This window comes from Kitasatospora arboriphila (assembly GCF_039528095.1).
Lineage (GTDB): Bacteria > Actinomycetota > Actinomycetes > Streptomycetales > Streptomycetaceae > Kitasatospora > Kitasatospora arboriphila.
Map to the genome: position 1 here is coordinate 133,713 of NZ_BAAALD010000002.1, position 56,673 is coordinate 190,385.

Annotated in this window: 54 protein-coding genes and 1 pseudogene (1 of these 55 cut by a window edge); 33 read left to right on the forward strand and 22 right to left on the reverse strand. The window is 74.1% G+C overall.

The window, feature by feature from the left end:
- On the reverse strand, nt 1–383 hold a 383-nt coding region (locus tag ABD353_RS01755), incomplete at its 3' end, for a winged helix-turn-helix domain-containing protein (RefSeq protein WP_344621629.1).
- 64 nt (nt 384–447) lie between these two features.
- Nucleotides 448–2,034 (reverse strand): FAD-dependent monooxygenase, encoded by a 1,587-nt coding sequence (locus ABD353_RS01760; RefSeq protein ID WP_344621630.1) that lies wholly within the window; start codon nt 2,032–2,034, stop codon nt 448–450.
- A gap of 134 nt (nt 2,035–2,168) precedes the next feature.
- On the opposite strand from ABD353_RS01760, the gene ABD353_RS01765 reads away from it, so the two are divergent.
- Nucleotides 2,169–2,795, forward strand: a complete 627-nt coding sequence (locus tag ABD353_RS01765) for a TetR/AcrR family transcriptional regulator (protein WP_344621631.1) — start codon at nt 2,169–2,171, stop codon at nt 2,793–2,795.
- 276 nt (nt 2,796–3,071) lie between these two features.
- Here ABD353_RS01765 and ABD353_RS01770 read toward each other — a convergent pair whose 3' ends face one another.
- The 3 genes from ABD353_RS01770 to ABD353_RS01780 form a co-directional block, all read right to left on the reverse strand.
- On the reverse strand, nt 3,072–5,435 hold the full coding sequence (locus ABD353_RS01770) for an immune inhibitor A domain-containing protein (RefSeq protein WP_344621632.1): 2,364 nt from the start codon (nt 5,433–5,435) through the stop codon (nt 3,072–3,074).
- 167 nt (nt 5,436–5,602) lie between these two features.
- Entirely contained in the window at nt 5,603–5,932 is a 330-nt protein-coding gene (locus tag ABD353_RS01775; RefSeq protein ID WP_344621633.1) for an ArsR/SmtB family transcription factor, read from the reverse strand.
- Between the two features lie 44 nt (nt 5,933–5,976).
- Nucleotides 5,977–6,351, reverse strand: a complete 375-nt coding sequence (locus ABD353_RS01780; protein ID WP_344621634.1) for a hypothetical protein — start codon at nt 6,349–6,351, stop codon at nt 5,977–5,979.
- Nucleotides 6,352–6,822: 471 nt separating this feature from the next.
- Between ABD353_RS01780 and ABD353_RS01785 the strand changes: the two genes are divergently transcribed.
- Nucleotides 6,823–9,666 (forward strand): DEAD/DEAH box helicase, encoded by a 2,844-nt coding sequence (locus ABD353_RS01785; protein WP_344621635.1) that lies wholly within the window; start codon nt 6,823–6,825, stop codon nt 9,664–9,666.
- A 73-nt stretch (nt 9,667–9,739) separates the two neighbouring features.
- On the opposite strand, the gene ABD353_RS01790 is transcribed toward ABD353_RS01785, so the two are convergent.
- From ABD353_RS01790 to ABD353_RS01800, 3 genes are all read right to left on the reverse strand, one after another.
- Nucleotides 9,740–10,678 carry a 5'-3' exonuclease gene (locus ABD353_RS01790; protein WP_344621707.1) on the reverse strand — a complete coding sequence of 313 codons (939 nt, stop codon included), beginning with the start codon at nt 10,676–10,678 and terminating at the stop codon, nt 9,740–9,742.
- A 30-nt stretch (nt 10,679–10,708) separates the two neighbouring features.
- Complete coding sequence (locus tag ABD353_RS01795) at nt 10,709–11,824, reverse strand: cation diffusion facilitator family transporter (protein ID WP_344621636.1); 1,116 nt, start codon at nt 11,822–11,824, stop codon at nt 10,709–10,711.
- Nucleotides 11,825–11,998: 174 nt separating this feature from the next.
- On the reverse strand, nt 11,999–12,727 hold the full coding sequence (locus ABD353_RS01800; protein ID WP_344621637.1) for a gamma-glutamyl-gamma-aminobutyrate hydrolase family protein: 729 nt from the start codon (nt 12,725–12,727) through the stop codon (nt 11,999–12,001).
- Nucleotides 12,728–12,865: 138 nt separating this feature from the next.
- Here ABD353_RS01800 and ABD353_RS01805 point away from each other — a divergent pair, with 138 nt between their 5' ends.
- Together ABD353_RS01805 and ABD353_RS01810 are read left to right on the forward strand one after the other, a co-directional pair.
- Entirely contained in the window at nt 12,866–13,525 is a 660-nt protein-coding gene (locus ABD353_RS01805; protein ID WP_344621638.1) for an SDR family oxidoreductase, read from the forward strand.
- A 73-nt stretch (nt 13,526–13,598) separates the two neighbouring features.
- Nucleotides 13,599–14,687, forward strand: a complete 1,089-nt coding sequence (locus tag ABD353_RS01810) for a DUF2510 domain-containing protein (RefSeq protein WP_344621639.1) — start codon at nt 13,599–13,601, stop codon at nt 14,685–14,687.
- A 53-nt stretch (nt 14,688–14,740) separates the two neighbouring features.
- Here the strand turns inward: ABD353_RS01810 and ABD353_RS01815 are convergent, their stop codons facing one another.
- Both ABD353_RS01815 and ABD353_RS01820 read right to left on the reverse strand, forming a co-directional pair.
- Complete coding sequence (locus ABD353_RS01815) at nt 14,741–15,961, reverse strand: amino acid deaminase/aldolase (protein ID WP_425555052.1); 1,221 nt, start codon at nt 15,959–15,961, stop codon at nt 14,741–14,743.
- 23 nt (nt 15,962–15,984) lie between these two features.
- On the reverse strand, nt 15,985–16,941 hold the full coding sequence (locus ABD353_RS01820) for a serine hydrolase (protein ID WP_344621640.1): 957 nt from the start codon (nt 16,939–16,941) through the stop codon (nt 15,985–15,987).
- Nucleotides 16,942–17,035: 94 nt separating this feature from the next.
- Here ABD353_RS01820 and ABD353_RS01825 point away from each other — a divergent pair, with 94 nt between their 5' ends.
- Entirely contained in the window at nt 17,036–17,779 is a 744-nt protein-coding gene (locus ABD353_RS01825) for an SseB family protein (protein ID WP_344621641.1), read from the forward strand.
- A gap of 122 nt (nt 17,780–17,901) precedes the next feature.
- On the opposite strand, the gene ABD353_RS01830 is transcribed toward ABD353_RS01825, so the two are convergent.
- The gene (locus tag ABD353_RS01830) at nt 17,902–18,273 is read right to left on the reverse strand and encodes a DUF1844 domain-containing protein (RefSeq protein WP_344621642.1); all 372 of its coding nucleotides are present in this window, start codon (nt 18,271–18,273) and stop codon (nt 17,902–17,904) included.
- 422 nt (nt 18,274–18,695) lie between these two features.
- On the opposite strand from ABD353_RS01830, the gene infC reads away from it, so the two are divergent.
- The 9 genes from infC to ABD353_RS01875 all read left to right on the forward strand — a co-directional run bounded on the left by infC (nt 18,696) and on the right by ABD353_RS01875 (nt 28,230).
- Nucleotides 18,696–19,457 (forward strand): translation initiation factor IF-3, encoded by a 762-nt coding sequence (gene infC / locus ABD353_RS01835; RefSeq protein ID WP_344621709.1) that lies wholly within the window; start codon nt 18,696–18,698, stop codon nt 19,455–19,457.
- Nucleotides 19,458–19,587: 130 nt separating this feature from the next.
- Nucleotides 19,588–19,782, forward strand: a complete 195-nt coding sequence (rpmI, locus tag ABD353_RS01840) for a 50S ribosomal protein L35 (protein ID WP_344621643.1) — start codon at nt 19,588–19,590, stop codon at nt 19,780–19,782.
- Between the two features lie 103 nt (nt 19,783–19,885).
- A complete protein-coding gene (rplT, locus tag ABD353_RS01845; protein ID WP_030268651.1) occupies nt 19,886–20,269 on the forward strand; it encodes a 50S ribosomal protein L20 in 384 nt (127 codons plus the stop codon).
- Nucleotides 20,270–20,364: 95 nt separating this feature from the next.
- Nucleotides 20,365–21,240, forward strand: coding sequence for a TrmH family RNA methyltransferase (locus ABD353_RS01850; RefSeq protein ID WP_344621644.1), 876 nt, complete (start codon nt 20,365–20,367; stop codon nt 21,238–21,240).
- Between the two features lie 47 nt (nt 21,241–21,287).
- Nucleotides 21,288–22,391: a sensor histidine kinase gene (locus tag ABD353_RS01855; protein ID WP_344621645.1), complete on the forward strand. Its 1,104-nt coding sequence runs from the start codon at nt 21,288–21,290 to the stop codon at nt 22,389–22,391.
- Nucleotides 22,392–22,626: 235 nt separating this feature from the next.
- Complete coding sequence (gene pheS, locus ABD353_RS01860) at nt 22,627–23,748, forward strand: phenylalanine--tRNA ligase subunit alpha (protein WP_344621646.1); 1,122 nt, start codon at nt 22,627–22,629, stop codon at nt 23,746–23,748.
- Nucleotides 23,748–26,261: a phenylalanine--tRNA ligase subunit beta gene (pheT, locus tag ABD353_RS01865; RefSeq protein WP_344621647.1), complete on the forward strand. Its 2,514-nt coding sequence runs from the start codon at nt 23,748–23,750 to the stop codon at nt 26,259–26,261. Before pheS ends, pheT begins: the two co-directional genes overlap by 1 nt.
- 259 nt (nt 26,262–26,520) lie before the next feature.
- A complete protein-coding gene (locus ABD353_RS01870) occupies nt 26,521–27,399 on the forward strand; it encodes a chitosanase (protein WP_344621648.1) in 879 nt (292 codons plus the stop codon).
- A gap of 96 nt (nt 27,400–27,495) precedes the next feature.
- A complete protein-coding gene (locus ABD353_RS01875) occupies nt 27,496–28,230 on the forward strand; it encodes a DUF7873 family protein (protein WP_344621649.1) in 735 nt (244 codons plus the stop codon).
- 430 nt (nt 28,231–28,660) lie between these two features.
- On the opposite strand, the gene ABD353_RS01880 is transcribed toward ABD353_RS01875, so the two are convergent.
- The 3 genes from ABD353_RS01880 to ABD353_RS01890 form a co-directional block, all read right to left on the reverse strand.
- Complete coding sequence (locus ABD353_RS01880; RefSeq protein WP_344621650.1) at nt 28,661–29,134, reverse strand: DUF732 domain-containing protein; 474 nt, start codon at nt 29,132–29,134, stop codon at nt 28,661–28,663.
- 101 nt (nt 29,135–29,235) lie between these two features.
- On the reverse strand, nt 29,236–29,463 hold the full coding sequence (locus tag ABD353_RS01885) for a hypothetical protein (protein ID WP_344621651.1): 228 nt from the start codon (nt 29,461–29,463) through the stop codon (nt 29,236–29,238).
- A 109-nt stretch (nt 29,464–29,572) separates the two neighbouring features.
- Nucleotides 29,573–30,436, reverse strand: a complete 864-nt coding sequence (locus ABD353_RS01890) for a 3-hydroxybutyryl-CoA dehydrogenase (protein WP_344621652.1) — start codon at nt 30,434–30,436, stop codon at nt 29,573–29,575.
- A 232-nt stretch (nt 30,437–30,668) separates the two neighbouring features.
- Here ABD353_RS01890 and ABD353_RS01895 point away from each other — a divergent pair, with 232 nt between their 5' ends.
- Nucleotides 30,669–31,487, forward strand: coding sequence for an SDR family NAD(P)-dependent oxidoreductase (locus ABD353_RS01895; RefSeq protein WP_344621653.1), 819 nt, complete (start codon nt 30,669–30,671; stop codon nt 31,485–31,487).
- A gap of 24 nt (nt 31,488–31,511) precedes the next feature.
- Here the strand turns inward: ABD353_RS01895 and ABD353_RS01900 are convergent, their stop codons facing one another.
- From ABD353_RS01900 to ABD353_RS01920, 5 genes are all read right to left on the reverse strand, one after another.
- The gene (locus ABD353_RS01900) at nt 31,512–32,522 is read right to left on the reverse strand and encodes a ketopantoate reductase family protein (protein ID WP_344621654.1); all 1,011 of its coding nucleotides are present in this window, start codon (nt 32,520–32,522) and stop codon (nt 31,512–31,514) included.
- A 64-nt stretch (nt 32,523–32,586) separates the two neighbouring features.
- The gene (locus ABD353_RS01905) at nt 32,587–33,354 is read right to left on the reverse strand and encodes an alpha/beta fold hydrolase (RefSeq protein ID WP_344621655.1); all 768 of its coding nucleotides are present in this window, start codon (nt 33,352–33,354) and stop codon (nt 32,587–32,589) included.
- Nucleotides 33,347–34,249 carry an arylamine N-acetyltransferase family protein gene (locus ABD353_RS01910; protein ID WP_344621656.1) on the reverse strand — a complete coding sequence of 301 codons (903 nt, stop codon included), beginning with the start codon at nt 34,247–34,249 and terminating at the stop codon, nt 33,347–33,349. Before ABD353_RS01910 ends, ABD353_RS01905 begins: the two co-directional genes overlap by 8 nt.
- Before the next feature lie 61 nt (nt 34,250–34,310).
- Nucleotides 34,311–34,964, reverse strand: coding sequence for a GNAT family N-acetyltransferase (locus ABD353_RS01915; protein ID WP_344621657.1), 654 nt, complete (start codon nt 34,962–34,964; stop codon nt 34,311–34,313).
- Nucleotides 34,965–35,055: 91 nt separating this feature from the next.
- Nucleotides 35,056–35,988: a DMT family transporter gene (locus ABD353_RS01920; RefSeq protein WP_344621658.1), complete on the reverse strand. Its 933-nt coding sequence runs from the start codon at nt 35,986–35,988 to the stop codon at nt 35,056–35,058.
- Nucleotides 35,989–36,101: 113 nt separating this feature from the next.
- Between ABD353_RS01920 and pdxR the strand changes: the two genes are divergently transcribed.
- The gene (pdxR, locus tag ABD353_RS01925) at nt 36,102–37,484 is read left to right on the forward strand and encodes a MocR-like pyridoxine biosynthesis transcription factor PdxR (protein WP_344621659.1); all 1,383 of its coding nucleotides are present in this window, start codon (nt 36,102–36,104) and stop codon (nt 37,482–37,484) included.
- Between the two features lie 123 nt (nt 37,485–37,607).
- Here the strand turns inward: pdxR and ABD353_RS01930 are convergent.
- Nucleotides 37,608–38,120: pseudogene (locus ABD353_RS01930) on the reverse strand (GNAT family N-acetyltransferase); the annotation flags it as partial.
- A gap of 166 nt (nt 38,121–38,286) precedes the next feature.
- On the opposite strand from ABD353_RS01930, the gene ABD353_RS01935 reads away from it, so the two are divergent.
- Both ABD353_RS01935 and ABD353_RS01940 read left to right on the forward strand, forming a co-directional pair.
- Complete coding sequence (locus ABD353_RS01935) at nt 38,287–38,730, forward strand: hypothetical protein (protein WP_344621660.1); 444 nt, start codon at nt 38,287–38,289, stop codon at nt 38,728–38,730.
- A gap of 52 nt (nt 38,731–38,782) precedes the next feature.
- Complete coding sequence (locus ABD353_RS01940; RefSeq protein ID WP_344621661.1) at nt 38,783–39,367, forward strand: GNAT family N-acetyltransferase; 585 nt, start codon at nt 38,783–38,785, stop codon at nt 39,365–39,367.
- A gap of 40 nt (nt 39,368–39,407) precedes the next feature.
- On the opposite strand, the gene ABD353_RS01945 is transcribed toward ABD353_RS01940, so the two are convergent.
- On the reverse strand, nt 39,408–40,001 hold the full coding sequence (locus ABD353_RS01945) for a hypothetical protein (RefSeq protein ID WP_344621662.1): 594 nt from the start codon (nt 39,999–40,001) through the stop codon (nt 39,408–39,410).
- Between the two features lie 224 nt (nt 40,002–40,225).
- Here ABD353_RS01945 and ABD353_RS01950 point away from each other — a divergent pair, with 224 nt between their 5' ends.
- Nucleotides 40,226–41,380, forward strand: a complete 1,155-nt coding sequence (locus ABD353_RS01950) for a methyltransferase (RefSeq protein ID WP_344621663.1) — start codon at nt 40,226–40,228, stop codon at nt 41,378–41,380.
- Between the two features lie 148 nt (nt 41,381–41,528).
- Here the strand turns inward: ABD353_RS01950 and ABD353_RS01955 are convergent, their stop codons facing one another.
- Nucleotides 41,529–42,746, reverse strand: a complete 1,218-nt coding sequence (locus tag ABD353_RS01955; protein WP_344621664.1) for a beta-ketoacyl-[acyl-carrier-protein] synthase family protein — start codon at nt 42,744–42,746, stop codon at nt 41,529–41,531.
- Nucleotides 42,747–43,008: 262 nt separating this feature from the next.
- On the opposite strand from ABD353_RS01955, the gene argC reads away from it, so the two are divergent.
- From argC to cbiE, 14 genes are all read left to right on the forward strand, one after another.
- Nucleotides 43,009–44,037 carry an N-acetyl-gamma-glutamyl-phosphate reductase gene (gene argC, locus ABD353_RS01960; RefSeq protein ID WP_344621665.1) on the forward strand — a complete coding sequence of 343 codons (1,029 nt, stop codon included), beginning with the start codon at nt 43,009–43,011 and terminating at the stop codon, nt 44,035–44,037.
- Between the two features lie 26 nt (nt 44,038–44,063).
- Nucleotides 44,064–45,218, forward strand: coding sequence for a bifunctional glutamate N-acetyltransferase/amino-acid acetyltransferase ArgJ (gene argJ / locus ABD353_RS01965; RefSeq protein WP_344621710.1), 1,155 nt, complete (start codon nt 44,064–44,066; stop codon nt 45,216–45,218).
- A 19-nt stretch (nt 45,219–45,237) separates the two neighbouring features.
- A complete protein-coding gene (gene argB, locus ABD353_RS01970) occupies nt 45,238–46,170 on the forward strand; it encodes an acetylglutamate kinase (protein ID WP_344621666.1) in 933 nt (310 codons plus the stop codon).
- Nucleotides 46,167–47,366, forward strand: coding sequence for an acetylornithine transaminase (locus ABD353_RS01975; RefSeq protein ID WP_344621667.1), 1,200 nt, complete (start codon nt 46,167–46,169; stop codon nt 47,364–47,366). Before argB ends, ABD353_RS01975 begins: the two co-directional genes overlap by 4 nt.
- A gap of 23 nt (nt 47,367–47,389) precedes the next feature.
- Complete coding sequence (locus ABD353_RS01980) at nt 47,390–47,938, forward strand: arginine repressor (protein ID WP_344621668.1); 549 nt, start codon at nt 47,390–47,392, stop codon at nt 47,936–47,938.
- A 376-nt stretch (nt 47,939–48,314) separates the two neighbouring features.
- On the forward strand, nt 48,315–49,508 hold the full coding sequence (locus ABD353_RS01985) for an argininosuccinate synthase (protein ID WP_030268595.1): 1,194 nt from the start codon (nt 48,315–48,317) through the stop codon (nt 49,506–49,508).
- Between the two features lie 78 nt (nt 49,509–49,586).
- A complete protein-coding gene (gene argH, locus ABD353_RS01990; protein ID WP_344621669.1) occupies nt 49,587–51,026 on the forward strand; it encodes an argininosuccinate lyase in 1,440 nt (479 codons plus the stop codon).
- Nucleotides 51,027–51,092: 66 nt separating this feature from the next.
- Complete coding sequence (locus tag ABD353_RS01995) at nt 51,093–51,662, forward strand: RNA polymerase sigma factor (protein WP_344621670.1); 570 nt, start codon at nt 51,093–51,095, stop codon at nt 51,660–51,662.
- Nucleotides 51,663–51,929: 267 nt separating this feature from the next.
- Complete coding sequence (locus tag ABD353_RS02000; protein ID WP_344621671.1) at nt 51,930–52,430, forward strand: GNAT family N-acetyltransferase; 501 nt, start codon at nt 51,930–51,932, stop codon at nt 52,428–52,430.
- 479 nt (nt 52,431–52,909) lie between these two features.
- The gene (locus ABD353_RS02005) at nt 52,910–53,932 is read left to right on the forward strand and encodes a methionine ABC transporter ATP-binding protein (RefSeq protein WP_344621672.1); all 1,023 of its coding nucleotides are present in this window, start codon (nt 52,910–52,912) and stop codon (nt 53,930–53,932) included.
- Entirely contained in the window at nt 53,929–54,663 is a 735-nt protein-coding gene (locus ABD353_RS02010) for a methionine ABC transporter permease (protein ID WP_344621673.1), read from the forward strand. The genes ABD353_RS02005 and ABD353_RS02010 overlap by 4 nt, the downstream gene beginning before the upstream one ends.
- Nucleotides 54,664–54,755: 92 nt before the next feature.
- The gene (locus ABD353_RS02015) at nt 54,756–55,592 is read left to right on the forward strand and encodes a MetQ/NlpA family ABC transporter substrate-binding protein (protein WP_344621674.1); all 837 of its coding nucleotides are present in this window, start codon (nt 54,756–54,758) and stop codon (nt 55,590–55,592) included.
- Nucleotides 55,593–55,779: 187 nt separating this feature from the next.
- Complete coding sequence (locus ABD353_RS02020; protein ID WP_344621675.1) at nt 55,780–56,412, forward strand: GNAT family N-acetyltransferase; 633 nt, start codon at nt 55,780–55,782, stop codon at nt 56,410–56,412.
- A gap of 146 nt (nt 56,413–56,558) precedes the next feature.
- On the forward strand, nt 56,559–56,673 hold the 5' portion of the coding sequence (gene cbiE / locus ABD353_RS02025) for a precorrin-6y C5,15-methyltransferase (decarboxylating) subunit CbiE (protein ID WP_344621676.1). 1,136 nt of this gene lie beyond the right edge of the window; only the first 115 of its 1,251 coding nucleotides appear in the window; the start codon lies at nt 56,559–56,561; its stop codon lies off the right edge, out of view.

Below are 56,673 nucleotides of genomic sequence, written 5' to 3' on the forward strand. Positions count from 1 at the left end.
CCCCCCAGCCGCGGGGGGGCGAGGCCGGCGCCGCCCCCGACCCCGGTGCGCGGGGGGGCGCCGCCCGCCTGGGCGGCGGCCGGGTCCGCCGCGGCGGTGTCCCAGCTCGTGAACAGGGCGGTGGCCCGCCACGGCTTCTCCCGGCCGCGCCCGCCGCCCGCCTCCTCCACCAGTCCGTACTTGGCGAGCTGGCGGAGGTGGAAGGAGCAGCTGGCGACGGACTCGCCGATCAGCTCGGCGGCGCGGGTGGCGGTGAGCGGGCCCTCGCGGCGGAGCAGCCCGACCAGTGCCATCCGGGTGGGGTGGGCGTACGCCTTCAGCGCCCGCGGGTCGCTGAGCTGCACGGTGGGTGGCACGTCCGGTGCCGGGTGCTCCTCGGTCATGCTTCTAAAGCTATCTTTAGAAAGAAGTCTTTACAAGCAGGCCGGGCTCCCGGCGGGCGGTGCCTCACAGGCGTCCCAGGTAGTCGAGGACGGCCTGCTCCTCCCCCTGGCGTGCGGTGAGCGCCACGTGGTTGTCCGGCCGGACCAGCACCAGCGCCGAGCCCTCGATGCCGTAGGCCCGCCGGGCGTGCCCGTCGGTGTCCCGCAGCCCGGCCGGGTCGTCCGCGTCCACCGGCACCGTACGGACGTGTCCGGGCAGGTCGGCGACGGGCTGGTGGCCGAAGGCGAGCAGGGTGAACCGGTCGCCCGCGAACGTCTCCAGGAGCCGTATCGGGCGGCCCTCGGCGTCGGCGCAGGGGGCGTCCGGTGCGCGGTCGCCGGCCTGCAGGGACGTGCCGAGCCCGTCCTCCGCGAGCGGGCTCCAGCGGTACCCCAGCGAGAGGCCGGTGAGGTCGTCGACCCGCACGGCCTCCAGACCGACGCCCGGCGTGCGGGCGCCCTCCGCCACCGCTGCCATCCCGGCGGTGGAGGTCCGCAAGGTCCAGGCGGCGATCGGCTGCCGCTCCTCCTCGTAGGTGTCGAGCAGGGCCGGTCGGGCGAGGCCGGTCAGGACGTGGCCCAGCTTCCAGCCGAGGTTCCACGCGTCCTGGATACCGGTGTTCATCCCGAGCCCGCCCGCCGTCGGGTGGACGTGCGCGGCGTCGCCGGCGAGCAGCACCCGGCCGACCCGGTACTGCTCCGCCACCCGCACGTTGACCCGCCAGCTGGAGAGCCAGCCGGCCCCGCGAACCTCGATGGACTCGTCGCCGGTGTGCTCGGCGACGATCCGGCGGAACCCCTCCAGCGAGGGGGCGAGCGCCGTGCCGTCGGGGCCGGTCTCGGGGGTGGCCTGCACCTGCCACCGGCCGTCCTCGTCGCCGAACGGGCAGAGCAGCAGCGCGCCCTGCGGGCCGAACCACTGGTGCCACGCCGTGGGCTCCAGGCCGCTGATCTCCAGGTCGCCCACCACCATGGCCGGCTCCGGCTCGCTGTTGCCGGTGAAGGGGATGGCCAACTGCTTGCGGACGGTGCTGCGCCCGCCGTCGCAGCCGACCAGGTACTGGGCCTCGATCTCCCGTCCGTCGGCGAGCCGGGCGGTGACCCGCTCGTCATCCTGGGCGAACCCGGCGAGCTCGGTGCCGAACTCGACCGATCCGCCGAGCTCCTCCAGCCGGCCCCGTAGCAGTGCCTCCACCCTGTCCTGCGGCAGGAAGAGCGGGCTGGGGAAGGGGGCGGCCGGGGTGGTCGGCGTCTCCGCCGCCGGGTCGGACTCGGCGACGAAGGCGCCCTCGAAGTAGCGGCGGAACGGCAGGTTGGTCCGGCCGGAGGCAAGCAGGGCGTCGGCCAGGCCGAGGTCGGCGAGCACCTCCAGGCTGCGGGCGTTGAGCGCCTTGCCGCGGGAGCCGGAGTGCGGCTCGGGCGCCAGCTCGACCACCCGGACGGCCACGCCCTGGCGGGCCAGCAGGCAGGCGAGCGTCAGGCCGGTCGGCCCGGCGCCCGAGATCAGGACGGACGTCGTCTCACGGACGGTGCCGGGCGTGGTCCCGGACGCGGTGCCGGGCGCGGCGGTGGGCGTGGCGGTGGGCGTGGCGTCGGACATGGCGTCGGACATGGTGGAACTCCTCCCCTGGGGCCCGGACTCGGCTTCTGGAAGGCCCGGACAACGTCCATGGAACAGCAACCCGGTAAGAAATGCAACCCGGTAACAAAAGAGTCCGAGTCAGTTCCCGGGTTAGAATCGCTGCCATGAACGAGCCGCCCGGTCTGCGGACCCTCAAGAAGGAGCGCACCCGGCAGGCGATCGCCGACACGGCGATCGGCCTGTTCCTCGCGCACGGCTTCGACGGGGTCTCGGTGCTCGAGATCGCCGCCGCCGCCGAGGTCTCCAAGCCCACCCTGTTCCGCTACTTCCCGACCAAGGAGGAGCTCGTCCTGCACCGGATCGCCGACCACCTCGGCGAGTCCGGCCGGGTGGTCGCCGCCCGCGGCCCGCAGGAGACCCCGCTGGACGCCCTCCAGCGCCACCAGCTCGACCGGCTCGCCGCCCGGGACGCGGTCACCGGCCTCTGCGCGGATCCCGAGGTCCTCGCCTTCCACCGGCTGGTCTACGGGACGCCCAGCCTCTCCTCCCACCTGCTGGACTGGATCGCCCGTGACACCGAGCTGCTCGCCGAGGCCCTCGGCGGCGAGGGCGAGCTGACGGCCCGGCTGCTCGCCGCCCAGTTCGTCTCGGTCCGGCAGGACCTCACCCGCATCAACTGGCGGCGGCTCTCCGACGGCGTGCCGGAGGCGGACGCCCACCGGCGGGCCGTCGAGGACACCGGCACCGCCTTCGCGCTGCTGCGCACCGGCGCGGCCGGCTTCGGCTACTGAGCCGGGGCCGCACAGGCCCCGGCCACCGACCCCGGCCCCCCGGCCACCGACCCGCCTTCCGGCCACCGTCCCCGCCTCCCGGCCCCCCTGGCCTCCCGACCTTCCGGTGACAAGTCGCCCCCGGCCGGCCGGAATGCCCACCGGCCCCCGGCGGAGATCCGCCGGGGGCCGGTGAGCCGGTCGTGCTGTCGCACTGTCAGGCCGGGGCGCCGTCGTGCTGTGGTGCTCCGGTGCTGTGCTGCCGGAGGGCCGGAGTGCGGCCGTCCGGGACGGCGGTCAGGAGGCCGGGCCGACCCGGACGGTGGTGATCCGGCCGCCCTGGCTCTCCCGGACGACCTCGATCCGGGTGTTGGTGTCCGGGACGGCGACCGCGAGCTGGGGCAGCGCCGGGTCGGTGTAGGCCCCGCGGTGGTCGTCGAAGGCCGGGACGGCCGGTTCGGCGCCGATCCGGACGGCCTCGCCCGCCTTGTGCAGGGTGAAGGCGGTGGTGCCCTTCAGCGAGAAGACCGCGTCGTAGGTCTGGGCCCGCCCGTTCACGAGGGTGCCGTCCTTGAAGCGGATCGCGCCCGGGTGCGCGTCCACCGGCAGGATCAGCCCGGCGCCGGGGTGGTCCTTGGTGTTGTTGTCGGAGTAGGCGGTGTCCCAGAGCCAGACCAGCACGCCCTCCTGGTAGGGGTAGGTGTCGATCACCCCGGCCTTGCCGGCCACCCCGGTCCACCCGAAGTTGTACGGCCCGGTCCGCAGGTAGGCGCCGTAGCCCGCGTACCGCCGGTTCTCGACCAGGTAGGCCCGCGGGTGCTCGCGCACCGCCGCGCGGCCCTGCACGACGGAGAAGCCGGTGGCCGTCCAGCCGGGGTCGCCGCCGTGCTCGGCGCCGTCCGTGAGGAGTTCGGCCCCGTCCGCGGTGATCCGGACGGCGTCGACCAGTGCGCCCTTGCCGTGCGTGTTGGAGTCCGAGGTGGTGTGGAAGCGCAGTTCCGCGCTGCCGCCGACGAGTCCGTCCAGCGGGACGTGCAGCTTCCGCCAGCCGCCGGAGGCGCCGCTGAGGCCGGGGGTGCCGGCCGGGGTGGCGGGGACGGGTGCGCCGTCGACGGTGCCGGGCAGCGGCCGCCAGGTCTTCCCGCCGTCGGTGGAGGCCTCGACGGTGAGGAAGTCGTAGTCCTGCTCCAGGTCGTACCAGGCCGCTGCGTCCAGGGCGGCGGGGCCCGTCCGGCCGGTGAGGTCGACGGTGCGGGTGAGCGTGCTGTCGAGGTTGTCCCCGGTGTCGCTCCACCACTGGGCGCCGCCCTCGTACGGGTCGGCGAGGTCGGTGGTGGTGCGGCCCGGCGGCAGGTGCACCAGGACGGCCTGGGCCTGGTCGGTGTTGTAGCCGCTCACCCCGAGGGCGTGGCTGGAGCGGGTGGCGGCCTGCGCCTCGTCGTAGTTCAGCCAGCCGAGCTGGAGGCGGCTCCAGGCGTCGAGGTCGCCCGGGTACTCGCCGGTGGTGTTCTTCCGTCCGGTGCCCAGGTAGGAGCCGGAGGACATCAGCGACCAGAAGTTGACGGAGTTGTCGCCGCCGGTCAGCGGATAGAGGTCGGGCAGGCCGAGGTTGTGGCCGTACTCGTGGGAGAAGAGGCCCACGCCGCTGTTCTCGCCGGCCTGCAGGTAGTCGTAGACGTAGAGGCCGCTGTCGCCGACCGGGACGCCGCCGATCCGGTCGCCGGTCGGGCCGGTGCTGCCGGTCGGGTCGGGGAAGGCCCAACTGCGGTGCGCCCACAGCGCGTCGGTGCCCTGGGCGCCGCCGCCCCAGGTCTCGTCGACGCCGGCGTGCACCACGATCACGTTGTCGAGGTAGCCGTCCGGCTGGTCGAAGTCGCCGTCCTTGTCGTGGTCGTAGCGGTCGTGGACGTCGTACCGGGCGAGTTCGGCCTTCACGTCGGCCGGGGTGCGGCCCTTGGCGATCTCACCGTCGTACCAGGCCGTCACGGCGTCCCGGACGAACTCCTGGGTCTGCGTCCAGGCGCCGCTGCCCTGCGGGCCCTTGTTGCTGCCGTACCGGGCCTCGTTCCAGGGGACGGTCACCCAGTCGCTGACGGTGCCGTCGATGTCGTACCGGCCGGAGGACTGGGTGCGGTAGTAGTTGCGGACGGAGTTGGCGCCGGGCGTCGCGTCGAAGAACATCCGGCGGTAGTAGTCCCGGTCGAAGTCGGCCTTCCAGAAGGTGTGGGTGTCGCTCGCGTCGGGCCGGGGGATGGCGTTGTGGCGCGGGCCGGGGGTGCCGCCGTAGCGGGGCTGGCCGTTCCACCGGGTGGTGGTGTCCACCTGGTCGCCGAACTGGGCGAGGATCACGAAGACCTTGTCGCGGCGCTCCACGCCGAGCTGGACGTAGTCGTCGCCGATCCGGACCTTCGAGGGTGCGCGGTGGTCGGGGGTGCGGGCGACGGTGCCGCGGTTGAGCCGTTCCAGCGCCTCGGTGCGCAGGGCCTGGCGCCGGCGCTCCTGCGGGACGGGGTCGGGCTGCGGGCCCTCGGCCCCGGGGGCGGCTTCGGCGGCGAGCCGCGGACCTGCGGGTAACGGCGCGGCCGCGGCGCCGGGTATGCCGACGACGAGGGCGCCGAGGGCGAGCACGGCCGCGAGGGCCGTGGAGGGTGTGCGCTTCAACGGGGACCGGTCCTTCCGGGCGGGGGTGGTCGGATGAGCGCGGGTAATATTTCACATGTCATCGGTCACATGGAAGACGTGTGAACGTGCGTCATCGATCCCCCGCCCGGCGGACGGTGGTCGTCGAGGTGCATGGGAGAGGAGGGGTGTGCGCGGCCGTCGGGCCGTCAGTCGGAGGCTCTGAGCTCCGCGAGCAGCACGCCCTGGTCCTGGATGAGCTCCGTCAGGATGCGGCGGGCCGCGCGGAGCAGGTCGGCGACATCGGCGCCGGCCAGTGCGTAGACGACGGTGGAACCCTCCCTGGTGGCCGTCACCAGCCCGGCCCGGCGCAGCTGGCCGAGCTGTTGGGAGAGGCTGGACGGCTCGATGTCGATGTCCGCGAGCAGCTCACGGACGGGCGTGGGGCCGGCCTGCAGCAGCTCCAGCACCCGGATGCGGACGGGATGGCCGAGCATCCGGAAGAACTCCGCCTTGGCCTGGTACAGCGGTACGGGCACGCGGCCCCCTCTCCGGCTCCGGGTCGATGCGGCCGCGGGTGGGCTCAGACCTCAAGGTTGGCCTCGATCCGCCGGAGCTGGTGGCGGGCCATGGCGAGGTTGGAGCGGCTGCGGGCGAGCGCCAGGTAGAGGAAGAGACCGCGGCCGCCGGAGGTGGTGAGCGGCCTGATCAGGTGGTACTGGCTGCTGAGGGTGATCAGGATGTCCTCGATCCCGTTGTCCTGCAGGTTGAGCATCTCCATCGTCCGCATCTTGGCCCGGACGAGGTCGGTGTTGCCGGCGGCTGCCACGTTGAGGTCGAGCTCGGCGGAGTCGCCGAGCGTCCCGAGGGCCATGCCGCTGCCGTAGTCGACCAGGGCGACGCCGATCGCGCCCTCGATCGTCATGGCCTCCTTGAGCGCGGTCTCCGGGTTCGCCATCGTCTTCCTCCTGCTGCTGTCGCGGTCCCCGCACCGTTCGGGCGGGTTCGGCAACGACTGTAGGGAGACGGTCGGGAATCTTCGCTGGATGACCGGAATCGATCGCGGATGAGTGATCAGAGGTCATTTGACGTCGATTCGGCGACGACTTGAAGACATTTGCAACTAAGGATGTGATTGAACTGCCAGTCCGGGGCCCACCTTCGAACGCATCTTCGACCCGTTGCAGCGACCCGACCGCACCCCGTGACCACCCGCCCGGCGGCGGTCCGCGAGGGACCCGGAAAAGGGTGCTATCGATGTCGGCCACGCCGGGTAACCTCTGGGCGAGATGCTCGATCACACCCACCACACCAGCTGCGCCCCGGCCGGACGGACAGTCCGGACGGCCCCGCAGCCGCAGGCGTCGCCGTCTGCGCACCCGTCCGGCCCGCACGGGCAGCACTCCCACGGGAAGAGAAGGTGACGCCGATGAACGCCCCCCTGCCCGAGGAGCAGCTCAGTCCCGCCGAGGCCTACGCGGCCTCCCGCCGCCGCGCCGCCGAACAGGCCACCGCGCTGTACGGCTTCCAGCAGCTCTACGACTTCCCGCTCGACCCCTTCCAGATCGAGGCCTGCCGGGCCCTGGAGGCCGGCGAGGGCGTCCTGGTCGCCGCGCCGACCGGATCCGGCAAGACCATCGTCGGCGAGTTCGCCGTCCACCTGGCCCTGGCGAGCGGCCGCAAGTGCTTCTACACCACGCCGATCAAGGCGCTCTCCAACCAGAAGTTCGGCGACCTGGTCAAGCGCTACGGCGCCGACAAGGTCGGCCTGCTCACCGGCGACAACAGCGTCAACGGGGACGCGCCGGTGGTCGTCATGACCACCGAGGTGCTCCGCAACATGCTCTACGCGGGCTCCAGCTCCCTCAACGGCCTCGGCTACGTGGTGATGGACGAGGTGCACTACCTGGCCGACCGCTTCCGCGGCGCCGTCTGGGAGGAGGTCATCATCCACCTCCCCGAGTCCGTGGTGCTGGCCTCGCTCTCCGCCACCGTCTCCAACGCCGAGGAGTTCGGCGACTGGCTGGACACCGTGCGCGGCGGCACCAGGGTGATCGTCTCCGAGCACCGCCCCGTGCCGCTGTGGCAGCACGTCATGGCGGGCAACCGGATGTACGACCTGTTCGCCAACCCGGACCGCGACGGCCGCCCCAAGGACGCCCCGCGCAACCCCGCCAAGGCGGTCAACCCCGAGCTCGTCCGGCTCGCCCGTTCCGAGCTGGACCGCGGCGGCCGGGACCGCTTCGCCAAGGGCCGCGGCCGCTCCATGCCCGCCGGCCGGCCCGGCCGGGTCTGGACCCCGGGCCGGATCGACGTCATCGAACGCCTCGACGCCGAGGGCCTGCTGCCCGCCATCACCTTCATCTTCAGCCGGGCCGGCTGCGAGGCCGCCGTCCAGCAGTGCCTCTCCTCGGGCCTCAGACTCAACCGCGACGCCGAGCGCCGTCAGGTCCGCGAGATCGTCGAGCAGCGCTGCCAGGACATCCCCGACGAGGACCTGCACGTCCTCGGCTACTTCGAGTGGCTGGACGGCCTGGAGCGCGGCATCGCCGCCCACCACGCCGGCATGCTGCCCCGCTTCAAGGAGGTCGTCGAGGAGCTCTTCGTGAAGGGCCTGGTCAAGGCCGTCTTCGCGACCGAGACCCTCGCCCTCGGCATCAACATGCCCGCCCGCTCGGTGGTCATGGAGAAGCTCGTCAAGTGGAACGGCGAGACCCACGCCGACATCACCCCCGGCGAGTACACCCAGCTCACCGGCCGGGCCGGCCGCCGCGGCATCGACGTCGAGGGCCACGCCGTGGTGCTCTGGCAGCGCGGCCTCGACCCGGAGGCGCTGGCCGGCCTCGCCGGCACCCGCACCTACCCGCTCAAGTCCTCCTTCCGCCCCTCGTACAACATGGCGGTCAACCTGGTCGGGCAGTTCGGCCGGCACCGCTCCCGCGAGCTGCTGGAGACCTCCTTCGCCCAGTTCCAGGCGGACCGCTCGGTGGTCGGCATCGCCCGCCAGGTCCAGCGCAACGAGGAGGGCCTGGAGGGCTACCGCGAGTCGATGACCTGTCACCTCGGCGACTTCGACGAGTACATGGCGCTGCGCCGGCAGCTGAAGGACCGTGAGAACGAGCTGGCCCGCGAGGGCACCAGCCAGCGCCGGGCCGCCGCCGTCGAGGCCCTCGAACAGCTCAAGCCCGGCGACGTCATCCACGTGCCCACCGGCAAGTTCGCCGGCCTCGCCCTCGTCCTCGACCCCGGCCTGCCGCCGGTCGCCCGGGGCGGGCGCGGCGGCCCCCGGCACCCCGACTACCAGGACGGGCCCCGCCCGGTGGTGCTCACCGCCGAGCGCCAGGTCAAGCGCCTCGCCATGATCGACTTCCCGTACCCGGTCGCCGCCGTCGAGCGCGTGCGGATCCCGAAGTCCTTCAACCCGCGCAGCCCGCAGTCCCGCCGGGACCTCGCCTCCGCGCTGCGCACCAAGGCCGGCCACCTCGAACCCGAGCGGTACCGCCGCGGCCGCGCCGCCGCCGCGGACGACCCGGAGATCACCCGGCTCCGCGCCGAGCTGCGCCGGCACCCCTGCCACGGCTGCGACGAGCGCGAGGACCACGCCCGCTGGGCCGAGCGCTACCACCGGCTGCACCGCGACACCGAGCTGCTGGAACGCCGGATGCGCTCGCGCACCCACACCATCGCGCGCACCTTCGACCGGGTCTGCGGCCTGCTCGCCGACCTCGGCTACCTCCAGGGCGACACCGTCACGGACGACGGCAAGCGGCTCGGCCGGCTCTACGGCGAACTCGACCTGCTCGCCTCGGAGTGCATCCGCGAGGGCGTGTGGAAGGGCCTGTCCGCCGCCGAGCTCGCGGCCTGCGCCTCGGCGCTGGTGTACGAGGCCCGGCAGTCCGACGACGCCGTCGCCCCGCGCGTCCCGGAGGGCGCCGCCAAGGAGGCGCTCGGCAAGATGATCCGGATCTGGGGCCACCTCGACGCCCTGGAGGAGCAGCACCGGATCTCCACCGCGGAGGGCGTCGGCCAGCGCGAGCCCGACCTCGGCTTCGCCTGGGTCGCCTGGCGCTGGGCCCTCGGCCACAACCTGGACGCCGTCCTGCGCGACGCCGAGCTGCCGGCCGGCGACTTCGTCCGCTGGACGAAGCAGCTGATCGACGTCCTCGGCCAGATCCAGGACGCCGCCGGCGAGGACACCGACCTGCGGAGCACCGCCCGCAAGGCGGTCGACTCCCTCCGCCGCGGCATCATCGCCTACTCCTCGGTCGGCTAGCGGTCCACCGGCGGTGCCGCCGGGTGTGCGGGGCGATCCCCGCGCGCCCGGCGGCACCGCCCCCGCAGCCGCATCAGGACGCGGCGTCCGCCAGGACGGCGACGACGCGTTCGAGCGAGCCGCCGAGGCCCCAGCGTTCGGCGAGCGCCTCCAGGGCCATCGGGTCGAGGGGCTCGGCGGGCAGGGCCGGGTCGAAGGCGGGCAGCGGCACGTCGGTGGCGACCCGGACGACCGTGGGCGCCACGTCCAGGTAGGCGGCGCCCTCCAGGAGGTTCTTCCGCCGGGCGGGGGTGAGCTTGGAGGTCGGGTCGGCGGCCGCGGCGCGCACCCCGGCCAGGTCGCCGTAGCTCTGGATCAGCTGGGCGGCGGTCTTCTCGCCGATCCCCTTGACCCCGGGCAGGCCGTCGCTGGCGTCGCCGCGCAGCGCGGCCATGTCCGCGTACGAGGCCCCGCCGACGCCGTACTTCTCCAGCAGGTGGGCGTTGTCGATGCGTTCGGCCGAGCCGACGCCCTTGACCGGGTAGAGCACGGTGACGCCGCGGGCGTCGTCGACCAGCTGGAAGAGGTCGCGGTCGCCGGTGACGATCTCCACCGGCCCCGCGGCGCGGGTGGCAAGGGTGCCGATGACGTCGTCGGCCTCGTAGCCGGGGGCGCCGACCCGGGCGATGCCGAGGGCGTCGAGCACCTGCTCGATCACCGGCACCTGCGGGGAGAGCGTGTCGGGGATCTCCTCCTCGCCCTCGACCGAGGGCTCGGCGGCCAGCCGGTGCGTCTTGTAGGTGGGGATGAGATCGACCCGCCACTGCGGGCGCCAGTCGGCGTCCATGCAGGCGACCAGCTGGTCCGGCCGGTGGTCCTGGACGAGGCGGGCGATGAAGTCGAGCAGCCCGCGGACGGCGTTCACCGGCTCGCCCTCGGGGGACTTCAGGGACTCCGGGACACCGAAGTAGGCACGGAAGTAGAGGCTCGCCGTGTCGAGCAGCATCAGGCGCGGTGCGGTCACCCTCCGCATCATGCCGTACCCGTCCGACGGCCGGGGCGGTCAGTGCCGGTGCGGACCGCTGCGGTGCACGGGGCCGTGCGCGTCCGCGCAGTGCTCCTGCCCGTCGGCCGCGGCCTGCCCGTCGGCCTCCGCCGAGCGGCCGATCTGCAGCAGCTCCTGCGGCCCCTCCTCGCCGACGTGGTCGACCTGGAGGGTGGCGTGGGCGATCCCGTACTCGTCGCGGACCCGGCGCTGCAGCTCGCGGCGGACGGCGTGGCAGTCCCCGCCGGGGGCGACCAGGATGTGCGCGGACAGCGCCGGCTCGCCGGAGGTGATCTCCCAGATGTGCAGGTCGTGGATCTCCTCGACCAGCGGCACCGCGACCAGCCGGTCCGCCACGGTGTCCGGGTCGACGCCGGCCGGGGCGGCCTCCAGGAAGATCCGCGCGGAGTCGCGGACGAGCCCGGTGCCGGCCCGCAGCATCAGCCCCACCACCACCAGCGAGGCGATCGCGTCCGCCTGCACGAACCCGGTGAGCATCACCACGAGGCCGGCGATCGCGGTCGCGATGAAGGCGTAGAGATCGGTGAGCACGTGCTGGAAGGCGCCCTCGACGTTGAGCGAGCTGCGGTTGGCCCGGGACATGCACCAGGTGGCCGCGAGGTTGACCACGATCCCGACCAGTGCGGTGTACAGCACCAGCGAGCCGTGCACATCCGGCGGGTCGATCAGCCGGGTGACCGCCTCGTAGCCGAGCCAGGCGGAGAGCACCAGCAGGGTGACGCCGTTCGCCTGGGCGGAGAGGATCTCGGCCCGCTTCAGGCCGTAGGTGTAGCCGCCGCGGGCGGGCCGGGCGGCCAGCCGCATGGCGACCAGGGCGAGCGCGATCGAGGCCGCGTCGGTCAGCATGTGCGCGGCGTCCGAGATCAGCGCCAGCGAGGAGGCCGCCAGGCCGACCACGACCTCGCCCGCCATGAAGACGGTGATCAGCACCAGGGCGGAGACCAGCCAGCGGCGATCGGCGTCGGCGGACACCCCGTGGCCGTGCGCGTGGCCCTTCCCGCCGTGCCCGTGCCCGTGGTGGGCGCCGTGCCCGTCCGCCGCGTGGTCGTGGTCGCCGTGTTCGTGCAGGGCCGTCCCGTGCGCGCCGCGGTCGTGCTCGTGCTCGCCGGCCATCGGAGTCCTCTCGTGCACGTGCTGCCCGTGCGGGCGGCGGACACCGCCCGCACCCGAAGTGAACCCCAGAACGGACGAAGATCCAAAGCCTGCACTGGTGACCGTTGTCGTTGCCGCGCAGGGCCGTCCGGGCGACGGCGCCGCGATCCCCCGCGCGGCCGGGCCGGGCGCGGGTCAGGCGGTGACGGCGGCCTGGGCGCGCACCGCGGCCGCGGTCCGTACCAGCGCGGTCATCAGCCGCAGGTCGTCGCCCTGCTCGGGGTGCCACTGGACGCCGAGGGTGAACCCGGCGCCCTCGATCGCCTCGACCGTGCCGTCCTCGGCCCAGGCGGACACCGACAGCCCCTGGCCGAGGCGGTCGACCGCCTGGTGGTGGTAGGTGGGGACGTCCACCGAGGGGTCCGGCAGCAGCTCGCCGAGCAGGGTGCCGGGCACCGGCCGCACCGCGTGGCGCCCGTAGGTGCCGGGTGCGCCGATGTGGCCGTGGTGGCCGACCACGTCCGGCAGGTGCTGCAGCAGGGTGCCGCCGCGGACCACGTTGAGCAGCTGCATGCCGCGGCAGATCCCGAGCACGGGCAGTTCGGCGGCGAGCGCGGCGCGCAGCAGCGCGGACTCCCAGACGTCCCGCTCGGGCTCGCCGCCGTCGGTCTCGGGGTGGCGGGCGGCGCCGTAGCGGGCGGGGTCGATGTCGGCGCCACCGGCGATCACCAGCGCGTCGATCCGGGCGACGGCGTCGGCGGCGTGTTCGGCCGCGTCCGGCGGCAGCAGCACGGCGAGCCCGCCGGCGGCCTGCACCACGGACGGGTAGCGCTCGGCCAGCAGGACGGTGCGGATGCTGTCCCAGCGGCCCCAGGCCGCGTCGAGGACGGAAGTGCTGATGCCGATCACGGGCCGAGGAGTCATGGCGGGCATTCTGCCTCCTCACGGGCCGCCGCGGCGCGATCGGGCAGTGCGGCACGCGCCACACCACCGCCGTCGGCGGTACGACGTACGGTAACCGTGTCGTGTCGGAACGTGCTCGGCGAGTGGCGGAGGTGCCCGATGGCGGGAGCGGAACCGGGGGTGCCCCGGCGGTTGGCCGGCCGGGTCGCGGTGGTGACCGGGGTGAGCGGATTCGCGGGGGAGGCCGGGGCCGCGGTGGCCCGGCGGCTCGCCGCGGAGGGCGCCCGGGTGGTGTGCGCGGACCCGGACGAGAAGGCGGGGCAGGCGGTGGCCCGTTCGGTGGGCGGCCTGTTCGTGCACACCGACCCGCTGGACGAGTACATGGTGGAGGCGCTCTTCGACGAGGCGTACGAGACCCTCGGCGGGGTGGACGCGGTGGTGAACGGCCCGTGCGGGGCGCCGCCCGCCGACGGCCCGGCGCTGGAGGTGCCGCCGGACACCTGGCGGGTCGTCCAGGACACCCGGCTGACCGCCGTCTTCTTCTGCTGTCGGGCCGCCCTGCCCTACCTGCGGCGGCACGGGCACGGCTCGGTGGTCAACCTGGCCGGTCCGGCGGCCGAGGGCGGGCTGGCCGCCGCGGTGGCCGCGGCCGGGGTCGGTGCGCTCACCCGGGAGCTCGCGGACGCCTTCGGGCCGGAGGGCATCCGCTTCAACGCGCTCGGCGGCGGCGACGCGGAACGGCTCGCCGCCGCGGCGGCCTGGCTCGCGAGCGACGACTCCGCCGGGGTCAACGGCAGCCTGGTCCGATTCTCACCGTAATCTCATCGCGAACAGGGCGTTTCGACCCTCCTGCTGATATGGCGCTTATCCGCCCGCCCTTAGATTCGATGGCGTGAGCGAGCAGATTCCCGCCGGGTGGTACCCGGACCCGAAGGACACCAGCGACCCCCGGCCCGAGCGCTACTGGGACGGCAAGGGCTGGACGGCGACCACCCGTCCCGCACCCGGTGCCGAGACGCCCGCACCCGGTGCCGAGGCTCCCGCAGCGGTCCCCGGGGCGGCCGCGGACGGCGACGGGCCCACCGTGATCGAGGGCCGCGTCCTGGACGACGGGCCGACGGTGCGCTACCCGGAGATGCCGACGGCCGTCCAGGCCCCGCCGAAGCCCCGCCGGCGCCCCTCGCGCCCGGTGGTCGTGGCGGCGGCCGTGGCCGCGGTGGCCGGCCTCGCGGTCGGCTCCGGCATCACCTACCTGGCCATGGACGACGACGGCGACGGGGCCTCGGCGGCCCGGCCCTTCGACGGCCGCTACCGCCTCGGCGGCAACGGCTCGGACGGCTTCGGCTTCCCCGGCCTCCCCGGTCAGAACGGCGGCCAGGGCGGGGGGAGCGGGAACGGCCAGGGCGGTGACGGCCCGGGCGGCGGGAACGGCAGTGGCCAGGGCAACGGCCAGGGCGGCAACGGCCTCGGCCGCGGCGGCCGGAACGCCTCGACCGCCGTCGACGTGGTGAACGGCATCAGCCTGCCGGTGCCCTCCGGCTGGCAGGGCGCCACCACCCCCGACGGGCACGCCGCGCTCTCCATCGGCTCGTACACCTGCCCCGACGGCAAGGGCACCTGCTCGCTCGGCGGCGCCTTCACCGACACCGTCGAGGGCAGCGACGCCAAGCAGGCCGCCCTCACCGACATCGCGGCCGCGGCCAAGGAGGCCTACGGCGACGTGAAGTCCCACGAGGAGCTCAAGTCGGAGGCGGTCACCGTCGCCGGGCGCAGCGGCTACCTCGTCCGCTGGAAGGTCGACGCCCCGCAGGGCAACGACGGCTACGTGGAGACGGTGGTCTTCCCCGGCGCGAAGGCGGGCAGCCTGGTCGCCGTCCACCTCGGCTTCGACATCGCCGACAAGGCGCCCGACCTCGCCCAGATGGACACCATCGTCAAGGGCATCGCCACCGCCCAGGTGAGCGGCCCCGGCGGCACCTGACGGATCCTCGGCCACCCGGCGGGGGCGCACCCACCTCCGAGGACTCAGAGGACTCAGAGGAAGGTGCGCCCCTCGCCGCGGTAGGTCGGCACCGTCTCCACCACCCGGTCGCCCTCGACCAGGTGCAGCTCCGCGAAGCGCTCGCACAGCTCGCCGGCCTTGGCGTGCCGGAACCACACCCGGTCGCCGATCAGCAGGTCGTCGGCGGCCGCGCCGAGCAGCGGCGTCTGCACCTCGCCCGCGCCCTCCTGCGGGTCGTAGCGCAGGCCCTCCGGCAGGTACGGCACGGGGGAGCGGTCACCGCCGGCCGGACCGGAGGCCGGGTAGCCGCCGCCGAGCACCGTCACCACGCCCACCCCGGGCCGGCGGACCACCGGCTGGGCGAACAGCGCCGCCGGCCGCCCCCGGAACGACGCGTAGTTGTCGAACAGCCGGGGCTGGTACAGGCCCGACCCTGCCGCGACCTCGGTGACGGCCGACTCGGCCACCGTCGACTCCACACTGCCGGTGCCGCCGCCGTTCACGAACTCCAGTTCCGCGACCTGCCGCAGCCGCTGCACCACCGCGGCCCGCCGCTCGGCCAGCTCCGCCCGGGCCCGGGTCTGCATCATCCGCACCAGCTGCGAGCGCAGCGGCCGGCCGGCGACCCGGTCGCCGACGCCGGCGATGTGGCCCTCGTAGGCCATCAGGCCGACCACCTCGAAGCCCGGCCGGTTCTGCACCAGCTCGGCGAAGGCGCCCAGGGCCTCGGGGGTGCGCAGCGGCGAGCGTCGGGCGCCGAAGCGGACCCGTCCGCCGAACAGCTCCAGCGAGGTGTCCAGCTCCAGGCAGACCCGGACGGTCTCCGGGCCCCCGCGGGAGGAGTCGATCAGGTCCAGCTGCGCGGGGTCGTCCAGCAGGACGGTGATCGCCCCGGCGAGCTTGGGATCGTCGGTGAGCTCGCCGAAGCCGGCCCGGTCGGCCGACGGGTAGGCGAGCAGGACGTCGGTGAAGCCCTGGCGGGCCAGCCAGATCGACTCGGCCAGGGTGAAGCTCATGATCCCGGCGAAGCCCTCGGTGGCCAGCACCCGCTCCAGCAGGGCGCGGCAGCGCACCGACTTGCTCGCCACCCGGACCGGCTTGCCGCCGGCCCGGCGCACCAGGTCGGCCGCGTTGGCGTCGAACGCGGCCAGGTCGACGATCGCGAACGGCGCGTCGAGGTGCGCGGTGGCCCGGTCGTACCGGGAGCGGTCCGAGACGGCGCCGGACACGGCGGGGGCGAGGTCGGTGGCCATGGCGGCAGCGTCCCACACGGTGGCTACTGCTGGGTAGAGGCGGCGACCGGGGAAGCCGCCGCCCCGGACACGGCGGGGGACGCGGTGGGGGAGACCGTCGCGGACGGGGTGGCGGAGGTCAGGCTGTCGGCGGCCGCGGCGGCCACCGACTCCACCAGGGCGATGCCCTCCTCCTTGGTGTCCGAGCCGTCGGTCAGCACCGCCACCAGCAGCTCGCGCCCGTCGTGCACCACCCGGCCGATGCTGTTGACCACCCAGGCCCCTTCCGCCGTCCGCGGCAGCCAGCCGTTCTTGAGGTGCACCGCGCGGTCGTCGTCCGCGGCCGAGACGCCCCAGCGCTGGTCGGCGGCTATCAGCCCCATCAGCTTCTGCAGGTACGCCCGGGACTCGTCGCCCAGCACGCCCTCGGTGCCGAACACCAGCTGCAGCAGCCGCAGCTGGTCCTCGGCCGTGGTGGTGGTCAGGCCCCAGTAGCCGTCGGTGCCGGCCGTCGTCCCGGTGAGGCCGAACGCGGCGTTGGCGGCGTCCAGCCCCTCGTCCCCGCCGATCTGGCCGAACAGGTCGGTGGTCGCGTCGTTGTCGCTGTTCTCGACCATCAGTGCGGCGGCGGAGCGCTGGTCGTCGGTCAGCATCCCGTCGGTCCGCCACAGCAGGGCCGCCAGGATGTCGACCTTGACGATGCTGGCGGTGACGAACCGGTCCGTCCCGTACGCGGCGCTCGCGCCGGAGGCGGTGTCCAGCACGGCGACCGCCAGGTGGCCGCCGCCGTCCTGAAGCGCGGCGGCGAGCTGCGCGTCCGGGTCGACCGTGGGGGCCGCCGAGGCCGCGGCCGCCGCCACCGGCACCGTGCCCCCGGCCGAGCGCTCCCGGTGCAGCCACACCCCGGTCGCGGCGAGGGCGAGGACGACCAGGAGGGCGCCGCGGCGCTGCCGGCGGCGGCGCCTGCGGGCCGCGGTGCGGGTCCGTCGGGCTGAGGTCATGCCGGCGATCCTGGGCCGGGCTCCTTGGGCTCGGGTGAGGCCGGAGTGAGCACCGTCTGAGAAGCCGGAGATGTGGGTGGCATACCCTCGACGGGTGGAGCGCAAGAACATTCCGAACCCCGGTTTCGCCGACGACGACGGCACCGCCGACCCCCGCCTCGTCCGGGCCCTCGACGCCTGGGCGCAGGACCCGTCGCAGGAGCCCGAGCTCCTCGACGCCCTCACCCCGAGCCGGCTGATGGTGCCGATCGTGGCCCTGCTCGGCGAGGTCGAGACCGACGCGAACGGGCTCAAGCACGAGAAGACCAGTGACATGGCCGTCCCCGTGATCGAGGCCGCCGACGGGCGCCGCGCCCTGCCGGCCTTCACCTCGCTGGAGACCATGGCCCGCTGGCGCGCCGACGCCCGGCCGGCGCCGGTCGCCGCACCGCAGGCCGCGATGGTCGCCTTCTCGGAGCGCGCCGACACCCTGCTGGTCGACCCGGCGGGGCCGGTCACCTACCTGCTGCACGGGGCACGGCTGCGGGCCGTCGCCGAGAACCGGCGGTACGTCCGGCCGGCCGCCGACCCGGACGTGCACGGGGCGCTGCGGGACCTGCTCGCGGCGGAGCCGGCGGTGGCCCGGGGGTACCTGCGGCCGGACGGCGACGCGGACGCGGTGCTCGCGCTGGTGCCCGCGGCGGGGGCGGGCGAGGAGGAGCTGCGGGCGGCCGTCGACCGGCTGGTCGCGGGTCTCGCCGGGGACGCCACCCTCCGGGTCCGCCTGGACCGCGGCCTCCAGCTCGCCGTGCTCCGCACCGACCTCCCCGAGGAGCCGTTCTACTCGGCGGGGGAGTAGGGAGAACCACGAGGGGCGCGGGGACCTGCGCGGAACGGAAGGCGCAACGCCGTCACTTCCGTTCCGCGCAGGTCCCCGCGCCCCTCAGCGGTCGCCCCGGATCCCGGGGCGGGTCGCTCCGGTCAGGAGTAGACCGGGCCGGTGAACTTCTCGCCGGGGCCGGCGCCCGGGGCGTCCGGGACGACGGAGGCCTCGCGGAAGGCGAGCTGGAGGGAGCGCAGCCCGTCCCGGAGCGGTGCGGCGTGGAAGTTGGAGATCTCGGGGGCGCCGGCGGTGACCAGCCCGGCGAGGGCGGTGATCAGCTTGCGGGCCTCGTCGAGGTCCTTGTCGGCCTCGCCGCCCTCGGCGAGCCCGCACTTGACGGCGGCCGCGCTCATGAGGTGGACGGCGACGGTGGTGATCACCTCGACCGCCGGGACCTCGGCGATGTCGCGGGTGAGGTCGTCGAAGCCGACGGCCTGCTCGTCGTCGTGCTCGTGGGGCTGGCTGCTCAAGGTGGCTCACTCCGTCTGGCCGGTGGACGTACACAGGGAGCGTACAAGGCGGCGTGACCGGGGCCGGAATAACGGTGGCCGCCCGAACGCTGCTATGATTCGAGACTGACCGGCCAGGAGTCCGTACGGACACCCGGCCAGCAAGTGGAGGCTCCACCCAGGAGGCCCGAGAGGGCAACCGCGACAGTCTCCCACCCGATCGGCCCCCGGGTCGACGGGTCCGGTCCGCGACGTGCGCCGCGAGGTGCGCGATCGCCAGCGGCGTCCCGCCAGGGGCGCCCCGGTTGTGTGGAGCCCCGCCTGTACCGTGCGGGGCTTTTTTCGTGCGTTCGGTGCCTGTTCCCCGGGCAGCGGAGCATGAATGAAGCCCCGCCCAGTGGTCGAAACCACGACGTGCGACCGCCGCCCGACGGCCGCACTGAATTAGGTGCAACCGAGGAGGCCCCATCAGCACCGAGCCCCGCATCAACGACCGGATTCGCGTCCCCGAGGTGCGACTCGTCGGTCCCAGCGGCGAGCAGGTCGGCATCGTGCCGCTTGCCAAGGCGCTGGAGCTTGCCCAGGAGTACGACCTCGACCTGGTCGAGGTTGCGGCGACCGCACGGCCGCCCGTCTGCAAGCTCATGGACTACGGCAAGTTCAAGTACGAGTCGGCGATGAAGGCCCGTGAGGCGCGCAAGAACCAGGCGCACACGGTCATCAAGGAGATGAAGCTCCGGCCGAAGATCGACCCGCACGACTACGACACCAAGAAGGGTCACGTCGTCCGGTTCCTCAAGCAGGGCGACAAGGTCAAGATCACGATCATGTTCCGCGGTCGTGAGCAGTCCCGCCCCGAGCTGGGCTTCCGACTGCTGCAGCGTCTCGCGGAGGACGTCCAGGACCTGGGCTTCGTGGAGTCCTCGGCCAAGCAGGACGGCCGTAACATGATCATGGTTCTCGGCCCGCACAAGAAGAAGACCGAGGCGATGGCCGAGGCGCGCGCCCTCGCGGACGCCCGCAAGGCCGAGCGTCAGGGCCGCACCCCGGGTGCTGCCGCTGAGGCCCAGGCCGACGAGGCCGACGAGGCTGCGGAAGCCGTCGAGGCCGTCGAGGCTGCGGAAGCCGTCGAGGCCGACGAGGCCGTCGAGGCCGCGCCCGCCGCCGAGGTCGAGCAGCCGGCCGACACCGAGCAGGAGAGCTGAGCCGAAAGGCCCAGGCCCCGCACGGACGGCCACAACGGCCGGGGCTCCCGTCCCGGCCAGGAGAACAATCCACTCCCGGCCCGCACAGCACTGTGCGGGCCGGGGCGGACCGACGAGGAGATACGGCGACATGCCGAAGCAGAAGACGCACAGCGGCGCCAGCAAGCGCTTCAAGATCACTGGCTCCGGGAAGGTGCTGCGCGAGCGTGCCGGCCGTCGCCACCTCCTGGAGCACAAGCCCTCGACGCTGACCCGCAAGCTGGCCGGCACCGTCGAGATGGCCCCCGCCGACGCCAAGAAGATCAAGAAGCTTCTCGGCAAGTGATCGCCCGCCCGCGGCGCCCCCGCGGAACCGGCTGATCCTTCCCGACCCAATCGATTGACGGACCGCCAGGAGCCATCCGCGGTCCAACCCAAGGAGTAATCAAGTGGCACGCGTCAAGCGGGCAGTCAACGCCCACAAGAAGCGCCGGGTCATCCTCGAGCGGGCCAGCGGTTACCGCGGCCAGCGCTCCCGCCTTTACCGCAAGGCCAAGGAGCAGGTCACCCACTCGCTCGTCTACAACTTCAACGACCGCAAGAAGCGCAAGGGCGACTTCCGTCAGCTCTGGATCCAGCGCATCAACGCTGCGGCCCGTGCCAACGGCATGACCTACAACCGCTTCGTGCAGGGCCTGAAGGCCGCGGGCGTCGAGATCGACCGCAAGATGCTCGCCGACCTGGCCGTCAACGACGCCGCCGCGTTCGCCGTGCTGGTCGAGGTCGCGCAGAAGGCGCTGCCGGAGGACGTCAACGCCCCCAAGGCCGCCTGATCCAGGCCGAGCCCCGGTAGGTGAGCTCTTCGGGCCCGCAGGCCGTACCGCCTGCGGGCCCGATGCGCATTCCAGGCCCCTCAGAGAACGAGAGCATGCAGAGCACCGACACCCCCCTGCTGACCTCCCTGCGCTCCCCGCGCGTCGTCGCGGCGCGACGGCTGGCCCGGCGGAACCAGCGCGGCAAGGACCGCCGCTTCCTGGCGGAGGGCCCGCAGGCCGTCCGCGAGGCCGTGGCGTACGGGCGGCTGCCGGGCTCGGCCGAGCACGCGGTGGTCGAGATCTACCTCACCCCGCAGGCGCTGGAGCGGCACGCCGACATCGCGGACGCCGCCCGCGCGGCCGGGCTGCCGCTGCTCACCGCCACCGAGGAGGTGATCGCGGAGATCTGCGACACCGTCACCCCGCAGGGCGTCGTGGCGCTGTGCCGCTTCATCGACACCCCCTTCGAGGAGGTGCTGGCCGCGCGGCCCCGACTGGTCGCGGTGCTCGCGAACGTCCGCGACCCCGGCAACGCCGGCACCGTGCTGAGGACGGCCGACGCCGCCGGCGCGGACGCCGTGGTGCTCACCGACGCCTCGGTGGACCCGTACAACCCGAAGGCCGTCCGGGCCTCGGTCGGCAGCCTCTTCCACCTGCCCTTCGCCACCGGCGTGCCGATCGAGGAGGCCGTCGCCGAGCTGCGCGCGGCCGGGGTGCGGGTGCTGGCGGCGGACGGCGCGGGCGAGCGCGACCTCGACCAGGAGCTCGACGAGGGCACTCTCGGCGCGCCGGTCGCCTGGGTCTTCGGCAACGAGGCCTGGGGCCTGCCGGAGGAGACCCGCGCGCTCGCCGACGAGGTGGTGCGCGTGCCCATCCACGGACACGCCGAGAGCCTCAACCTGGCCACGGCCGCCGCCGTGTGCCTCTACGCCTCGGCCCGCGCGCAGCGGTCGCCCGGAGGGTGTCGCACACGGCCGCAGGAGCGCTAGGGTCGGCCTCGGCGGGGAGCACGGTGGTGGGTCAGGGGAGGACACCCATGGTCGGCAGCGGGGCGGAGCTGGACCCGGACGACCTGCCCGACGGCCTGGTCGTCGCGGACGCCGACGGCCGGGTGGTCTGCTTCAACCGGGCCGCGGCCCGGCTCACCGGGCGCCGCCGCGACGCCGTGCTCGGCACCCCGCTGGAGGACGCCCTGCCGCTGGAGGACCTCGACGGCCGCCGCTGGTGGAAGCTCACCGACCCGTACGGCGGCCTCGCGGTGCGCACCGGCCAGCCCGAGCGGAACCTGCTGCTGCCCGGCGGCTGCGAGGTGCTGGTCTCCGCCCGGTACGTCCGGGAGCGGCCCGGCGGCCCGGTACAGCGGGTGGTGGTGGCGCTGCGCGGCACCGAGGCCCGGCGGCGCACCGAGCGCAGCCACGCCGAGCTGATCGCCACCGTCGCGCACGAGCTGCGCTCCCCGCTGACCAGCGTCAAGGGGTTCACGGCGACCCTGCTGGCCAAGTGGGAGCGGTTCAACGACGGGCAGAAGCGGGTGATGCTGGAGACCGTCGACGCCGACGCCGACCGGGTCACCCGGCTGATCGCCGAGCTGCTCGACATCTCCCGGATCGACGCGGGCCGGCTGGAGATCCGCAAGCAGGTGGTCGACCTGGCGGCGGGCGTCCGCCGGCACGTGGACGGCAAGGTGGCCGCCGGCATCCCGGCCGAGCGCTTCGACATCCGGATCGCCGACGGCCTGCGCCAGCAGTGGGGTGACCCGGACAAGATCGACCAGGTGCTGGCCAACCTGCTGGAAAATGCCGTGCGGCACGGCGAGGGGACTGTCACCATCGAGGTGGCCCCCGCCGTCGAGATCGTCGAGGCGGCCGGCCGGCAGCATCCGGGCACCCCGCCGAGGACGGTGGAAGGGACAGCGGTCACCGTGAGCGACGAAGGCAGCGGCATCCCCGAGGAGTCGATGCCGCGCGTCTTCACCCGGTTCTGGCGCGGCTCCAAGCGCGGCGGCACCGGGCTCGGCCTCTACATCGTCAAGGGCATCGTGGAGGCGCACGGCGGCGTCATCCGGATCAGCAGGGCCCCCTCGGGCGGCGCCCGGTTCCGATTTACCCTGCCCGCGGGCGTGCCGGACTTCATGCTGTAGGTCCGCGCCCGGCGGGCTCCTCGCGCACACGGCCACGGACGGCGAACCGGCCGTCGGCGTGCTGCGACTACACTCGACCTTTGGCGTTGTGGGACGCCCTGCGCGGCCGTGCCGCGGACACCCCTCCCGGTCGCCCCCCCGGCACCGGCCAGGGGCTGCCCGTGTTCCGGCCACGCCGGGCGTAGCGCAAGGGCGAGCCATCCACTTCACGAGCAGGAGCACGGGAAAGATAGAGATGTCGGCACCCAACAAGTCGTACGACCCGGTCGAGGTCGAGGCCCTCAAGCCCGAGGTGGTGGAGCAGGCCCGGGACGAGGCGATCGCCGCGTTCGCCGCCGCCGCCGACCTCGACGCGCTGAAGCAGGCCAAGGTCGCCCACACCGGCGACCGTTCGCCGCTCGCGCTCGCCAACCGTGAGATCGGCGCGCTGCCGCCGCACGCCAAGGCGGCGGCGGGCAAGCTGATCGGCCAGGCCCGCGGAGCCGTCAACCAGGCCCTGGCGCGCCGCCAGGCCGAGCTGGAGGCGGAGCGGGACGCCCGCGTGCTGGTCGAGGAGGCGGTGGACGTCACCCTGCCGTACGACCGCGCACCGCGCGGCGCCCGGCACCCGCTGACCACCATGGCCGAGCGCATCGAGGACACCTTCGTCGCCATGGGCTACGAGGTCGCCTCCGGCCCCGAGGTCGAGGCGGAGTGGCTGAACTTCGACGCCCTCAACCTGCACCCGGACCACCCGGCCCGCTCCATGCAGGACACCTTCTTCGTGCAGGCCCCGGACGGCTCCGCCGACTCCGGCGTGGTGCTGCGCACCCAGACCTCCCCGGTGCAGATCCGCACCATGCTCGACCGCCAGCCGCCGCTGTACGCGGTGAGCCCCGGCCGGGTGTACCGCACCGACGAGCTGGACGCCACGCACACCCCGGTCTTCCGCCAGGTCGAGGGCCTCGCGGTGGACGAGGGCATCACCTTCGCCGACCTCAAGGGCACCATCGAGGTGCTGGTCGAGAAGCTGATCGGCGGCCACCTCGAACTGCGCTGGCGCCCCTCGTACTTCCCGTTCACCGAGCCGAGCGCCGAGGTGGACCTGCAGTGCTTCGTCTGCCGCGGTGCGAGCGTCGGCAACCCGGACCGCCCCTGCCGCACCTGCTCCTCCGAGGGCTGGATCGAGCTCGGCGGCTGCGGCGTCGTCAACCCCCGGGTGCTGGTCGCCGCCGGTGTCGACCCCAACCGCTACAGCGGGTTCGCCTTCGGCCTGGGCCTGGAGCGAATCCTGATGAACCGCCACAACGTCGCCGACATGCGCGACATGGTCGAGGGTGACGTCCGCTTCACCCTCCCGTTCGGGATGGAGATCTGATGCGCGTCCCGCTTTCCTGGCTGCGCGAGTACGTCGACCTGCCGGCGGGCGAGACCGGCCGCGACGTGGCGGCCCGGCTCGTCCGGGCGGGCCTGGAGGTCGAGACCGTCGAGCAGCTCGGCGGCGACCTCAAGGGCCCGCTGGTGGTCGGCGAGGTGCTCTCCATCGAGGAGCTGTCCGGCTTCAAGAAGCCGATCCGGCACTGCTTCGTCAACGTGGGCGACGCGAACGGCACCGGCGAGCCGCAGGAGATCGTCTGCGGCGCGACCAACTTCCAGGTCGGCGACCGGGTCGTCGTGGTGCTCCCGGGCGCCGTGCTGCCCGGTCCCTTCCCGATCGCCGCCCGGCAGACCTACGGCCACACCTCGGCCGGCATGATCTGCTCCGCCCGCGAGCTCGGCATGGGCGACGACCACAACGGCATCCTGGTGCTGGAGTCGCACCTGGAGCCCGGCACCGACGCGATCGAGCTGCTGCAGCTGGTCGACGAGGTGCTCGACATCGCGGTCACCCCGGACCGCGGCTACTGCCTGTCCATGCGCGGCGTCGCCCGCGAGGCCGCCGCCGCGTACGGGCTGCCGCTGGCCGACCCGGCGCTGCTCGACGTGCCCCCGGCCAACGCCTTCGGCTACCCGGTCAAGGTCGCCGACCCGGCGGGCTGCGACCGCTTCGTCGCCCGCACCGTCACCGGTGTCGAGCCGGCCGCGAAGTCGCCGATCTGGCTGCAGCGCCGCCTGCAGAAGTCGGGCATCCGCCCGATCTCGCTGACCGTCGACATCACCAACTACGTGATGCTCGAGGTCGGCCAGCCGCTGCACGCCTACGACCGGAACCGCGTCCGCGGCGCGATCCTGGTCCGCCGCGCGGAGGAGGGCGAGACCCTCACCACGCTGGACGGCGTCAAGCGCAAGCTGTCCGCCGAGGACCTGCTGATCTGCGACGACTCCGGCCCGATCGGCCTGGCCGGCGTCATGGGCGGCGCCACCACCGAGATCCTCGACCCGGTCCTCGACCCGGAGACCGGCGAGGTCGTCGGCTCCACCGAGGTCGTCATCGAGGCCGCCCACTTCGACCCGATCAGCGTCGCCCGCACCGCCAAGCGCCACAAGCTGCCCTCCGAGGCGTCCAAGCGCTTCGAGCGCGGCGTCGACCCGGAGGCCGCCCGCGCCGCCGCGCAGCGCGCCGTCGACCTGCTGGTGCTGATCGCCGGCGGCACCGCCGAGGCCGGTGTCACCGACATCGCCGCCCCGCACCCGGTGCGCACCATCGCCATCGCCGCGGACCTCCCGGACCGGGTGGCGGGCACCGAGTACGGCCGCGAGACGGTCACCCGCCGCCTGCAGGAGATCGGCTGCACCGTGGTCGGCGCCGACGTCCTGGAGGTCACCCCGCCGAGCTGGCGCCCCGACCTCACCGACCCGTACGACCTCGCGGAGGAGGTCATCCGGCTGGAGGGCTACGACAACGTGCCCGCCCGGATGCCCAACGTGCCGCCGGGCCGCGGTCTGACCGAGGCGCAGCGCTTCCACCGGCGGATGGGCGTCGCGCTGGCCGGCGCCGGCTACGTCGAGATCAACGCCTACCCCTTCCTGGGCGAGGCCGCGTTCGACGGGCTGGGCCTGGAGAAGGACGACGAGCGCCGCCGCACCGTCAAGCTGGTCAACCCGCTCAACGACGAGGAGCCGGCGCTGCGCACCACGCTGCTGCCGGGCCTGCTCGGCGCGCTGCGCCGCAACGTCGGCCGCGGCAACACCGACCTGGCGCTGTTCGAGACCGGCACGGTCTTCCTGCCCAAGGCGGAGCTCAAGGTCGCGCCGCGGCTCTCGGTGGAGCGCCGGCCGACCGAGCAGGAGCTCGCCGAGCTCGACGCCGCACTGCCGGACCAGCCGCGCCGGGTCGCCGTCGCGCTGGCCGGCGAGCGCCAGCCGTCCGGCTGGTGGGGCAAGGGCGTGCCGTCCTGCTGGGCGGACGCGGTCGAGGCGGCCCGCACCGTCGCGCGCGCGGCCAACCTGGAGCTGACCGTCCGACAGGGCCAGCGCGCCCCCTGGCACCCCGGCCGCTGCGCCGAGCTGCTGGTGGACGGCCGGGTGGTCGGCCACGCCGGTGAGCTGCACCCGCGCGTCGTCAAGGCGCTGCACCTGCCGGAGCGCACCAGCGCGATGGAGATCGACCTGGACGTGCTGCTCGCCGACGGTGTGCGGAAGGTCAGCGGTCCGCCGGTGTCGGCGTACCCGGTGGCCACCCAGGACGTCGCGCTGATCGTGGGCAGCGAGGTGCCGGCCGCCGAGGTCGAGGCCGCGCTGCGCGAGGGCGCCGGCGCCCTGCTGGAGTCGATCCGGCTGTTCGACGTCTTCACCGGCGAGCAGGCCGGCGAGGGCAAGAAGTCGCTGGCGTACACGCTGCGCTTCCGCGCGGACGACCGCACGCTGACCGCGGACGAGGCCTCGGCCGCCCGCGAGTCGGCCGTCGCGGCGGCGGGCGGGCGCACCGGCGCGCTGCTGCGCGGCGCCTGACGCCCCGGCCCGACGGGCCCCGTTCCGGACTCCGCGTCCGGGGCGGGGCCCGTCGGCGTTTTGGGCCCCGGTCGCCAGCCGCCCTGCGGGCACGGCGAGTTGGCGAACGTTAGGTGGGCCTTAAGGCTGCGTGCAGGTTGGTCCGACCCTCTTGCGGGTTGAATGCCATGGCCGCTTCAATCCCTGTTAGGAAAGTTTCCTAACCGGAGCGCCCCGGGCATCCCCATGCCTGCGCGCGAGTCGACCGACGGAGCACCAGATGACTGCACAGTCCCGCACCGCCCGCACCGACGTCCGTTCCCACCGGGCCCGCAGCCGGGCCGGCCGCACCGCCCTCGCGGTGCTGCTCGCCGCCGTCCCGCTGACCGTCGCCACCGCGACCCTCGGCGCGAGCGGCGCCGGCGCGTCCGTGGTCAGCGCCGCGTCGGTCGGCCTGGACGACGCCCACAAGAAGGACATCGCCATGCAGATCGTCTCCAGCGCGGAGAACTCCTCGCTGGACTGGAAGGCCCAGTACAAGTACATCGAGGACATCGGCGACGGCCGCGGCTACACGGCCGGCATCATCGGCTTCTGCTCCGGCACCGGCGACATGCTGGACCTGGTCGAGCACTACACCGACCTCAAGCCCGGCAACGTCCTGGCCAAGTACCTGCCCGCGCTGCGCAAGGTGAACGGCACCGACTCGCACAGCGGCCTCGGCACCGCCTTCACCAAGGACTGGGCCGCCGCCGCCAAGGACACCGTCTTCCAGAAGGCCCAGAACGACGAGCGGGACCGCGTCTACTTCAACCCCGCCGTCCAGCAGGCCAAGGCCGACGGTCTGCGGGCGCTCGGCCAGTTCGTCTACTACGACGCCATCGTGATGCACGGCCCCGGCGACAGCTCCGACAGCTTCGGCGGCATCCGCAAGGCGGCCATGAAGAAGGCCAAGACGCCCGCCCAGGGCGGCGACGAGGCCACCTACCTCAACGCCTTCATGGACGCCCGCAAGGTCGTCATGAAGAAGGAGGAGGCGCACGCCGACACCAGCCGGGTGGACACCGCCCAGAAGGTCTGGGTCAAGGACCGCAACTTCGACCTCAACACCCCGCTGAAGTGGAAGGTCTACGGCGACAGCTACCAGATCAACGGCTGATGCCGCGCCGGGCCCGGGGACGGTCCCCCGACCCCCGTCCCCGGGCCGCGGTAAATCGCACGACAGCGCGGACGGGCCGCTGTTAGCCTCCCGGACGTGGCGAAACTCAACCAGATCATCGCGGTCGAAAAGGGCGTCAAGTCCAAGTCCTTCCAGGAGCTGACGACGGCCCACCACGGCCTGCAGAAGCCCGCCCTGCTCGCCGGGATCTCCCGCACGTACCAGCCGAAGGACGAGGAGGGCGAGCAGCTCCCGCCGGAGTCCACCCGCGTGCAGGTGCGCGCCGAGGACATCCTGCGCGACACCGCCGCCTCGCTCACCCGGCTGTTCGACGTGACCGCCACCAAGGACCACGCCAACTGCGCCGCCCGCGCGGACGTCGTGGTCGACGGCCGGCCGCTGCTGACCGACGTGCCGGTCACCTACCTGCTCTTCCTGGAGAAGCAGCTCACCGACCTCTACACCTTCGTCCGCAAGCTGCCGGTGCTGGACGCCTCCGAGTCCTGGACGCCGGACGCCTCCACCGACGCGTGGAAGACCGAGCCGGTGCGCACCATCCGGACGAAGAAGGTCCCCCGCAACCACGTGAAGGCGGAGGCCACCGAGAAGCACCCGGCCCAGGTCGAGGTGTACTACGAGGACATCGCGGTCGGGTACTGGACGACCGTGAAGTTCTCCGGTGCGCTGCCGGCCCGGCGGGTCAACGAACTCGTCCAGCGGGTCGAGAAGCTGCAGCAGGCCGTGCAGTTCGCCCGCGAGGAGGCCAACGCGGCGGAGGTCGTCGACAAGCGGGTCGGCGACGCCGTCTTCGGCTACCTGTTCGGCCAGTAGCGGCCGGACCCACGATCCCCCTCCTTGAGCGGAGGGGTGCGCGAACAGCGCAGAAGCTGACACTGAAAGTGAAGCTGACACAGGGGTGACAGTGGAGGTTCGAATCCTCCCCCCGGCACCACCGCGCCGGGGTGGCCCAAGGGCAGAGGCAGCCCCCTGAAACTCAGACTCCCGCTCAAGTCTCAGCATCCGCCGCCGAGCGCCGGATCGAACGGGTGCGGACGGAAAGCCTCGGATGCGGGTTCAAGTCCCGCCTGTGCCTCTCCCCGTGGCACGGTAGTTCAAAGGCAGAACACGAGGCTCTGAAGATGATCCGCAGCCTTAAACGTGCCGGTGCGCGCAATTGGGTGGCACCTCAGGGGCCCGGGAGCTGGATACCGCTCCCGGGCCCCGTCACGTCCGCCGCGTCACGTCCGCCGCGCCCACCGGGTCACGGGCAGAGCGCCGCCTTGACGATCACCGCGATCATCTGGCCCTGCTGGTCGGTCACCTTCGCGCCGGTCGCCGCGAAGTAGGTGGTGGTGTTCTTCGCCACCGTCGCGTCGTCCTTGCCGGCCTTGATGTCGGCGCAGGTCTGCTGCGCGGCGGCGACGGTCTTCTGGTTGTCCGCGGCCAGCTTCGGGTCGATCTGCTTCAGGCCGGCGACCATCGCCAGCTCCTTGGCCAGCTGGGTCGGGTCGGCCGTGCCGGCCGCCTTGGTGGGGGCGGTCGGGGCGGCGGTCGACGCCGCCGGCGCCGCGCTGTCGGCAGCGGCCGGGGTGCTGGCGGCCGGGGCCGCCGCGGTGGCGGCGGCGGAGGACTTCGCCGGCGCGGCGGTGCCGCCGCCGTCGCTGCCGCACGCGGTGAGGGACAGGGACAGGGCGGCAGCAGCGGTGAGGGTGGTGACGATCATTCGAGTTCGCATGGCATCACGGTGTCAGAACGATCACCGTATGCCGAGGCCTGTGACCATGCTGTGACGGCGCTGTGCCACGGGAGTGGCGCAGGCCCGTCGGTCGGCGGGGGTCACCCGGCGGGTGCCGCCTCGTACTCGCCGAGCCCGACCCGGACGAGGTCGCCGGAACGGCACAGCTCCATCAGGTCGCGGCGGATGATGTGCGGCTCCGGGGAGGTGTCGTACTGAGCCTCGGCCCGCCGCCAGTCCCAGCGGCCGCCCTCCTCCCGGATGGCGGCCAGCAGCCGCTGGCGGCGGGCGGTGACGAGGACCCCGCGCGCGACGCTGATCCCGTTCAACTGGACTACCCCTGTGGTGAGCTGCTCGGGTGGCTGGAGGTGGTGGTGCGAGTGCGACGCCCCGCCCGGAGGGGCCGCCCCGGACGGGGACGCCGCGGGCCCGCCGGGATCAGGCGGTGTAGTCGTAGAAGCCGCGGCCGGACTTGCGGCCCAGCAGGCCCGCGTCGACCATCCGGGACAGCAGCGGCGGCGCCGCGTACAGCGGCTCCTTGTACTCGTCGTACATCGAGTCGGCGATCGACACGATGGTGTCCAGGCCGATCAGGTCGCACAGCCGCAGCGGGCCCATCGGGTGGGCGCAGCCCGCCTCCATGCCCTTGTCGATGTCGGCCGCGGTCGCCACGCCCGACTCGAACATGCGGACCGCCGAGAGCAGGTACGGCACCAGCAGGGCGTTCACCACGAAGCCGGCCCGGTCGCGGGCGCGGATCGGCTCCTTGCCGAGCGCCTGCACGGTGAACTCCTCCACCCGCGCGGTGGTCTCGGCGGAGGTGGTCAGGGTCGGGATGACCTCGACCAGCTTCTGCACCGGCGCCGGGTTGAAGAAGTGCAGGCCGATGACCTGCTCGGGGCGGCTGGTGGCGGCGGCCAGCTTCACGATCGGGATGGACGAGGTGTTGGAGGCCAGGATCGCGTCCCGGCGCTCGACCACCCGGTCCAGCGTCTCGAAGATCTGCACCTTGATGTCCTCGCGCTCCGCGACCGCCTCGACCACCAGGTCGCGGTCGGCGAAGTCGGCGAGGTCGGTGGTGAACGAGAGCCGGTCGAGCGCCTCGTCCCGCTGCTCCTCGGTCAGCTTGCCGCGCTTGACCGCGGTCTCCAGCGAGTTGGTCAGCCGGGTACGGCCGAGCTCCAGGGCCTCGCCGGTCGCCTCGGAGACGAGCACGTCCAGACCGGAGCGGGCGAAGACCTCGGCGATGCCCGACCCCATGAGGCCGCAGCCGATCACTCCGACGCGCGCGATGTCACTCACTCAGTTGCCCTTCACGGTGGTGCCGGGGGTTGCCCGGCGAGGTGCTGTTCAGCGGCCCGGCGCCGGGGCTCGGTGGGCCCCACACGCGTGTCCTGGTCGACCGTACTACTCCCGGGCGCCGGACGGTGGCGCTGGGCCGTTCGGATGACCCCGGGCCCCGGTCCGGCCGGGCGGCCCGGCGCCGCGGCCGGACCGGACCAGAATGCGGAGCAGCCGCAGGAGGGAGCACGCAATGGGGACGGGATCACTCGCCGGCCAGGTGGGCCTGGTCACCGGGGCGGGCCGCGGCATCGGCCGGGAGATCGCGATCGGCCTGGCCGCCGAGGGCATGATGGTCGGCCTGGTCGGGCGCACCCACGCCACGCTCACCGAGACGCTCCGCGAGTGCGTCAAGCACGGCTCCCGCGGGGTGGCGGTCAGCGCCGACGTCACCCGGCCCGGCAACGTCCGGGAGGCGGTGCGCACCGTCGAGCGCGACCTCGGCCCGATCGACCTGCTGGTCAACAACGCCGGCGAGATCGACCACGTCGAGGTGCCGCTCTGGGAGGCCGACCCCAACCAGTGGTGGCACGTGCTGGAGACCAACCTGCGCGGCCCGTTCAACCTGCTGCGCAGCGTCCTGCCCGGCATGGTCGAACGCGGCGGCGGCCGGGTGATCAACATGAACTCGGGCTTCGCGCTGCGCCCCGACGGCGTCTACACCGCCTACGCCACCTCCAAGGCGGCCCTGCTCAAGCTCTCCGACAACATCGCCGACTCGCTCGCCGAGCACCGCGTGGTCGTCCTCGACATCAGCCCCGGCGCCGTCCGCACCGACATGACCGAGGCCATGCCGATGTTCAAGGACAAGAAGGACTGGGGCTCGGTCGCGTACATGGTGGCCGTCGCGGTGGACGCCGCCCGGGGCCGCTTCGACGCCCTGCACGGCCGGTTCGTGCACGCCGGCCGCGACGACCTGGAGCAGCTGTGCGCCCGCGCAGCGGAGATCCGCGACGCGGACGCCCGGACGCTGCGGCTGCGCCCGTACGGGCCGGACGACCCGGTGGTCTGAGCCGCCGGGTCACGCCTCGGGCGGTCAGGTCTCCGGGCCTGACGCCTCCAGCAGCGCCGCCAGCTCGGCCTCCGGCAGGCTGCCCGGCGCCCGGCCCTCGCGGGCGAAGGCGTTGGCCAGCCGCTGCAGCGCCGCGTTCAGCGGGGTCGGTACCCCGTGCTGCCGGCCGAGCAGCACGATCTCGCCGTTGAGGTGGTCCGCCTCGATGTCGCCGGCGCCGCGGGCCAGGCTCTGCCAGGACGAGCCGCCGCGCCGGCTCTCCCCGTCGACCGGCACCAGGGTGACCCGGCCCGACCAGGCGGCCCGCTGCTCCTCGCGGTCGGCCCGGCCGATCCCCGCGGCGTCGAGCACCGCCTCGCCCTCGGCGACCGTCCGCCGGGCCAGCTCCAGCCGCAGCTCGCCGTCGACCGGGCCTCCCACGGCCTCCAGGGCGTTGTTCAGGTTGCCGAGCAGCTTGGCGTACTTCCAGCGCATCACGTCCGCGCTCGCCCGGGCACCGACGTGCGAGGCGGCGAGGTCCGCGGCGATCCGCCCGGCGGTGTCGTCGCTGCCCCGGGGGAAGCGGCCGACGTGCAGCACGCCGCTGACCGGGCTGCCCTGGGCGAGGACCCGGCCCGGCTCCAGGTGCGAGGAGGGCAGCCAGACGCACACCCCGTACACGCGGCGGAAGCGGCGCAGCGCGAGGCGCTCGTTCTCGACGCCGTTCTGCGCGCACAGCAGCGGCAGCAGCTCGCCCGCGGTGCCGCCGCCGGCCACCGGGCGGGCCGCCCACGCGTCCAGCAGCGGCAGGGAGTGCTGCGTCTTCACGGCCAGCACCAGCACGTCCCCGGGCCGCAGCTCCAGCTCCTCGGGCCCGCCGACGGCCGGGACGGCGAGGGTGCGGCCGCCCTCCGGGGTGGTCAGCCGCAGACCGTCCTCGCGCAGGGCCGCCAGGTGGGCGCCGCGGGCGACCAGCACCACCTCGTGGCCGCCCTCGTGGAGCCGCCCGCCGACCGTCCCGCCGACCGCGCCGGCGCCGATGATGATGTATCGCATGCCCCCGACCCTGGCACGTCCCCGGCGGGACGCGCCAGGGCCGGTGCCGCCGGCCGTCGCCCCGTCAGCGCGCCGCGGCGACCGCCCGGGCGAAGCCGTCCGGGTTGTCGAGCATGACGTTGTGGCCGCAGTCCGGGACGGCGACCAGGCGCACCCCGGACGCCGCCAGCCGCTCGGCGCCGTCCGGCGGGCCGTCCGCCGCGGGGTGGAGGAAGGTCCGCGGCTGCGGCAGGCCGATCAGCAGCTCGCGCATGGTGGGCACGGTCGCCCGGACCAGGTGGACGGCGCTGCGGTGCAGGGCCGTCCGCCCGGCCAGCCGCATCGTCGACCACCAGTGCGGCCCGACCCCGTCGCGGACCTGCCGCCAGGCACCGGCCAGGAACTCCTCCTCGGTGAACGAGGCGAGGCCGCTGCTGCTGCCGCCGCCGGGCGGACCGGGCAGCGGCACCGGGTCGAGGTTGGCGTCCACCAGCACCAGCCGGGACACCAGCTCCGGATGGCGGGCCGCCAGCACGATCGCGACGGCGCCGCCCATGGAGTGCCCGACCAGTTCGGCGCCGTCCGCCCCAGCGGAGCGCAGAGCGGCGGCCAGCGCGTCCGCGTGCTCCTCCAGCGTGTAGCCGAAGTCCTCCGGGCGGTCGCTGAGGCCGAAGCCCAGCAGGTCCACCAGCAGCGAGCGGCGCCCGGCGAGCAGCGGATGCAGCGCCGCCTCGGTGAAGTACGCGGGGGAGGAGGCGCCGAGGCCGTGCACGAAGACCCGGGCCGGGCCGGCGCCGGGCAGCTCGACCCAGCGGATCCGGTCGCCGGCCGGGGTGACGGGAGCGCTACGCACCGGCCGCCTCCGGCTCCGGTTCCGCCGCTGCCTCCGCCGCCGTCTTCGCCGCCTCGGCGGCCCGCCAGGCCAGGTGGGCGCCGTGCACCTGCTGCCAGAGCGCGGCCCGCCGCTCGGCGGGGACGTCCGACAGGTCCAGCCCGAAGTGCCCGGTCAGCAGGCCGAACCACTCCTGCTCGTCGGTGACCTCGCGGTCCTCCCGGCCCGCCGCGCCGACCTGCACCAGCAGACAGCCGCGCAGCGCCTCGAAGCCGTCGGCGCCGCGCCGCATCGTGCAGAAGACCTGGACGAACGAGGACTCCGGCGAGGTCGACAGCCGGACGTGCTCACGGACGAAGTCCTCCGGCCCGGCCGGGACGGGCGAGAACTCCATGCCCCGGAACGAGCCCTGCGGGTCGTGCTCCAGCCGCCAGCCGCCCGGCACCACCGCGGACGGCGCCATGCCGAACCGCAGCGCCCCCTGCCGGTGCGTGCCGGTCCGCAGCGGCAGCGGCTCGTACAGGCCGTCGCCGAGGCCGACGTCCGCCAGCCACGCCCCCTCCGCGGTGCGGACGGTGAGCGCCATGTGGTTGCCCGCCGCACCGACCGGCTCCGGGTCGACCTGCCGCTGCACACCGGCCACGTGCCGGGTCGCGTCGAAGCCCAGCGCCTGCAGCAGCGCCGAGAACGCGCCGTTGAGGTGGAAGCAGTAACCGCCGCGGCCGCGCACGATCCGCTCCGCGGACTCGACCGGGTCGACCGTCGTCGGACGGCCCAGCTGGATCTCCAGGTCCTCGTACGGCACCCGCTCGACGTGGGCGCGGTGCAGGGCGGCCAGCGCGTCGGCGGTCGGCGCGGCCGGACGCGGCAGGCCGAGCCGCCGCAGGTACCGGTCGGCCAGATCGGGGTTCAGCATGCGGGGGTCCACCATCTCCGTGATTGCTCGTCGGTCCGGCAACGGGGCTCTCGGTGCCGGTTCACTCCTGCGGGCCCAGCCCGAACTCCGGCAGGCAGGGCCCGAGCCCGGTCAGCTCGACCGCGGGGCGGTCCGTCCGCTCCCAGTCGGCGCGGCTCAGCCGCAGCCGCCGGGTGACCCGCGGCCGGCCCTGCACGTTGTCCCGCTGGACGCCGTCCGGCCGGTAGCCCAGCCGGGCCGAGACCGCCAGCGACGCCGGGTTGTCGGTGAACGCGGCCGAGGTCGCCTCCTCCGCCCCCAGCCCCGCGAAGGCCAGGTGCAGCACGGCCGAGCGCATCTCCCGGCCGAACCCGCGGCCCTGGTGGGCCAGACCGAGCCAGGACCCGGTGCGCACCTCGCGGGTGACGGCGAAGTCCTTGGCGCTCACCGCCTGCACGCCGATCGGCCGGCCCTGCGCGAACACCACCAGCGTCAGCGCCCAGTGGTCCGGCGACCAGGTACCCCGCCGCAGCCAGTGCTGCTGCACCACGGCCCGGGCGCGCTGCGCCGGCGGCACGTCCGTCCAGGCGCTCAGGAACGGCATCCGGTCGGGCTCGTGGAGGCCGGCCGCGGCCACGTCGCCCAGTTCGGCGAGCTCCTCGTCGGAGGGCAGCCGCAGTTCGAGTCGGTCGGTGCGCAGCCGCAGCCCCAGCAGCGGCCAGTGGTCGGAGAGCATTCCGGCATTCTGACCCGCCGTCGGACCGCACCGCACCCGGTTTCCGCCGTACCCGACCCGCATCGGCCGCCGTGCGGCGCGGAGGCCGTCCTCACGGTGCCACGGGACCGCCCGCCGTCCGCGCCCGGCCCGTCCGGGGCGCCCGGGCCCGTCCGGGCCGCCGGGTCCGCAGGCCGAGGCAGACCCCGGCGCCGACCAGCACCGCGCCCAGCAGCTCGCCGGCCCGCGGCACCCCCTCGCCGAGCGCCGCCCCGGAGAGCGCGGCGGTGATCGGCACCAGGCCCGCGAACAGCCCCGCCCGCTCCGCCCCGAGCAACTCCAGCGCCCGGTACCAGAGCAGGAAGGCCACACAGGTCATCGGCACCGCCAGGTACAGCAGCGCGGCCAGCTCCGAACCGCTCGGCACCCGCAGGGCCGCCCGCCCGTCCAGCAGTACCGCCGCCCCGGCGAACATCGGCACCGCCAGCACCGTCACCCACGCCGACACCCCGACCGGGCCCAGCCGCGGCAGCAGCGGCACCGCCAGCAGCGAGAACCCCACCTCGCAGCCGAGCGTGCCCAGCGCGAGGACCGTCCCGACGGCGTCCCCCGCGCCGAACCCCTGCGCGGTCGCCGCGCCGGCCGCGACCACCCCGGCCGCGACGACCGCCCGCCGCCCCGGCCGGCCTCCGGCGAGCAGCGGCCCGAGCACCGCCATCAGCAGCGGCGCGGCCCCGACCACACTGCCCACCCCCGCCGGACCCGAGTGCCGCAGCGCCTGCACCAGCAGCACGTTGAAACCGACCAGGCCGGTCGCCGAGAGCAGGGCCAGCCGCCCCCACTCGCGCGCCGTCGGCCGCGGCGCGCCGGCCGCCGCCCGCAGCGCGAGGGGCAGCAGCAGCCCGGCCGCCAGCAGGTAGCGCAGCGCCTGCCCGCCCAGCAGCGGGTAACCGGCGAAGGCCGCGCTGACACCGGTCGAGCAGCCGAGCATCGTCATCGCGGCCGCGCCGCGCAGACCGCCCGAGGCGGTGGGGGAGAGGGGCACGACCGCCACGCTAGGACGCGGGTGGTCCGCCGCCCAGGTCCACTTCCGCACCCCGTCCGTGGACCACTTCACGGCGCCGGCCCCGGGTACCCTCGCGGGACGGAGGTGACCCGGTGACCGAACTCCTGCTGCCGTTCGACCCGTCCGGGGGCAGCGGCCTCACCGCCCGGCTGACCGCCGCGCTGCGCGAGGCCGTCCGGCAGGGCCGCCCGCCCGCCGGCGGACGGCTGCCCGCCACCCGCACCCTCGCCCGCGACCTCGGCGTCTCCCGCGGCACCGTGGTCGAGGCCTACGCCCAACTCGTCGCCGAGGGCTACCTGGTGAGCAGGCCGGGGGCCGGCACCCGGGTCGCCGACGGCATCGCCCCACCGCCGCCCGCACCACCGCCGGGCCCGTCCGCCCCCGCCGTCCGGTACGACCTCAAGCCCGGCACCCCCGACCTCTCGCTCTTCCCGCGGGCCGCCTGGCAGGCCGCACTGCGCCGCGCCCTCGCCGCCGCCGAACACACCGCCCTCGGCTACGGCGACCCCGCCGGGCACCCCGCACTGCGCGCCGAACTCGCCGCCCACCTCGGCCGGGTGCGGGCCGCCGCGGCCGACCCCGGACGCCTCACCGTGGTCGGCGGCGTCGCCCAAGGGCTCGCCCTGACGGCCCGGCAGCTCGTCCGGCACGGCCACCGCGCCGTCGCCGTCGAGGACCCGGGCTCGCCCGGCACCTTCGGCCTGCTGCGCGCCCACGGCCTCGAACCGCTCGGCGTCCCCGTCGACGGGCACGGCCTGGACGTCGACGCACTCGCCCGGACGGGCGCCCGCGCCGTCCTCGTCACCCCCGCCCACCAGTACCCGACCGGCGTGGTGCTCGCCCCCGAACGCCGGGCCGCCCTGATCGCCTGGGCCCGCCGCACCGGGGGCGTCGTGGTCGAGGACGACTACGACGCCGAGTTCCGCTACGACCGCGAGCCCGTCGGCTGCCTGCAGGGGCTCGCCCCCGACCTGGTCGTCCACCTCGGCTCGCTCAGCAAGTCGCTGGCGCCCGGCCTGCGGCTCGGCTGGGCCGTCCTGCCCGAACCTATGGTCGAGGAGTTCCGCACCGACAAGCAGTACACCGACCTCGGCTGCTCCGCCCTCGACCAGCTCGCCTTCGCCCGGCTGCTCGCCGACGGCGGCCACGACCGGCACCTGCGGGCCGTCCGCGCCCGCTACCGCGCCCGCCGCGACGCCCTGGCCGAGGCGCTCGCCCGGCACCTGCCGGACGCCGCCGTCCGCGGAGTGTCCGCCGGCCTGCACCTGTACCTCGACCTGCCGCCCGGCTGCGCCGAACGGCCCGTGGTCGAGGCGGCCGCCGCCCGGGGCGTCCGGGTCGAACCCGTCGCGCCGACCCGCCTCACCGCACCCGGCCCGCCCGCGCTCGTCCTCGGCCACGCCGCCCTGCCGGAACGCCGGCTCGCCCGGGCGGCACAGCTCCTGGCCGAGGCCGTCGCCGAGACCCGGACCTGACCACGGGGCCGTGGCCTCCGCCCCGCGCCCTCAGCCCCGGGCGCGCCGCCGGAGCCTGAGCCGCCGCAGGGCCGCCCGCGCCGCGGTGCGCCGCCGTCCCGACGACGGCCCGTCGGCCGGGGCGAGTTCCCCGGCCAGCAGGTCCATCAGCAGGCCGTCGTGCCAGGTGCCGTCGGCGCCGCGCTCGTACTGCCGCATCACCCCGACCGGACGGAAGCCGACCTTGCGGTAACAGGCGATGGCAGGGGCGTTGTCGGCGGCCGGGTCGATCACCAGCCGATGGTGGCCGAGCTCCGTCACGAGGTAGCGGGCGAGGGTCCGCACGGCGTCGGTGCCCAGACCGCGGCCGTGCACCGCCGGGTCGAGGTACACGTCGATGCCGGCGTGCCGGTAGTCCGGCTCGTCCTCCTCGTGCCACTGGATCGCGCCGACCACCCGGCCGCGGTACTCCACCGCCAGCACCGGCGTCCGCTCGTCGGCGAGGTCCGATCTCACCTCGGCGACCATGTCGGGCCCGCCGCGCCAGCGGGCCCGCACCTCGGGCGTGGCCCGGATCCCGGCCAGCGCGGGCACGTCGGCGGGGGTCGCCGGGCGCAGGAGGACGGCGGCGCCGGGCAGGGTCGGCCTGGTCTGCATGCAGGCACGGTACCGGCCCGCGTGCGGGGTGACGGCCCGTCGGCGGATCCGGCACGACTTGTCCGGAGCAGCCACCACGCGTCAGCGCCCGACGGCATACTGTCGCCCGGCCGCCCTGCGGCCGACCGGGGCAGGGCAGGACGACACGGGTGGGGGCCGCCGGGCCGTGCAGGAGTTCCGCGGGGCAGGACCCCGCCGGATCGGCCAGTACGAGGTGCTGCGCCCGCTCGGCGCCGGCGGCACGGCGAGCGTGCTCGTGGACCCGCAGTGCGGCGGCGGACCCCGCGAGGTCGTCTACGTCACCGTCGACCTCGACCGCGACCCGCCGTCGGTCAAGGGCAAACGGGCCGACGACACCCCCGTCAACCTCAACGCCCTCAAGCTCTCCGTCGACCCCCACCAGTCCGTCACCTTCGAGATCACCGCCCTCGGCAAGACCTGCGACTGCACCTGGACGGCCGAACTCGGCTACGTCGACCAGGGGCAGACGCACACCCTCACCGTCGACGACCGGGGCAAGCCGTTCCGGATCGCCCAGGGAGGCACCTCCTACCTGCGCTACAGCCGGCTCCAGGGCAACCGCTGGATCGACGCCGAGCTGCGCAACTGACCCGGAGCACAATTGCGTTGCCCGGCCCCGCGCCGCCGCCCAGAATCGCCGGATGACCGCCGACTTCGCCCGCAAACCCGTCCTCACCGGCACCGCCGTGCAACTGCGCCCGTTCCGGCCCGAGGACCTGCCCGACATCACCGCCGCCATCGACGACCCCGAGGTGCAGCGGCTCACCGGCAGCGCCCACCGGCCGCCGATCGACGCCGGGGCGATCGCCCGCTGGTACACCACCCGCAACGAGCAGACGGACCGGCTCGACCTCGCCGTGGCCGACCTGGCGAGCGGCCGCTGCGTCGGCGAGGTCGTGCTCAACGAATGGGACGAGCCCAACCTGAGCTGCAGCTTCCGCACCCTGATCGGCCCGGCCGGGCGCGGCCGCGGCCTCGGCACCGAGGCGCTGCGCCTGCTGCTCGCCCACGCCTTCGACGGGCTCGGCCTGCACCGCGTCCAGCTGGAGGTGTACGCCTTCAACCCGCGGGCCCGGCACGTCTACGAGAAGGTCGGCTTCGTCGCCGAGGGCGTGCGCCGGGAGGCGCTCCGGGACGGCGACGGCTGGGTCGACTCCACCGTGATGGCCGTCCTGGCCGGCGACTGGGCCCGGCACCGCGGCCGACCGGAGGCCGCCGCGAACTGACGACACGTCAACGACCGCTCGGTGGGCCGCCGGTGGTGGTTCAGCGGCCGTGCGGGCGCTCCGCGGGGTCGGCCGGCAGGTCGAAGACGTGCTCACCGTCGGCAGCCCGCACCACCACCCGGTCCGGGCCGTCCCAATGCCCGTCCACCGGGCCGCCCGTCGCCGGGCCGTGCTCGAACACACCCAGCAGCCAGTGCCGCGCCGACCAGCCCCCACCGGTCTCCACCTCCACCGACCAGCACGGGCCGACCGCGTGGCGCACCACCGACAGCAGCCGGTCCGCCCGGCCGGGCGCCACCACCGACATCACGGTGTGCTGCCGCGGCGGACCGGTCACGTCCAGGGCGCCGATCAGCACCCGCAGCGCCAGCACCCCGGCCACCAGCAGCACCGGCGCCGTGAACAGACCACGGCCCGGTCTGCGCGGCGCCAGCACCAGCGCCGCGACCAGCAGCACCCCGGCCGCACCGAGCAGCGGCACCGGGCGGTCCAGCAGCTCCGCCACCCGCACCCGGCCGCCCGAACGCGCCGACCACACCCCGGCCGCGTACCCGGCCACCAGCAGCAGCGCCACCCCGGCCGCCGCACCGGCCGGCCGCCATCCGCGCCCGGCCTCCCGCCCCGCCGCAGCCACCGTGCTCCCCCGAACTGCGGCGCCCCCCGGCGCCGCTTCGCCGCAGGCTAACACCGGCTCACGACCGGGCCGTCGGCACCCGGCGCCCCGGCCCGTGCCGCACCCGACGGACCGTCACCCGGTGGGCGCCGGAGCCGCACCCGGACCGTCACCGGGCCGGGCCGCCCACCGGCCCGCCGCGGCCGTCCGGGACGGTGCCACCGGTCGGCTAGCCTGGGGGAACGATGAACCGCTTGAGCACGCCGTGGGGCGAGATCGACCTCACCCGCCACCCCGAGGACCCCCGCGACCAGCTGCGCGCCTGGGACGCCGCCGACGACTACCTGCTGCGGCACCTGGCGGAGGGCGGCACCGACCTGTCGGGCAGCGTGGTGATCGTCGGCGACCGCTGGGGCGCCCTCGCGACCGCGCTCGCCGAGCACCGGCCCGTACAGATCGGCGACTCCTGGCTCGGCCGGCAGGCCACCCTCGCCAACCTCGCCCGCAACCGCGCCGGCCACGCCGATGGGGTGCGGCTGCTCACCACCCGCGACACCCCGCCGGGCCGGATCGACGTGCTGCTCGTCCGGGTCCCCAAGAGCCTCGCCCTGCTGGAGGACCAGCTGCACCGGCTCGCCCCGGCCGTCCACGAGGGCACCGTGGTGGTCGGCACCGGCATGGTCACCGAGATCCACACCTCCACGCTCAAGCTGTTCGAGTCGGTGCTCGGCCCGACCCGCACCTCGCTCGCCGTCCGCAAGGCCCGCCTGATCCACTGCACCCCCGACCCGGCCCTGCCGCGCACCGGCAGCCCCTGGCCGCAGAGCTACCGGCTGCCGGACGGCATCGGCGCCGCCTCCGGGGGGACGGTCCACAACCACGCGGGCATCTTCTGCGCGGACCGCCTCGACATCGGCACCCGCTTCCTGCTCAACCACCTGCCGGAGCGGCACGGCCCCGAGACCGTCGTCGACCTCGGCTGCGGCAACGGCGTCGTCGGCACCGCCGCCGCCCTCGCCAACCCGGCCGCCGAGGTGCTCTTCCTCGACGAGTCGTACCAGGCCGTCGCCTCCGCCGAAGCCACCTTCCGGGCCAACCTCGGGCCCGACGCCCCGGCACGCTTCGAGGTCGGCGACGGCATGGCGGCGGTCGCCCCCGGCAGCGTCGACCTCGTCCTCAACAACCCGCCCTTCCACAGCCACCAGGCGCTGACCGACGCCACCGCCTGGCGGATGTTCACCGGCGCCCGGCGGGCCCTGCGGCCCGGCGGCGAACTCTGGGTCATCGGCAACCGCCACCTCGGCTACCACGTCAAACTCCGCCGCCTCTTCGGCAACTGCCGCACCGTCGCCGCCGACCCCAAGTTCGTCCTGCTCCGCAGCGTGAAGGGTCACCCCTAGGGCAAGCGGGTGGGGGCAAGCGCCTGGGGGCGCGGGGAACCGCGCAATGCGGGTGCGGCGAGCATCCTGATCGGGGCTGTCCCGGAGCCGCACGGTTCTCCCCCAGCCTTCTTCGGCCGGGAGGTGCCCCCACGCGCCTCTGCGCGTCTCATGCAGGCGTGAACACCAGGGTGGCGTTGTGGCCGCCGAAGCCGAAGGCGTTGGCGAGCGCGGCGCCGACGGCGCCCGTCCGGGGGCCGCCGGTGACGACGTCCAGCTTCACCTCGGGGTCGAGGTCGTCGAGGTTCCGGACGGCCGGCACGATGCCGTCCCGCACCGAGAGCACCGCCGCGATCGCACCCAGCGCCCCCGCCGCGCCGAAGAGGTGCCCGGTCATCGACTTGGTCGCGGTGACGGCGGGGTGGACGCCGATCGCCTCGGTGATCGACTGCGCCTCGGCGAGGTCGCCCTTGGGGGTGGAGGTGGCGTGGGCGTGTACGACGTCCACCGCCAGTGGGGGGAGGTCCGCGGCGGCGAGGGCCCGCCGCATGGCCCGGACCTGGCCCTCCGGGTGGGCCGCGGTGATGTGGTGGGCGTCGGAGGTGACGGCGGCCCCGGCGAGCGTGGCGTACGGGCGGGCCGTGCGGGCGGCGGCGAAGTCGGCCCGTTCCAGGACGACGACAGCCGCGCCCTCGCCGATGACGAACCCGTCGCGTCCGGTGTCGAAGGGCCGGGAGGCGAGCCCGGGGGCGTCGTTGCGGGTGGAGTGCGCCTGGGCCTGGGCGAAGCCGGCCAGGGTGAGCGGGCAGATGCAGGCCTCGGCGCCGCCGGCGACGACCACGTCGGCGCGGCCGAGCCGGATCAGGTCCAGTCCGAGGGCGATCGCCTCCGCGCCGGAGGCGCAGGCGCTGACGGGGGTGTGGGCGCCGCCGCGGGCGCCGAGGTCGATGCTGACCCAGGCCGCCGGTCCGTTGGCCATCAGCATGGGGACGGTGTGCGGCGAGACCCGGCGCACGCCGGATGCCTCCAGCACGTCGTCCTGGCCGAGCATGGTCAGTGCGCCGCCGGTGCCGGTGCCGATCACCACGGCGAGGCGTTCCGGGTCGACCTGGGGGCGTCCGGCGTCGGCCCAGGCCTCGCGGGCGGCGACCAGGGCGACCTGTTCGCAGCGGTCCAGCCGGCGGGCCTGCACCCGGTCGAGCAGTTCGGTCGGCTCGACGGCGAGCCGGCCGGCGATCCGCACCGGCAGTCCGGCCGCCCACTCCTCCTCGATGGCGGTGATCCCGGAGGCCCCCGCCAGCATCGCCGCCCAGGTCGAGGCGGTGTCCCCGCCGAGCGGTGTGGTGGCTCCGAGCCCGGTGACCACCACGTCGGTCCGTGCACTCACTGCTGAACTCCTTTGTGAAACAAACACAACACCGTGCCCGCCGCGGTCGTGTCGCCGGTCGGACCTGTTCGCCACTCTGCCAAGGAACTGATGCCGCATCGGGCACCGGTCGGCACCGAGTCGGGGCGCAGAAGTTTGTAGGGTCCGGACGGTTGGCGGCGCCGAGGGGCGGGGATCGGGCAGGCTGGTCGTGGGGTGTCCGGAGCTCCTTGCATGAATGTTCCGAGGTGCGTATATTCATGCTTAACCAAGGAGGAACGCCATGGCATTGCGAGTCGCCGTCGCCGGAGCGAGCGGGTACGCGGGCGGTGAGGTGCTGCGCCTGCTGCTCGGCCACCCGGAGATCGAGATCGGGGCGCTGACCGGCGGTTCCAACGCGGGCGCCGTCTTCGGCAGCCTGCAGCCGCACCTGCTGCCGCTGGCCGACCGCGTGCTGGAGCCCACCACCCCCGAGGTGCTGGCCGGGCACGACGTGGTCTTCCTCGGCCTGCCGCACGGCCAGTCCGCCGCCGTCGCCGAGGCGCTCGGCGAGGACGTGCTGGTCGTCGACTGCGGCGCGGACTTCCGACTGAAGGACGCCGCGACCTGGGAGAGGTTCTACGGCTCCCCGCACGCCGGCACCTGGCCGTACGGCCTGCCCGAGCTGCCCGGCCACCGGGCCGCGCTCAAGGGCACCAAGCGGATCGCCGTCCCCGGCTGCTACCCGACGGCCGTCTCGCTCGCGCTCTTCCCCGCCTACGCGGCGAAGCTGGTCGAGCCGGAGGCCGTGGTCGTCGCCGCGTCCGGCACCTCCGGCGCCGGCAAGGCGGTCAAGCCGCACCTGCTCGGCAGCGAGGTGATGGGCTCGATGAGCCCGTACGGCGTCGGCGGCGTGCACCGCCACACCCCGGAGATGGCGCAGAACCTCGGCCCGGTGGCCGGCGAGGAGGTCACCGTCTCCTTCACGCCCACCCTGGCGCCGATGCCCCGCGGCATCCTGGCCACCTGCAGCGCCAAGGCGAAGCCCGGCACCACCGCCGAGTCGCTGCGCGCCGCCTACCGGGAGGCCTTCGCGGGCGAGACCTTCGTCCGCCTGCTGCCCGAGGGCCAGTGGCCGCAGACCAGTTCGGTGTACGGCTCCAACGCGGCCCTCGTCCAGGTCGCGCTGGACGAGCACGCCGGGCGGGTGATCGCCATCAGCGCGATCGACAACCTGGTGAAGGGCACCGCGGGCGGCGCGGTGCAGTCCATGAACATCGCCCTCGGCCTGCCCGAGGAGCTCGGCCTCCCGCTGAACGGAGTCGCACCGTGAGCCAGCCCGTGACCGACCATCAGAACATCGGCGTGACGGCGGCGAAGGGCTTCCGAGCGGCCGGCGTCACGGCCGGCATCAAGGCCTCGGGCACCCCCGACCTCGCCCTGGTCGTCAACGACGGCCCGCAGTTCGCCGCGGCCGGCGTCTTCACCTCCAACCGGGTCAAGGCCGCGCCGGTGCTCTGGTCGGAGCAGGTGCTGAAGACCGGCTCGCTCGCCGCGGTCGTCCTCAACTCCGGCGGCGCCAACGCCTGCACCGGCCCCGAGGGATTCCAGGACACCCACGCCACCGCCGAGAAGGTCGCCGCCGAGCTGAACACCGGCGCGATCGAGGTCGCCGTCTGCTCCACCGGCCTGATCGGCGTGCGGCTGCCGATGGACCTGCTGCTGCCCGGCGTCGAGCAGGCCGTGAAGGCGCTCAGCGAGGACGGCGGTCAGGCCGCCGCGATCGCCATCAAGACCACCGACACCGTGCACAAGACCGCCCAGGTCACCGCCCCGGCCGGCTGGACGGTCGGCGGCATGGCCAAGGGTGCGGGCATGCTCGCCCCGGGCCTCGCCACCATGCTGGTCGTCGTCACCACCGACGCCGCCGTGGAGAGCGCGGACCTGGACGCCGCGCTGCGCGGCGCCACCCGCACCACCTTCGACCGGGTCGACTCCGACGGCTGCATGTCCACCAACGACACCGTGCTGCTGCTCGCCTCCGGAGCCTCCGGCGTCGTGCCGGAGGCGGCCGAGTTCGCCGAGGCCGTCCGCACCGTCTGCGCCGACCTTGCCCGCCAGCTGATCGGCGACGCCGAGGGCGCCTCCAAGGACATCCGGATCGACGTCACCGGCGCCGCCACCGAGGACGAGGCCGTCGACGTCGCCCGCACGATCGCCCGCAACAACCTGCTGAAGTGCGCCATCCACGGCGAGGACCCGAACTGGGGCCGGGTGCTGGCCGCGATCGGCACCACCTCCGCCGCCTTCGAGCCGGACGCGCTCGACGTCGCCATCAACGGCGTCTGGGTCTGCCGCGGCGGCAGCGTCGGCGAGGACCGCGACCTGGTCGACATGGCCGGCCGCGAGGTCGTCATCACCGCGAACCTCAACGCCGGCAGTGCCGCGGCGACGGTGTGGACCAACGACCTCACCGCCGACTACGTGCACGAGAACAGTGCCTACTCGACCTGATCCCGGGGGACAAGAGACCGTGAAGATCGCACCCAAGGGTGAACAGGCCCGCAGCAACGCCGCGCTGCCCAAGGCCCGCACCCTCATCGAGGCGCTCCCGTGGCTGGAGCGCTTCCACGGCAAGACCGTCGTCATCAAGTTCGGCGGCAACGCCATGGTGGACGAGGACCTCAAGGCCGCCTTCGCCCAGGACGTCGTCTTCCTGCGCTACGCCGGCCTGAACCCGGTCGTCGTGCACGGCGGAGGCCCGCAGATCAACGCCCAGCTCGACAAGCTCGGCCTGGAGTCCTCGTTCACCGCGGGCCTGCGGGTCACCACCCCGGAGACCATGGACGTCGTCCGGATGGTGCTCGCCGGGCAGGTCCAGCGCGAGCTGGTCGGCCTGCTCAACGGGCACGGCCCGTTCGCGGTCGGCATGACCGGCGAGGACGCCCACACCATGACGGCCGTCAAGCGGTACGCCGTGGTGGACGGCGAGCAGGTCGACATCGGCCTGGTCGGCGACATCGTCAACATCGAGGCCGGCGCCGTGAAGGCGCTGATCGGCGACGGCCGCATCCCGGTGATCTCCTCGATCGCCCGCGGCGCCGACGGCCACGTCTACAACATCAACGCCGACACCGCCGCGGCCGCGCTCGCGGTCGCGCTCGGCGCGGAGATGCTGGTCGTGCTGACCGACGTCGAGGGCCTCTACAAGGACTGGCCGAACTCCGACGACGTGATCAGCCAGCTCACCGCCTCCGAGCTGGAGGAGATGCTGCCGACCCTGGCGACCGGCATGCTCCCCAAGATGGAGGGCTGCCTGCGGGCCGTCCGCTCCGGCGTGGGCACCGCCCGCGTGCTGGACGGGCGGGTGCAGCACAGCCTGCTGCTGGAGATCTTCACCGACGAGGGCGTCGGCACCATGGTCGTGCCCGACGACGAACCGACCGTACTCGGGGGCCTGGCATGAGCAACAGCGAACTGACCCAGCGGTGGCAGCACGCGCTGATGGACAACTACGGCACCCCGCGGATCCCGCTGGTCCGCGGCGAGGGCGCCAAGGTCTGGGACGCCGACGGCAACGAGTACCTCGACCTCGTCGGCGGCATCGCCGTCAACGCGCTGGGCACCGCCCACCCGGCCGTCGTGGAGGCGGTCACCCGGCAGATCACCACCCTCGGCCACGTCTCCAACCTCTTCATGGCCGAACCGACCGTGAAGCTCGCGGAGAAGCTGCTGGAGCTGTTCGGCCGCCCCGGCCGGGTGTTCTTCTGCAACTCCGGCGCCGAGGCCAACGAGGCCGCCTTCAAGATCAGCCGGCTGACCGGCCGCACCCACCTGGTCTCGATGCAGGGCGCCTTCCACGGCCGGACGATGGGCGCCCTCGCGCTCACCGCCCAGCCCGCCAAGCAGGAGCCCTTCCGGCCGCTGCCCGGCGACGTCACCCACGTGCCGTTCGGCGACGTCGAGGCGCTGCGGGCCGCCGTCACCACCGAGACCGCCGCCGTCTTCCTGGAGCCGATCCAGGGCGAGAACGGCGCGATCCCGCTGCCCGACGGCTACCTGCGGGCCGCCCGGGAGATCACCCGCGCCACCGGCACCCTGCTCGTCCTCGACGAGATCCAGACCGGCGTCGGCCGCACCGGCCACTGGTTCGCCCACCAGGCGTACGAGGGCGTCGAACCGGACGTCGTCACCCTCGCCAAGGGCCTCGGCGGCGGCCTGCCGATCGGTGCCGTGGTCGCCTTCGGCGACACCGCCGACCTGCTCCACCCGGGCCAGCACGGCACCACCTTCGGCGGCAATCCGGTGGTCGCCGCGGCCGGCCTCGCCGTCCTGGAGACCGTGGAGTCCGAGGGCCTGCTGGAGCACGTCCGCAAGATCGGCGACAAGCTGCGGCACGGTATCGAGGCGATCGGCGACCCGCTGGTCGACCACGTCCGCGGCGCCGGGCTGCTGCTCGGCATCGTGCTGACCGAGCCGGTCTCCGCCAAGGTGCAGGCCGCCGCCCAGCAGGCCGGTTTCCTGGTGAACGCCGCCGTGCCGGACGCCGTCCGGCTGGTGCCGCCGCTCGTGCTGACCGAACAGGAGGCGGACTCCTTCCTCGCGGCGCTGCCGGGCATCCTCCGGACGGTGCGCGGGGAAGCCCCCGACGCGAACAGCTGAGCGGAGTCCGGGAGAATCGTCACATGACCGCACCCCAGTCCGACCAGCCCGCCTCCGGGGCGACGCCGCAGGTCCCGCAGACCCGCACCGCGCGCCACCGGCGGATCGTGGACCTGTTGACCCGTCAGCCCGTCCGCTCGCAGAGCCAGCTCGCCAAGCTGCTCGCCGACGACGGACTGGTCGTCACCCAGGCCACCCTGTCGCGGGATCTGGACGAGCTGGGCGCGGTGAAGATCCGCAACCGGGACGGCGCACTGATCTACGCCGTGCCCGCCGAGGGCGGGGACCGCACCCCGCGCGCGCCGATGGGGGAGTCCGCCAGCGAGGCCAGGATGGCCCGGCTGGCGGGCGAACTCATGGTCTCCGCGACGGCCTCCGGCAACCTGGTCGTGCTGCGCACCCCGCCGGGCGCCGCGCAGTTCCTCGCCTCGGCGATCGACGCCGCCGAGACCTACGAGATCATCGGCACCATCGCGGGCGACGACACGGTGCTGCTGATCAGCCGCGACCCGTCAGGCGGCCAGGCGCTGGCCGACCACCTGATGCAGCTGGCACAGGCCAAGGCGCAGTAGCGCTCCGGTTGAATGCACACCACCCCGGCGACCGGCGAGGTCGCCGGGGTGGTGGGCGTCCCGGCGTAGGACCGACCGGCACACGGGGGGCGTCGTGGCGCCACGGCTGTCGCCCTACGCCGGCATCAGCCGCTGGCGCGGCGGGCGCTCCTTCTCCCGCCCCCGTGTGCCGGTCGGTCCACATTCGTGTCCGGCGCAGCGCCGGGACGGTCGTTGACCCTGCCCCGGGGCGGGCCTACCTTGGCCGCGAGCCAGGCCCGGGCCGGGCCGCGTTTTGAAATCCATACGCGGTAGTGCATACTTATGCCTAACGCCGTATGGGACTCGCCCCGCTGTGAGCTCCGCCCCGTTCGTACCGTCTGTGAAGGAGAAAGCCGTGACCGAGCGCGTCGTACTCGCCTACTCGGGCGGTCTGGACACGTCCGTCTGCATCGGCTGGATCGCCGAGGAGACCGGCGCCGAGGTCATCGCCGTCGCCGTCGACGTCGGCCAGGGCGGCGAGGACCTGGACGTCATCCGCCAGCGCGCGCTGGACTGCGGCGCCGTCGAGGCCGAGGTCGCGGACGCCCGCACCGAGTTCGCCGACGAGTACTGCCTGCCGGCCCTCAAGGCCAACGCCCTCTACCAGGGCCAGTACCCGCTGGTGTCGGCCCTCTCCCGGCCGGTGATCGTCAAGCACCTGGTCGCCGCCGCGCAGAAGCACGGCGCCACCACCGTCGCCCACGGCTGCACCGGCAAGGGCAACGACCAGGTCCGCTTCGAGGTCGGCATCAACTCGCTGGCGCCGAACCTCAAGTGCATCGCCCCGGTCCGCGACTACGCGATGACCCGCGACAAGGCGATCGCCTTCGCCGAGGCCAAGGGCCTGCCGATCGCGACCACCAAGAAGTCGCCGTACTCGATCGACCAGAACGTCTTCGGCCGCGCCGTCGAGACGGGCTTCCTCGAGGACATCTGGAACGCCCCGATCGAGGACGTCTACGAGTACACCCAGAACCCGGCCACCGCGCGCGAGGCCGACGAGGTCGTCATCACCTTCGAGGCCGGCGTGCCGGTCGCGATCGACGGCCGCAAGGTCACCGTGCTGCAGGCGATCGAGGAGCTGAACAAGCGGGCCGGCGCCCAGGGCATCGGCCGCCTCGACATGGTCGAGGACCGCCTCGTCGGCATCAAGTCCCGCGAGATCTACGAGGCCCCCGGCGCGATCGCCCTGATCACCGCCCACCAGGCCCTGGAGAACGTCACCGTCGAGCGCGAGCTGGCCCGCTACAAGCGGCAGGTCGAGCAGCGCTGGGCCGAGCTGGTCTACGACGGCCTCTGGTTCTCCCCGCTGAAGCGCGCCCTGGACGGCTTCGTCAACGAGGCCAACCAGAGCGTCTCCGGCGACATCCGGATGGTGCTGCACGGCGGCCGCGCGGTGGTCAACGGCCGCAAGTCGGACCAGTCGCTGTACGACTTCAACCTCGCCACCTACGACACCGGCGACACCTTCGACCAGTCGATGTCCAAGGGCTTCATCGAGATCTTCGGCATGTCCTCGAAGATCGCCGCCCGCCGCGACCTCGCCTGATCCCGAACGGCCAACCGGGCCCCGGCCGCTCTCCCCGCGGCCGGGGCCCGCCCCCATCACCTGTAAGGAGCCCACGCGATGACCGCCGACCAGAACGCCGCCGGCAGCAATCCTGAGCTGCGCCTCTGGGGCGCGCGCTTCGCCGACGGCCCCTCCGAGGCGCTGGCCAGGCTCTCCGCCTCGGTCCACTTCGACTGGCGTCTCGCGCCCTACGACATCGCCGGCTCCAAGGCGCACGCCCGGGTGCTGCACACCGCGGGCCTGCTGAGCGCGGACGAGCTCGACGCGATGCTGGCCGGGCTGGACACCCTGCTGGCCGACGTCGAGTCCGGCGCCTTCACCGGCACCGTCGCCGACGAGGACGTGCACACCGCCCTGGAGCGCGGCCTGCTGGAGCGCCTCGGCCCCGACCTCGGCGGCAAGCTGCGGGCCGGCCGCTCCCGCAACGACCAGATCGCCACGCTGTTCCGGATGTACCTCCGGGACCACGCCAAGACCATCGGCGGCCTGGTGCTCGACCTCCAGCACGCCCTGGTCGGCCTCGCCGAGGCCCACCCCGACACCGCGATGCCGGGCCGCACCCACCTCCAGCACGCCCAGCCGGTGCTCTTCGCCCACCACGTCCTCGCGCACGTGCAGGCCCTCGGCCGGGACGCCGAGCGGCTGCGCCAGTGGGACGCCCGCACCGCCGTCTCCCCGTACGGCTCCGGCGCGCTGGCCGGCTCCTCGCTCGGCCTCGACCCGCAGGCGGTCGCCGCCGACCTCGGCTTCGAGCGGGGTTCGGTCGGCAACTCCATCGACGGCACCGCCTCGCGGGACTTCGTCGCCGAGTTCGCCTTCGTCACCGCCATGATCGGGATCAACCTCTCGCGGATCGCCGAGGAGGTGATCATCTGGAACACCAAGGAGTTCGGCTTCATCACGCTGCACGACGCCTTCTCCACGGGCTCCTCGATCATGCCGCAGAAGAAGAACCCGGACATCGCCGAGCTCGCCCGCGGCAAGTCCGGCCGCCTGATCGGCAACCTCACCGGCCTGCTCGCCACCCTCAAGGCGCTGCCGCTCGCGTACAACCGCGACCTGCAGGAGGACAAGGAGCCGGTCTTCGACTCCTGCGACACCCTGGAGGTCCTGCTGCCGGCCTTCACCGGCATGATGGCCACCCTGACCGTCCACCGCGAGCGGCTGGAGGAGCTGGCCCCGGCCGGCTTCTCGCTCGCCACCGACGTCGCCGAGTGGCTGGTCAAGCAGGGCGTGCCGTTCCGGGTCGCGCACGAGGTCGCCGGAGCCTGCGTCAAGACCTGCGAGCAGCAGGGCATCGAGCTGGGGGACCTGACGGACGCCCAGTTCGCGGAGATCTCCGAGCACCTGACGCCCGAGGTCCGCTCGGTGCTCAGCGTGCACGGCGCCATCGCCTCCCGCAGCGGCCGCGGCGGCACCGCACCGAGCGCGGTCGCCACCCAGCTCGCCGAGGTGAAGGCGGACCTCGCCGTCCAGCAGGAGTGGCTGCAGGGCTGACACGCCCTCTCGTCCTCACGGGGGCGCGCCGGGTGACCCGGTGCGCCCCCGCTCGTTGCGGCAGGCGTGACCGACGCCCGTGCCCGTCCCGACGAGCGGCCCGCCGACGACAGGTCCCGTGGGCCGTGCCGGGTCCGGGCCCTCGCGGAGCTGGCCCGCGCCGAGGTGCGCCGCGACCTCGCGGCGTTCCTCGCCGTGCTGGCGCGGGGCGGACCGGACGGGGAGGACCTGGAGCAGGAGGTCTGGCTGCAGGCGGCCGAGCGGGCGGCCGGGCCCGGGCTGCCCCGGGACCTGCGCGGCTGGCTGCGGGCCCGCGCCGTCCGGGCCGTGCTGACGGCCCGCCGGACGGCCGCCCCGGAGGTCCCGGTGCCGCGGCCGCCGGTGGCCCGCCGCGGGCCGCACGAGGAACTGCTGGCCGCGGAGCTCGGCAGGGCCGTCCGCCGGGCGCTGGGCCGGCTCTCCGGCCGCTGCCCCGAACTGCTGCTCTCGCTCGCCGAGTCGCCGGAGCTCAGCTACACCGAACTGGCCGCTCGGACGGGCATCCCGCGGGGCTCGATCGGCCCGACCCGGTCGCGCTGCCTGGCCTGCCTGCGGTCGCTGCTGGCGGCGCGCCGCGCGGACCTGACGGGGGAGTGACCGCGTACGGTCGAGAACGTGACGCTCGCCACGTCCGGCGGCCGGAAGGTTGAGACCCGGCGAAGCCGGGGTAGAGCGCTGGCGAACGTCTCTCCCGGCGTCGGGTCCGGCCCGCGTGTGCGCGGACCGGCCGCAGCGCCGTGCCGTCGCCCGGGAGCCGTTCGACCCTCTTCCCGGCCGGGCCGATCCCCGTCCGGGACCTCAGGCCGGGCACCGGTGCACACCCTCGGCGGCGCACCGGGCACTAACGATGGGGAGACCCCGCACATGGGCATGAGTGTGATCATCTCGCCGGCGACGCAGGACGACGCGGAGCAGATCCTCAAACTGCAGTACCTCGGCTACCAGGACGAGGCCGCGCTCTACGGGGACTGGGCCATCGAGCCCCTCACCCAGACCCTGGAGAGCCTGCGGGCCGAGCTGGGCGAGCAGGAGTTCTTCGTCGCCCGCCTCGGCGACGAGGTGGTCGGCACCGTCCGCGGCCGGCTGGACGCCGACGGCACCGCCCGGATCGGCCGCCTGGTGGTCCACCCGCGGATGCAGCGCCACGGCCTCGGCGGGCGCCTGCTGGACGCCGTCGAGCGGCGCCTGCAGGCCGTCGGCACGGTCTACGCCTTCGAGCTCTTCACCGGCCACCGCAGCCTCGGCAACCTGCGGCTGTACGCCCGGCACGGCTACCGGCAGACCGGCGTCCGCGAGGTGTCCGGCCGGCTGTCGCTGGTGACGCTCAGCAAGACCGTGCCGGTGCCGCTGGCGGCCTCCGCCTGACGCCCCCGCCCGACGCCCCGTTCCGCCCGACGGCGCCCTCCCCACTCGGGGACGGGCGCCGTCGGGCTTGCGGCACAAGGGTCGTGTCCGCATTCCGGACCGGATCTCCTGTTTATTGGGATCGTGTCCGAAGGTCTGCTTAACTGTCTTCATGACTGCGACCACGACATGCACCCCCACCGGCACCGCGCCGGGCGGCGCGCGCCGCATGTGCTGTCGCATGTGTCACCACTGAGGGCCCTCGTCCCCCTCCTCGCGCCCCGAAGCGAGTACCCGCGCCGCCCGTCCGGCGCCCGCTGAGCCACCGCGTCGCCGATGCCCCGCCAGGGCCCTGCCCACGCGCACGCATCCGGCCCGGCAGCCACGGCCGACGTACGGCCACACCCCCACACCCCCTCCCTCCGGCGTGCCCCCGCACGCCTGCGAACGCCCGGTGCGCCGGCCCACGAGGCCGCGCCCCCGACCAACGGAAAGCAGCCGTGATCACCACTCAGGGCCTCACCAAGGTCTACCGCTCGCGCGGCCGAGAGGTCACCGCCCTCGACGGCGTCGACCTGCACGTCCGCGAGGGCGAGGTCTACGGAGTCGTCGGCACCAGCGGCGCCGGCAAGTCCACCCTCATCCGCTGCGTGAACATGCTGGAGCGGCCCACCGCCGGCACCGTCACGGTGGACGGCGTCGACCTGACCGCGCTGCCCGGCGGCGAGAACCGCGCCGGCCGCGAACTGCGCGAGGCCCGGCGCCGGATCGGCATGGTCTTCCAGCACTTCAACCTGCTCTCCTCGCGGACCGTCCAGCAGAACGTCGAACTGCCGCTGGAGATCATCGGACTCGACCGCACCGCCCGCCGCCGCAAGGCCGCCGAGCTGCTCGACCTGGTCGGCCTCGCCGACAAGGCCCGCAGCTACCCCGCCCAGCTCTCCGGCGGCCAGAAGCAGCGAGTCGGCATCGCCCGGGCGCTGGCCGGCGACCCCAAGGTGCTGCTCTCCGACGAGGCCACCAGCGCCCTCGACCCGGAGACCACCCGGTCGATCCTCGCCCTGCTGCGCGACCTCAACCGGCAGCTCGGCCTGACCGTCCTGCTCATCACGCACGAGATGGACGTCATCAAGTCCGTCTGCGACTCGGCCGCCCTGATGCGCGGCGGACGGATCGTCGAGTCCGGCGCGCTGACCGACCTGCTCGCCGACGGCGACTCCCGGATCGCCCGCGACCTCTTCCCGCTCGGCGAGTTCGCCTCCGGCCACAGCGGCCGCACCGTCGTCGAGATCACCTTCCAGGGCGACACCCCGGCGCAGCCGTTCGTCTCCCAGCTCGCCCGCACCTACCAGATCGACATCAACATCCTCGGCGCCGCGGTGGAGACCATCGGCGGCCGGATGGTCGGCCGGATGCGGGTCGAACTGCCCGGCGGCCACCGGGACAACGTCGTCCCGATCGGGTTCCTGCGCGAGCAGGGCCTGCAGGTCGACCTGCTCACCCCCGAGGGGGTGGCGGCATGACCTGGGACCAGATGCAGGAACTCCTGTGGCCCGCCACCCGGGAGACGCTCCAGATGGTCGGCGTCTCCTCGCTCGCCACCGTGCTGCTCGGACTGCCGCTCGGCGTCCTGCTGGTGCTCACCGACAAGGGCGGCCTGCTGCAGCACCCGGGCTTCAACCGGGTGCTCGGCGCGATCGTCAACATCGGCCGCTCACTGCCGTTCATCATCCTCATGGTGGCGCTGCAGGGCGTCACCAAGGCGATCGCCGGCACCACCATCGGCTGGCAGGCGGCCACCGTGCCGCTCACCATCGGCGCCATCCCGTTCTTCGCCCGGCTCGTCGAGACGGCCGTCCGCGAGGTGGACGGCGGCCTGGTCGAGGCCGTCCAGTCGATGGGCGGCTCCACCGCCACCATCGTCCGCAAGACCCTGCTGCCCGAGTCGCTGCCCGCCCTGGTGGCCTCCGTCACCACCACGGTCATCGCACTGATCGGCTACTCGGCGATGGCCGGCGTGGTCGGCGGCGGCGGCCTCGGAGACCTCGCCGTCCGCTACGGCTACCTGCGCTTCGAGACCGGCTTCATGTGGGTGATCATCGCCGAGCTCGTGGTCATCGTCACCGCGCTCCAGCTGATCGGCGACTTCTCCGTCCGCCGGCTGAGCCACCGCGGCGCCACCCCGAGGCGGTTCCGCCCCGAGGCCGTCGGCCTCCCCGGCGAGGCGGAGGCGGAACCCGCCTCCGCCCGCTGACCCAGACCCGCGGCCGGAGACCCCGGCCCGCACCCCGGCGGCCGTCCGCGACGGCCCGCCGACCACCGCACCACCGGAGAAAGGCACTTTTCGTGCGTAACGTCCTGAAGTTCACCAGCGTCCTCGCCACCGCCGGCGTCGCCCTCACCCTCGCCGCCTGCGGCAGCGAAGGCTCCTCGTCCTCCGGGGCGAGCGCCGACCCGAACAAGACGCTGACCGTCATAGCCAGCCCCACCCCGCACGCCCAGATCCTCGACTACGTCAAGAAGAACCTCGCCGACAAGGCCGGGCTCAAGCTCGACGTCAAGGTGGTCACCGACTACGTGACCCCCAACACCGCGGTCCAGGACGGCTCGGCCGACGCCAACTACTTCCAGCACGTTCCGTACCTCGACGACTTCAACAAGAAGAACGGCACCGACGTCGTCTCCGTCGGGACCGTCCACCTGGAGCCGCTCGGCCTCTACTCCAAGAAGGTCAAGTCCGTCGCAGAGCTGAAGGACGGCGCCGAGGTCGGCGTCCCCAACGACGCCACCAACGAGGGCCGCGCGCTCCAGCTGCTCGCCGCCGACAAGGTCATCACCCTGAAGTCCGGCGCCGGCACCACCGCCACCGTCCAGGACATCGCCACCAACCCCAAGAACCTCAAGTTCAAGGAGCTGGAGGCGGCCCAGCTGCCGCGCTCACTCGGCGACCTCGACGCCGCCGTCATCAACGGCAACTACGCCCTCGACTCCGGCCTCAAGCCCGCCACCGACGCCATCGTCCTGGAGAAGGCCGACGGCAACCCCTACGCGAACATCCTCGCCGTCAAGAAGGGCCACGAGAACGACCCGCGGGTCCAGAAGCTCGCCCAGCTGCTGCACTCCGCCGAGGTCAAGAAGTACATCCAGGACACCTTCAACGGCTCGGTGGTCCCCGCCTTCTGAAGCTGACCGCCACCGCTCCGACCGGGCCCCGCCGCACCCCGCGGCGGGGCCCGGCCGCGCGTCGCGCACCCGCCGCGGCCGTGTCGGCGGCCGATCTGACGGGCCGTCGCCGGAATGCAGGTACCCTGGCACGCCCGAAGAGAGGCGGGGCGTACGGTGTGTCCACGACCCGGCGAGGAGAGACGGCATGGCAGCGAGCTTCCCCGAGACGGCCATCAGCACGGAACGGCTGTTGCTGCGCCCGCTCGACGACGGCGACACCGCGGGCCTGACCGCCCTCGCCTCCGACGACCAGGTGCACACCTGGACCTCCCTGCCCTCGCCGTTCACCGAGGCGCACGCGCAGCACCTGATCCGCGTCCTCGCCCCCGGCCGGCGCGCCGAGGGCGGCGGCATCGTCTTCGCGGTCGCCGAACACCTCACCCAGCGCCTGGTCGGCCTGGTCGACCTCCGCTGCACCGACTGGCGGCTGCGCTCCACCGAGATCGGCTTCATCACCGCCGCCTGGGCCCGCGGCGAGGGCTACGCCCCGGAGGCCGTCCTCGGCGTCGCCCAGTGGCTCTTCGAGGACCGCGGCTTCCTCCGCCTGGAGCTGCGCACCGCGGCCGGGAACATCGCCGCCCAGCAGGTCGCCCAGAAGACCGGCGCGATCAGCGAGGGCGTGCTGCGCAGCGCCGGCATAGTCCGCGGCGAGGAGCCCGACCAGCGCGGAGCTCCCGACACGCGCACCGACCTGATCCTGTGGAGCCTGCTCCCCGAGGACCTCGACGCGCCGCAGAGCGGGCCGCTCGCCGAACAGCGCTACGTCCTCCACGACTGACCGTCACCGGCCGCCCGCCACCGGCCACCCGACCGCGGGGCGGCGATGCCCGTCCGACCCGCCCCACCCGGTAGCCTCTGCACGTGGACGCGCAGGTGCGCCGTCCGCACAGGGGCGGATTTTCGGGCGAGGGAGAACAGCCGCAGATGGCTGACCGGATCACGGTCATCGGGTGGGACGGCACACCGCTCACGGAGGCGGCGGCCACCGCGCTCGCCGGGGCCACCCTGGTCGCGGGAGCTCCGTACCAGCTCGCCGCAC

Excerpts from the sequence above, each read along its gene's own strand:
- argC (WP_344621665.1), top strand. The coding sequence starts at position 43,009 with ATGGCATTGCGAGTCGCCGTCGCCGGAGCGAGCGGGTACGCGGGCGGT.
- ABD353_RS02010 (WP_344621673.1), top strand. The coding sequence starts at position 53,929 with ATGACCTGGGACCAGATGCAGGAACTCCTGTGGCCCGCCACCCGGGAG.
- ABD353_RS01895 (WP_344621653.1), top strand. The coding sequence starts at position 30,669 with ATGGGGACGGGATCACTCGCCGGCCAGGTGGGCCTGGTCACCGGGGCG.
- pheT (WP_344621647.1), top strand. The coding sequence starts at position 23,748 with ATGCGCGTCCCGCTTTCCTGGCTGCGCGAGTACGTCGACCTGCCGGCG.
- ABD353_RS01815 (WP_425555052.1), bottom strand. The coding sequence starts at position 15,961 with ATGGCCACCGACCTCGCCCCCGCCGTGTCCGGCGCCGTCTCGGACCGC.
- ABD353_RS01820 (WP_344621640.1), bottom strand. The coding sequence starts at position 16,941 with ATGACCTCAGCCCGACGGACCCGCACCGCGGCCCGCAGGCGCCGCCGC.
- pheS (WP_344621646.1), top strand. The coding sequence starts at position 22,627 with ATGTCGGCACCCAACAAGTCGTACGACCCGGTCGAGGTCGAGGCCCTC.
- ABD353_RS01780 (WP_344621634.1), bottom strand. The coding sequence starts at position 6,351 with ATGGCGAACCCGGAGACCGCGCTCAAGGAGGCCATGACGATCGAGGGC.
- ABD353_RS01915 (WP_344621657.1), bottom strand. The coding sequence starts at position 34,964 with ATGCTCTCCGACCACTGGCCGCTGCTGGGGCTGCGGCTGCGCACCGAC.
- ABD353_RS01880 (WP_344621650.1), bottom strand. The coding sequence starts at position 29,134 with ATGCGAACTCGAATGATCGTCACCACCCTCACCGCTGCTGCCGCCCTG.
- argH (WP_344621669.1), top strand. The coding sequence starts at position 49,587 with ATGACCGCCGACCAGAACGCCGCCGGCAGCAATCCTGAGCTGCGCCTC.
- rpmI (WP_344621643.1), top strand. The coding sequence starts at position 19,588 with ATGCCGAAGCAGAAGACGCACAGCGGCGCCAGCAAGCGCTTCAAGATC.
- ABD353_RS01855 (WP_344621645.1), top strand. The coding sequence starts at position 21,288 with ATGGTCGGCAGCGGGGCGGAGCTGGACCCGGACGACCTGCCCGACGGC.
- ABD353_RS01850 (WP_344621644.1), top strand. The coding sequence starts at position 20,365 with ATGCAGAGCACCGACACCCCCCTGCTGACCTCCCTGCGCTCCCCGCGC.
- ABD353_RS01795 (WP_344621636.1), bottom strand. The coding sequence starts at position 11,824 with ATGGCCGGCGAGCACGAGCACGACCGCGGCGCGCACGGGACGGCCCTG.
- ABD353_RS01870 (WP_344621648.1), top strand. The coding sequence starts at position 26,521 with ATGACTGCACAGTCCCGCACCGCCCGCACCGACGTCCGTTCCCACCGG.
- ABD353_RS01805 (WP_344621638.1), top strand. The coding sequence starts at position 12,866 with ATGGCGGGAGCGGAACCGGGGGTGCCCCGGCGGTTGGCCGGCCGGGTC.
- ABD353_RS01800 (WP_344621637.1), bottom strand. The coding sequence starts at position 12,727 with ATGACTCCTCGGCCCGTGATCGGCATCAGCACTTCCGTCCTCGACGCG.
- ABD353_RS01980 (WP_344621668.1), top strand. The coding sequence starts at position 47,390 with ATGACCGCACCCCAGTCCGACCAGCCCGCCTCCGGGGCGACGCCGCAG.
- ABD353_RS01790 (WP_344621707.1), bottom strand. The coding sequence starts at position 10,678 with ATGCGGAGGGTGACCGCACCGCGCCTGATGCTGCTCGACACGGCGAGC.
- ABD353_RS02000 (WP_344621671.1), top strand. The coding sequence starts at position 51,930 with ATGGGCATGAGTGTGATCATCTCGCCGGCGACGCAGGACGACGCGGAG.
- ABD353_RS01900 (WP_344621654.1), bottom strand. The coding sequence starts at position 32,522 with ATGCGATACATCATCATCGGCGCCGGCGCGGTCGGCGGGACGGTCGGC.
- ABD353_RS01760 (WP_344621630.1), bottom strand. The coding sequence starts at position 2,034 with ATGTCCGACGCCATGTCCGACGCCACGCCCACCGCCACGCCCACCGCC.
- ABD353_RS01940 (WP_344621661.1), top strand. The coding sequence starts at position 38,783 with ATGACCGCCGACTTCGCCCGCAAACCCGTCCTCACCGGCACCGCCGTG.
- ABD353_RS01785 (WP_344621635.1), top strand. The coding sequence starts at position 6,823 with ATGAACGCCCCCCTGCCCGAGGAGCAGCTCAGTCCCGCCGAGGCCTAC.
- ABD353_RS01910 (WP_344621656.1), bottom strand. The coding sequence starts at position 34,249 with ATGCTGAACCCCGATCTGGCCGACCGGTACCTGCGGCGGCTCGGCCTG.
- ABD353_RS01975 (WP_344621667.1), top strand. The coding sequence starts at position 46,167 with ATGAGCAACAGCGAACTGACCCAGCGGTGGCAGCACGCGCTGATGGAC.
- ABD353_RS01765 (WP_344621631.1), top strand. The coding sequence starts at position 2,169 with ATGAACGAGCCGCCCGGTCTGCGGACCCTCAAGAAGGAGCGCACCCGG.
- ABD353_RS01950 (WP_344621663.1), top strand. The coding sequence starts at position 40,226 with ATGAACCGCTTGAGCACGCCGTGGGGCGAGATCGACCTCACCCGCCAC.
- ABD353_RS02020 (WP_344621675.1), top strand. The coding sequence starts at position 55,780 with ATGGCAGCGAGCTTCCCCGAGACGGCCATCAGCACGGAACGGCTGTTG.